Below are 56,020 nucleotides of genomic sequence, written 5' to 3' on the forward strand. Positions count from 1 at the left end.
GTCTACCGCGGCACGCTCCACGGTCCGTACGCCGAGCAGCCGGCGCAGTCCGACGCGGTGCCACCGGGCGCGCCCGTCGCCGGAAGCGTCGAGCTGACCGCGACCGGCCCGGGGACGTACACGTCCCCGGGAGTGACGGTCCCCTCGGCCGGGTTCTACACCTGGGTCTGGCGCGTCGAGGAGGCGTCGCAGCCGGACCGGGTGAAGCCGTTCCTCCCCGACGGCTACACCTGGTCGGACGGGTTCGGGCTGGTCGCGGAGACGCATCTCTCGCCGACGACGGTCGCGGCGGAGACGCAGGTCACCGACGAGGAGATCCCCGTCGCCACGACCTCCACGGACACCCTCACGGTGAAGGACACCGGAGCCTGGCTGAGGAAGGACGGCAGGAGCGTCCCCGTCACCTTCACCGGCACCGCCTACTGGCTGCCCGGCACCGGAGCGGTCCCGGCGACGAGACCGGAGAACGCCAGGGTCCTGACGACCTCGAGCATCGTCGTCGAGGGACCCGGCACCTTCAGCTCGGAGCCGGCGACCGCGCCGGCGGACTCGGCCGGCCACATCGTCTGGGTCTGGTCCGCCCCCGAGACGCTCTTCACCACGGGCTGGGCGGACGGGTGGAACACGAAGGGCGAGGTCGTGCGCGTGACGACCCCGGAGGTCCGCACGAAGGCGACGCCCTCCGTGCCGCTGTCGGACACCGCGAAGGACGAGGCGGTCGTCGACGGCGAGGTGCCGGAGGGCGCCGTGATCACCTTCGAGGCGTACCGGCAGACCGGCGACAGGGCCTCCTGCACCGTCGAGTCCCGCGTCTACGACGGCTCGACGTCGCCCGTCGCGGTCGCCCCGGGGCGGAACGAGAAGAGGTCGTACTGGTCGAGCGAGGTCCGCTTCGCGGAGCCGGGCGTCCATCACTGGGTGGAGACGCTGCGGACGAAGGACGGCCGCGTCCTGCACCGCGGCGAGTGCGGAGTGCCGGGGGAGACCACGAAGGTGACCGTGCCCGATGTGTCGTCGAAGGCGCAGACCGACAGCGCGGTCCACGACGGCGCGACCGACGACGCGATCGTCACCGGGGACACGCCGAAGGGCGCGTACCTGGTGTGGAAGGCCTACCGGGCGGCTGCCGACACGGGATCCTCCGCTGACAGCGTGCCGCCGGTCTGCGACGCGGCGACGCTGGCGGCGGACACGACCGGCACCCCGGTCGTCGTCGAGAAGGCGGGCACCTACACCTCGCCCCCGGTCGTCTTCACCACCGCGGGCGCCGTGCACTGGGTGGAGGAGCTGCACTCCTACGACGGGAGGATCCTCGCCCAGGGTGCGTGCGGAGCGCCCGGCGAGACGACCATCGTGCACACTCCCGACGTCCACACCAAGGCCACCCCGGCAGTGCAGGTGGGCGACCCGGTGCGGGACGAGGCCGTCGTGAACGGCTGGGTCCCGGCCGGTGCGGTGATCACGTTCGAGGCGTTCAGAAGGAGCGGCGACCAGGACACGTGCACGCCGGCGAACCGCGTCTTCGACGGATCGGGCAGCCCCGTCGCCACGACGCCCGGCCTGAACGAGGACGTCTCCTACTGGTCCGGTGAGACCCGGTTCATCGAGCCCGGCGACTACTACTGGGTCGAGACGCTCGCCACGAAGGACGGAACGGTCGTCCATCGCGGGGAGTGCGGAGCACCGGGCGAGACGACCGTCGTCTCGCCGACGCCGGTCGTCCCGAAGGTGACCACGACCCTGGCCGACTCGGGAGCCCATCCCGGCCCGTGGCTCGGTGGCGGCCTGGCCGCCCTCGTCCTCGGTCTCGCCGCCGCCCTCCTCGCCCGCCGGCGCCGCCCCTCGCCGCAGGAGTAGCCACACGCGCCCTGCTGGTCGTGCATTGTCGGTCGAGTAGCCCCGCAGGGGCGTATCGAGACCCACCGTCCTCAGCACGGCGGGCTGCAGGCTCCCCCTCTCCCGCCGATCCCCTTCGAGACGCCTGCTCCGCGGGCTCCTCGATCGGGATGAACGCCGCGGCGTCGGTGGTCCGGGTTAGCGTGCGGGGGTGGCGGAGGCGATCGGGCGGTGGTGGGAGCGGCGGCGGTTCTCGCGAGGGGTCGACGTCCCGTATCCGGTGGGGACGTACCGGGAGGCGTGGGCGTCGTTCCCGGTGCTCGTGCTCCAGTACCGGCCCGAGTACAACGGGGGGATCGTCCTCAGCCAGATCCCGCCGGCGGCCGACGTCTATCTGTGCTGGCTGTGCGACGCGGGACACGTGTTCGTCGCGACTCCCGAGGAGCAGCGGCACCGTCCGGGCCGGGAGCGGCGGCGCTCGTCCTGGTGCCCCGACTGCGCGGCGCTCGCGAAGCCCCGGACGCCGCGGCCCGCGGTGGAGCCGGTGATCGAGCGCCCGTCGGCCCCGGTCCCCGAGTCCGCTGCTGCTCGGTCACCCCGTCCCGCCCGCACGCCGACGAGATCGCGCCCGCCGCGGATCTGCTCGAAGACCCCGCAGCTCCCGCAGGGAGAGCCCTTCGTCAGCGCCTGCGCGCCTCCGCCCGCGTCGGCGGTCGAGGCGCGGCTCCGCACGCTGCTCGCCGAGCGGCTCGAGTTCGAGCCGGGGTTCACGGCGGTGCGGCTTGGTCGGCCGTTCTTCGAGCACCTGGAGGCGTGGCCGGACATCGTGCTGAGCGAGCTGCGGGTGGCGATCGAGTACGACTCCACGGGGCGGCACGGGCTCGAGCACGTGGGGCATCGCGAGGAGGCGGACCGGCGGAAGGACCGCGCGCTGCGGGCCGTCGGCTGGGAGGTGGTGCGGGTGCGGACCGGGCGCCTGCCTCCGCTCGGGCCGCACGACGTCCTCGCGTCGGGCGTCTCGGCGGGGCTCGTGGACCGGCTGCTCGACGAGCTGCGCGAGATCCGCGGGTCGCTGCTCGTCGACGCCTGGACACGCTGACCGGGCGCCTGGTCGCCCTGACTGGGCGCCTGGACCCGCTGACCGGTCGGAGGGCGTGCCGGCCGGCCGCGCGACCCCGCGGCGGCTCAGGTCCGCAGTGCGAGCGCCTCGCTGCACCAGCGTCGGTACAGGGCCCACGGGTCGGGCTCGCCCGCCCGCACCGCCTCGACGTGCCGGTCGAGCGCGGCGCTGCGGGTGAACCACTCCGTCCGCTCCAGCCGCTCGACGGCGAACTGCGCGTGGCGGTGCTGCTCCAGTGTCCGCCCGCCGCGCTCGAAGGCGAGCAGCTCCTCGTGCCGCAGGCGGTGCAGGCGCTGCCGAGGGTTGCCGCTGGTGCCGATCTTGATCCGCCCGGCGAAGCGGATGTAGTAGACGACCTCGACCCGCGGTGGCGGCAGCTCGCCGTCGGGCGCGTCGCCGAGCCGCCACTCGCAGGCCGCGCAGAGCCAGCCCGACGGGTGCCGGACGCCCAGCCGCGAGCCGCAGACGAGGCACGGCGAGGGGAGGGCGTCGACGACGCCGTCCTCGCGCGCCACCCAGTCGTGCGCGAGCCCGAGGTGCGCGCTGCAGAGCGCCACCGGCGCGCCCGGCTCGGCGGCCGTGCGGCAGCCGTCGAGGGCGCAGTCCGGGGGGACCGCATCGGGGGACATGCTCCGACCCTAGGCAGGACCCCCGACATCCGCGCCGGGGGCCGTCTCCGTCGAGCTCCCCCGCAGGCGAGCTCGACGGCGTCTCAGCTCAGGCGGTCGACCAGCTCCGAGGCCAGCCCGGTGTAGCCGGCGGGCGTCAGCGCGAGCAGACGGGCCTTCGCGGCAGCGCCGATGTCGAGGCCGTCGACGAAGACCGCGAGGTCCTCGGCGCCGAGGCGCTTGCCGCGGGTGAGGTCCTTGAGCATCGCGTACGGGTCCGTGATCGAGGAGCGTCCCGCGACGACCTCGGCGCGGATGACGGTCTGGATCGCCTCCGCGAGCACCTCCCAGTTGGTGTCGAGGTCGGCGGCGAGGGCGCGCGGGTCGAGGTCGATCTCGAGCAGCCCGCGTGCGATGTTGTCGAGCGCGAGCAGCGAGTGGCCGAACGCGACGCCGATGTTGCGCTGGGTCGTCGAGTCGGTGAGGTCGCGCTGCAGCCGCGAGGTGACCAGGGTCTGCGCGAGCGAGTCGAGCAGCGCGCTGGAGAGCTCGAGGTTCGCCTCGGCGTTCTCGAACCGGATCGGGTTGATCTTGTGCGGCATCGTCGACGAGCCGGTCGCGCCGGCCTGCGGGATCTGCCGGAAGTAGCCGAGCGAGATGTAGGTCCAGACGTCGGTGCAGATGTTGTGCAGGATCCGGTTCGCGTGCGCGGCCTTGCCGTAGAGCTCGGCCTGCCAGTCGTGCGACTCGATCTGGGTGGTCAGCGGGTTGAAGACGAGGCCGAGGGAGCCGACGAACTCCGCCGCGAGGGCCGCCCAGTCGGTGTCCGGATCCGCCGCGAGGTGCGCCGCGAAGGTGCCGGTCGCTCCGCTGAACTTGCCGAGGTACTCGGTGGCCTCGAGCTGCACGACGACCCGCTCGAGGCGGAAGGCGTAGACGGCGAACTCCTTGCCCATCGTCGTCGGCGTCGCGGGCTGGCCGTGGGTGCGGCTGAGCATCGACTCGTCGCGGTAGCGCACGGCGAGCTCGCGCAGGGAGGCGACGACCGAGCGCAGCTTCGGCAGCCAGACGTCCTCGACGGCCCGGCGGACGACGAGCGCGTAGGAGAGGTTGTTGATGTCCTCGCTGGTCGCGGCGAAGTGGGTGAGCTCGGCGATGCGATCCAGGCCCAGCTCGGCCAGCCACTGGCGCACCAGGTATTCGACCGCCTTCACGTCGTGGCGGGTGACGGCCTCGAGCTCGGCCAGGCGGTCGATCTCGGGCTGGCCGAAGTCGCGGGCGCGGCGGCGGAGCTCCTCGGCGTCGGCGGCCTCGACCGGCTCGGATCCGAAGAGGCGGCGGTCGGTGAGGGCGAGGAGCCACTCCACCTCCACGTGCACGCGCGCTCGGTTCAGCCCGGCCTCCGACAGGTGCTCGCCGAGGGCGGAGACGGCGGCGCTGTAGCGGCCGTCGAGCGGGCTGAGCGGCTGGGGAGGGAGCGAGGTCATGCGGTGGTGCCTTCCGGTTCTCGGGGGTCCCGCGCGCTCTGGAGGCTCGATCGCGGGTCGGTGCGGACCGTGCGGTTGCCGCGCAGTCCCGGTTCGATCTGGGCGAAGAGCGCCCGGCACGCGCGCTCGATCAGCGCGAGCACCGAGTCGAACGCCGCCGCATCGGAATAGTAGGGGTCGGGGACGTCGCCCTGCGCCGAGAGGCCCGGCTCGAAGGCGAGCAGGCGCCGGATCTTCTGCCGGTCGACGTCGGTGCGCGCCCAGGAGCGCAGCGCCCGCTCGTGGCCGTGATCGAGGGCGACGACGAGGTCGAACTCCTCGAAGAGCGCGGGGTCGAAGAGCCGCGCGCGGTGCGGAGCGCCGTCGAGTCCGCGGCGATCGAGCGCCTCGAGGGCACGGTGGTCGGCGTGCTCGCCGAGATGCCACTCGCCGGTGCCGGCGGAGGTGATCGTGATGACCGAGCCGAGCCCTGCCTGCTCGGCGAGGGAGCGCAGCACCACCTCCGCCATCGGCGACCGGCAGATGTTGCCGGTGCAGACGAAGCACACGGCGAACGCCGACGGCGCGGAAGAGGGGGTCACCCGCCCATCATGGCGCACCGGCGGTCCTCCACAGCGGGCGGATTCTCGACCTCTCCACCGTTCCGGGGAGCGCCCGCCCGTGGCCGACCGCGGTGCCCGAGGCTGGCCGCGGGCATCGAGAGAAGGGAGGTGGCGGATGAGCCTCGAGGCGGCTGCAGGGGGAGCGACGGGCGCGGCGGCGCCGTGGCCGAGCGCGGCGGTGGCGGCGCTCGCCGAGCGGATCGGGGTGCTGCGCGGGGAGGCGGGCGGACTCCTGCCCGACGCCGACTGGGAGGGGGCGGCGGCGCGGGAGTACGCCGAGCGGGCGGCCGAGCTGCTGGCCGGGCTCGCGACGGCGGAGGCGGCGGCGCGCGGGCTGGCAGTGGGGGCGGGCGGATGAGGGCGCCGTCCCCGGTGCGGGTGGAGACGGCCGAGCTCGACGAGCGCCGGCGGACGCTCGAGGGGCTCGCGGCGGGGCTGGCCGAGTGCGCGGTGCTCGGCGACGGGCTCGTCCCCGCGGTGATGCTCGCGGCGCCGGCCCGGGCGGGTGAGCCGGCGGCGCTCGGCGATCGGCTCCGCCTGCTCGAGGCCGACGCGGTGGCGCTCCGGGAGGCGCTCGCCGCGGCGGCGGCGGAGTACGAGCGGGCGGAGGAGGACGCGGTGCCGGGGATGCCGGGGATCCTCGGGCCGCAGACCGCCGTCGCGCTCTTCGAGCGGCGTGCGGGCGAGTCCCTCGCGCGGCGGCTTCCCGGCGCCGTCGAGGACGCCGCGGTGCTGGTCCGGGCGGTGGCCGACGCGGCGTTCGGGTCGGTCTCGGCGGCGGCGCGAGCCCTCGCGGGGGACGAGGGTGCCGAGGCCGACCTGAAGGAGGAGGGGGAGGACCTCGTCCGGGCGCTGCTGGGCGACCCTCTCCTGATCGAGGGTCTGCGCGGGGTGATCTCCTCGATCGGCCTCGGCACCGAGATCGGGGTGCTGCTGCTCCCTCCGCCGCTGGCCGACGCGGTGGGGCGACCGACGTCCGAGCAGGTGATCGGGAACGGGGTGCAGTCGGCGGCGGGGGCGCTCGTCATCCTGGGGACGGTGTTCGGCGTGCTGCCGGCGCCGGGTGAGCGGGAGCTGCGGGTGGAGCGGGTGCCGCCGCCGGTGGACCCGCTCGCCGCGCCGGCGGGCTGGGGGGAGCTCGCGGCGCGGATCCCGCCGAGCGATCCCGACGGTCCGCAGGTGGTGATCGAGCGCTATGGAGGGGAGTGGCTCGTCACGCTCTCCGGCACCACCGATTGGAGCGCCGACCCGGAGCAGGCCTTCGGGGCTCCGTCGAACCTGCAGGCGATGGCGGGCGGGCGCGCCGCCTCCGTCGAGGGAGCGCTCGCGGCGATGGCGGCGGCCGGGATCCCCGCCGGGGCCCCCGTCACGATGGCCGCGCACTCGCAGGGCGGGCTGGTCGCCCTCCGGGTGGCGCAGTCGCGGCGCTACGACGTGCACGACGTCGTCACCTTCGGCAGTCCGGTGCGCGGGCTGGACCTGCCGGAGGGGACGCGCTCGCTCTCGATCGAGCACTCCGACGATTTGGTGCCGGCGCTCAGCGGCTTCAGCCGGACGGCGGCGGAGGAGCCGGGGGTCGTGCTGGTCGAGCGCGACTCCCCGGCAGGGATCCCGCGGGACACTCCGGTGCCCGCGCACGCCCTCGACGCCTACGTCGCGACCGGGCACGCCCTCGATGCGGCGGCCGACCCCCGGCTCGCGGCGACCGGGGCCGCTCTGTTCCCGCTCTGGCGGGGAGCGCCGGACTCGCGCGTCGCCGCCCGGCTGACGACCGTGCCGGTCAGTCCCGGCGGCGGTCGCGAGCGAAGGGGCGCAGGAGCAGCCCGATGAACCAGTTGACGATCGCGAGCACCAGGGCGCCGAGGACGCCCCACCAGAAGCCGTCCACGACCAGGCCGAAGCCGAAGAGGCCGCTGATCCAGGCCGTCAGCAGCAGGAGCAGGCCGTTCACCAGGAAGGAGACGAGACCGAGCGTCAGCACGTACAGCGGGAAGGCCACGACGCGGACCACCCCGCCGACCACGGAGTTGACGACGCCGAAGATCACTGCGACGAGGAGGTACGTGAGCACCGCGGCGGTCGGCCCCTGCTCGTACGGATCGACGCGGACGCCCGCGACGACGAGCGTGGTCAGCCAGAGGGCGACGGCGTTGGTGGCGAGGCCGAGGAGGAGTCTGCGCATGCCTCCACTCTGGCGCAGCCCGCCTCCACCCGGGCGCACCGGCGGCGGGGAAGGGTGCCTCGCGAGGCTCGCCCGGCCGCCGCCCGAATAGCATGGTCCGGGTGACCGATCAGCAGGAGCCACCCGTCCGCCTCCGCCCCGAGATCCTCGCTCTGCCGGCCTACCGCCAGGGCCGCGCCGCCTCCGCGGACGCGTTCAAGCTCTCCTCCAACGAGAACCCGTTCGATCCGCTGCCCTCGGTGCTCGAGCGGGTGCAGGCGATCACCGACTTCAACCGCTACCCGGACGCCGCGGCCACGGCGCTCCGGACGGCGCTCGCCGAGAGCTACGGCGTCGGGATCGACGAGGTCATCGTCGGAGCGGGCTCCGTCGCCGTCATCGCCCAGCTGATCACCGCCGCCGCAGGGCCGGGCGACGAGGTCGTGCACGCCTGGCGCTCCTTCGAGGCCTACCCCTCCCTCATCACCACCGCCGGCGCCACCGGCGTGCGCATCCCCCTGCGCGCCGACGACACGCACGACCTCGACGCGATGGCGCAGGCGATCACCGAGCGCACCCGTCTGGTGATCGTCTGCAGCCCCAACAATCCCACCGGGACCGTCGCCACCGCGGACGACGTGGCGGCCTTCCTCGAGAAGGTGCCGGCCGACGTCCTCGTCCTGCTCGACGAGGCCTACGCCGAGTTCGTCGGCGACGAGCGCGCGGTGGACGGCGCGACCCTCCTCGGCCGCCACCCCAACCTCGTCGTCGCCCGCACCTTCTCCAAGGCCTACGGACTGGCGGGGCTGCGCGTCGGCTACGCGATCGGGCACCCGCGGATCCTCGACGCCGCCCGCTCGACCGCCATCCCCCTCTCGGTCACCCGCTTCGCGGAGACCGCGGCGGTCGCCTCGCTCGAGCACCGCGAGGAGCTGCTCGAGCGCGTCGGCCGCATCGCCCAGCTGCGCGACCACCTCTGGCAGGCGCTGCTCGACCAGGGCTGGACCATCCCGAAGTCCGAGGCGAACTTCCTCTGGTTCGACACCCGCGAGCAGACGGAGGCGGCCGCGGCGGTCTTCGAGCGGGCCGGCGTGGTCGTCCGCGCCTTCCCGCCCGAGGGCATCCGGGTGTCCGTCGGCGAGGCGAGTTCTGTCGACAAGCTCCTCACGGCAGCGGCGGAGATTGTCGGGACCCTCCCGAAGGGGCATCCCGCGAGGCGGATAGGTTAGTCGGGTGGCAGCCACCAGCGAGACGCCGACGGTCCAGTTCCTCACCGCGGACGGCCGGTTCGCACCGACCCCCGCGGCCGAGCAGTACGCCCCCCTCCTCGACGCGATCGACGAGGCGCAGCACCGCTCCTTCTACCGCGAGATGGCGGTCGTCCGCCGGTTCGACATCGAGGCGGCGAACCTGCAGCGTCAGGGGCAGCTCGGTCTCTGGGTGCCGAGTCACGGGCAGGAGGCGGCGCAGGTCGGCTCCGCGTTCGCGCTGCGTCCGCAGGACCACGTCTTCCCCTCCTACCGCGAGCACGTCGTCGCCAAGGTCCGCGGCGTCGACCTGCTCCGCGTCCTCGCGCTGCTGCGCGGTGTGACGCACGGCGGCTGGGACCCGGCCGACCCCGCGCACGGCAACTTCCACCTCTACACGCTGGTCCTCGGCTCGCAGGCCCTGCACGCGACCGGCTACGCGATGGGCCTCACCTTCGACGGCGCGACCGGCACGGGCGACCCCGAGAAGGACGCGGCGGTCATCGTCTACTTCGGCGACGGCGCCTCCAGCCAGGGCGACGTCAGCGAGGCCATGGTCTTCGCCGCGAGCTACCAGACGCCCGAGGTGTTCTTCCTGCAGAACAACCACTACGCGATCTCGGTCCCCGTCGCCACGCAGTCGCGCAGCCCGCTGTACCTCCGCTCCTCCGGCTTCGGCATCCCGGGCGTGCAGATCGACGGCAACGACGTGCTCGCCAGCTACGCCGTCACCGCGAAGCACCTCGCCGACGCCCGCTCCGGCGGCGGCCCACAGTTCATCGAGGCGCTCACCTACCGCATCGGCGCGCACACCTCGAGTGACGACCCCACGAAGTACCGGACCGACGACGAGCTCGCCTCGTGGGTCGCGAAGGACCCGATCACCCGCTTCGCCGCGTACCTGCGCGGACTCGGCGCCCCGCAGTCGTTCTTCGACGAGGTGGACGAGGAGGCGAAGGACTTCGCCGCCGACATCCGGCAGCGCCTGCTCGCACTCGAGGCGCCGCCCGTCGACGTGATGTTCGACCACGTGTACTCGGAGCCGCACCAGCAGGTGGCGGAGCAGAAGGCGTGGCTCCAGGGCTACGAGGACGCGCTGGGAGGCGACCCGCGATGACGATCGACACGAGCACCACCGTCCAGCCGCCGCTGAGCGACACGCAGCTGGAGTCCATGTCGATGGCGAAGGCGCTGAACGCCGGGCTCCGCCGCGCCATGACCGAGAACGACCGCGTCCTGCTGATGGGCGAGGACATCGGCCCTCTCGGCGGCGTCTTCCGCATCACCGAGGGCCTGCACGCCGAGTTCGGGCCGCAGCGCGTGCTCGACACCCCGCTCGCCGAGTCCGGCATCGTCGGCACCGCGATCGGCCTCGCGATGCGCGGCTTCCGCCCGGTCTGCGAGATCCAGTTCGACGGCTTCATCTACCCGGCCTTCGACCAGATCACCTCGCAGCTCGCGAAGATGACCAACCGGCACGAGGGCACGCTCACGATGCCCGTCGTCATCCGCGTGCCCTACGGCGGGCACATCGGAGCGGTCGAGCACCACCAGGAGAGCAACGAGGCGTACTTCGCGCACACCCCGGGTCTGCGCGCGGTCAGCCCGTCGACCCCGAACGACGCCTACTGGATGATCCAGGAGGCCATCGCCTCGGACGACCCGGTGATGTTCTTCGAGCCCAAGAGCCGCTACTGGCCCAAGGGCGACGTCGACCTCCGCGCCTCCGCCGCCCCGCTGCACGCGACCCGCGTCGTGCGCCAGGGCGACGAGGTCACGGTCGTGGGCTGGGGGCCGATGGTCTCCGTGCTGCTCCAGGCCGCCGAGCTCGCCGGTGAGGAGGGGACCAGCGTCGAGGTCGTCGACCTGCGCTCGATCTCGCCGATCGACTGGGAGCCGCTGCTCGCCTCGGTCCGCAAGACCGGCCGGCTCGTGGTCGCTCAGGAGGCGTCCGCGAACGTGAGCCTCGGCTCCGAGATCGCGGCGACCGTCACCGAGAAGGCGTTCTACTCGCTCGAGGCGCCGGTGCTCCGCGTCGCGGGCTTCGACACGCCCTTCCCGCCCGCCAAGGTCGAGAAGCTCTTCCTCCCCGACGTCGACCGCGTCCTCGAGGCCGTCGACCGCTCGCTCGCGTACTGACGCACCGGACGACGCCCCCGCGTTCCGACGCGCCCCCCTTTTTCCTCATGCAGAACCGGCACAGCCAGGAGTCCCGACGATGACAGAGCACTTCCTCCTCCCCGACGTCGGCGAGGGCCTCACCGAGGCCGAGATCGTCTCCTGGCGGGTCAAGGTCGGCGACGAGGTGAGCGTCAACCAGGTCCTCGTCGAGATCGAGACCGCCAAGTCGCTCGTCGAGCTGCCCTCGCCGTTCAGCGGCACCGTCGTCGACGTGCTCGTCGACGAGGGCCAGACGGTCGACGTCGGCACGCCGATCATCACCGTGCAGGGCGCGGGCTCGGCCGGCTCCGAGATCCCGGCGATGCCCGCGCAGGCCGCGCCGCCCGCAGCCCCGCCCGCCCCCTCGACCACCGAGCCCGGCGAGGGCTCCGGCGCCGCGCTGGTCGGCTACGGCACCGCCGGCGGCCACGTCGCCACCCGCCGTCGCCGTCCCGCCGCGGGCGCCGCTCCGGAGAAGCCGGCCCGCCCGGCGTCGCCGCCGCGACCGACCTCGGTACCCGCCTCGTCGGCGCTGCCCGTCATCGCGAAGCCGCCGATCCGCAAGCTCGCCAAGGACCTCGACGTCGACCTGCTCGAGGTGCAGGCCACCGGCCTCGCCGGCGAGGTCACCCGCGACGACGTCATCCGCCACGCCTCCCAGGCCAGCGTCTTCCGCAACATCCAGACCCCCGCCTGGGGCGACTCCCGCGAGGACCGCATCCCCGTCCGCGGCGTCCGCAAGGCCATCGCCTCGGCGATGTCGCGCAGCGCCTTCACCGCGCCGCACGTCAGCGTCTTCGTGGACGTCGACGCGACCCGCACGATGGAGTTCGTCAAGCGCCTGAAGAACTCGCCCGACTTCGCCGGCGTCAAGGTCTCGCCGCTGCTGATCATGGCCAAGGCCATCATCTGGGCGGTGCGGCGGAACCCGACGGTCAACTCCGCCTGGACCGACACGGACATCCTCGTCCGCCACTACGTCAACCTCGGCATCGCCGCGGCGACCCCGCGCGGCCTGCTCGTGCCCAACGTCAAGGACGCCCAGTCGATGAGCCTCCTCGAGCTCGCCCAGGCCCTCGAGAAGCTCACCCTCGACGCCCGCGACGGCAAGACCTCCGCCGCCGACATGCAGAACGGCACGATCACCATCACCAACATCGGCGTGTTCGGCATGGACACCGGCACCCCGATCCTCAACCCCGGCGAGGTCGCGATCATCGCCCTCGGCACCATCAAGCAGAAGCCCTGGGTCGTCGACGGCGAGGTCCGCCCCCGCTTCGTCACCACCGTCGGCGGCTCCTTCGACCACCGCGTCGTCGACGGCGACGTCGTCAGCCGCTTCGTCGCTGACGTCGCGAGCGTGCTGGAGGAGCCTGCGCTGCTGCTCGATTAGAGCGGATTCCTCCTTCGTCGTCATCCGCTCCGCGGTCGGCTCGGGTGGGTGGTCGCGTCCCGCAGAGCGTCCTGCGGACCGGTACGACGAATCGCTGGCACGCGATTCGCCGGTGACCTCGGCCTTGCGCCCGGAGTGGCGGGCTCGGACTGGTGGGCTCCGCTTCGCGGTCGCGGCTCTCGCGGAGCGGCCCACCCATGCCGGTCGAGTAGCCGCGCAGCGGCCCTTCCATGCTGGTCGAGTAGCCGCGCAGCGGCGTATCGAGCGGCGAAGCCGCTTCGCGTCTCGGTGGTCAGGGAAAGGACGCGGCTGCGCCGCGTCATGCTGGTCGAGTAGCCCCGCAGGGGCGTATCGAGACCCACCGTCACCAGCAGGACGGGTCTGCAGACTCAGCGTCCTGACGGTGGGGGATCTCGATACGCCCGCTGCGCGGGCTACTCGATCAGCATCAGCATCAGCGCGGGGTCGGGTCGAAGGAGTGCAGGGACAGGGCGGCGGACAGGAGGGTGCTCGCGGCGGCGCCGCGGACGCTGGTGCCCTGGGAGTCGAGGGGCGGGCTGACGACGGCGGCACCGAGGCGGCCGGGGGCGGAGAGGACGATCGCGCCGGAGACACTTGACTTGGCGGGGACTCCGACGGCGCGCATCCAGCGGCCGGAGCCGTCGTAGACGCCGCAGGTCGCCATCACCGAGACGACGTCGCGGGCGACGCGGGCCGGCACGACGCGCTCGCCGGTCACGGGATTCACGCCGCCGAGGGCGAGGGTCGCGCCCATCACCGCGAGGGCCTCCGCGTCGACGAGGACGGCGCAGGCGCGGGCGTAGGCGGCGACGGCGTCGTCCGCACTGCGCCGCAGGGTGCCCTCGGCGCGCATGAGGTGCGCGAGGGCGTGGTTGCGGTCGCCGAGCAGGTGCTCGTTCGAGGCGACGCTCTCGTCGACCTCCAGCGAGCGCCCGGCGAAGGCGGAGAGGCCGCGGAGGATGCGCTCGCCTCGGCCGCTCGCGTCGCCGCCGTCGACGAGGGCGGCGGTCAGCAGGGCGCCCGCGTTGACCATCGGGTTCGGCGGGCGGCCGGTGCCGCTCTCGAGCTTCAGGGCGTCGAAGGCCTCGCCGGTCGGCTCGATGCCGACGCGGTCGAGCGCGTCGCCGTCGGTGTCGAGCAGGGCGAGTGCGAAGAGGAACGGCTTCACCGCCGACTGGATGCTGAACGCGACGTCCGCCTGCGCGCTCGAGCGCACCCTGCCGTTCGGCAGCGCCAGCGCGATCCCGCACAGCGCCGGATCGGCCGCGGCCAGCTCGGGGATGCTGTCGTCCACCTGCCCGCCGTCCTCCTCGAGGACGCGCGCCCGCAGCTCGTCGAGGTCGAAGTCCTGGGGAGAAGCCATCCCTCCACCCTGCCACCCCCGCCTGACCCCTTCGCGAGATGCCACTTGTGAGCGCGACACGCCGTGAGAAGCGTGCACAAGTGGCATCTCGCGGAGGGGGAGGGGAGGGGCGGGTCAGCCGAGGATGCGGCGGACGGCCTCGCGGACGACGGCGTCGTCGGCGGGCTCCTCGTCGAGGGCGCGGTGGATGGTGAGGCCCTCCATCAGGGCGTCGAGCATGCGGGCGGTCATCGGGTCGACGTGGCGCTCGAGGGCGGCGCGGGAGCGGGCCATCCAGCTGTGCGTGATGCTGCGGTACGACGGGCGCCGGGCGGCGAGGGTGTAGAGCTCGTGGGTGATCACGAGCTCGCGGCGGCTGCCGAAGATGTCGTGCAGGACGACGTCGACCACGGCCTCCCGCGCCTCGTCGGGGGTGCGGGCGTCGGTCATCCGCCGCAGCGTCTGCTCGGCGACGGAGTCGGCGAAGCGGGTGAAGGCCTCGTGCAGCAGCTCGTCCATCCCGGCGAAGTGGTAGCTCATCGAGCCCAGCGGCACGTCGGCGGCGGCGGCCACGCGGCGGTGCGAGGTGCCGGCGACCCCCTCCTCCGCTATCACGTCGAGGCAGGCGTCGATGATGCGGTCGCGCCGGTGCGGATCGGTGCGGCGCGGCGCGCGCGGGGCGGGCTCGCTCTCAGCGGTCTCGGTCACTCCGTGACGCTCCGGATCACGCGCGCCGGATTGCCGACGGCGACGACGCCGGCCGGGATGTCGCGGGTGACCACGGCGCCCGCTCCGATCACGCTGTCGTCGCCGATGCTCACGCCGGGACAGACGATCACCCCGCCGCCGAGCCAGACGTTGTCGCCGATCGTGATCGGCCGCGCGGCCTCGAGCTTGTCGCGGCGCGGACCGAGCTCCACCGGGTGCGTGGGGGTGAGCAGCTGGACGTTCGGGCCGATCTGGCAGTCGGCGCCGATGGTGATCGCCGCGACGTCGAGCGCGGTGAGGTGGTAGTTGACGAAGGTGCGCGGGCCGATCGTGATGTTCTCGCCGTAGTCGACGAACAGCGGCGGCTTCACGAACGCGCCCTCGCCGAGGGAGCCGAGCAGCTCGACGAGCAGCGGGCGGGCGGCGTGCTCGTCGGCGAGGGCGGCGCGGTGGTAGGCGTCGGCGAGTCGCGCGGCGCGCTGCGCGAGGCGCGTGCTCTCCGGATCGTCGGCGATGTAGAGGTCGCCGGCGAGCATCCGCTCGCGGTTGCTGCGGTCGTCGCCAGCGAAGTGGTCGGCGACGTGGCCAGTGCTGTCCATGTGCACGATCGTACACACTGCGTGTACGGTCGTACGCATGTCCACCGCCCTCGCGCCGCCGTCCACCGAGTCGCGCCGCGCCCGCACCGCCGTCGCCGCGCTCTTCCTCACGAACGGCGCGCTCTTCGCCAACCTCGTCCCGCGCTTCCCCGAGATCAAGGCCGACCTGGCGCTCGACAACGCGGCTTACGGAGTCGCGATCGCCGCGTTCCCGGCCGGCGCGGTCGTCGCCGGGCTCGCTGCGGCCGTCGTGATCCGGCGGCTCGGCAGCGGCCGCGCCGCGGTGCTCGGCACGATCCTCACCGCGATCGGGACGGTGCTGGCCGGCTTCTCGCCGTCGCTGCTGGTCTTCGCCGGGGCTCTCGCCTTCGCCGGCGCGACCGATGCGATCACCGACGTCGCGCAGAACAGCCACGGTCTGCGGGTCCAGCGCCGCTACGGGCGCTCGATCATCAACTCCTTCCACGCGATCTGGTCGATCGGCGCGGTCCTCGGCGGCTCGATGGCGCCGCGGCGATCGCGCTCGGCCTGCCCCGCGCCGTGCACCTGAGCATCTCGGGGGTGCTCTTCGCGGCCGTCGCGCTGACCGCGCTGCGGTTCCTCCTCCGAGGCCGGGACGACGAGACGGCCGCCGAGTCGGGGGCCGCGCCGGTCGGGCGGGTTCGGATCCGCCCGCGGGTGGTGCTGCTGCTCGCAGCCCTGGTCGCGGTGGCGATCGCGGGCACCCTCGTCGAGGACGCGGCCTCGACCTGGGCCGCCGTCTACCTGGGCGGCTCGCTCGGGGCGACCGCGGCGGTGGCGGCGTACGGCTTCGTCGCGCTGGTCGGCGCGCAGTTCGTCGGGCGGATCCTCGGCGACCGGCTGGTCGACCGCTTCGGCCAGCGCACCGTGCTGCGGTTCGGCGGGGCGATCGCGGCGCTCGGGATGGGCGCGGCGCTGGCGTTCCCATCCGTTCCCGGCACGATCGCCGGATTCGCGGCCGCCGGCTTCGGACTCGCGACGAGCGTGCCCGCGGCGATGCACGAGGCCGACGAGATCCGGGGGCTGCGCGCGGGCACCGGAGTCACGATCGTCTCGTGGCTGATGCGGCTGGGCTTCCTGCTCTCCCCGCCGATCGTCGGGCTGGTCGCCGACGGCGCGGGGCTGCGCGTCGGGCTCCTGGTGGTGCCGATCGCGGGGGTCGTGGCGGTGCTGCTCGCGGGGGTCCTCGGTCGCCGGCGCACGACGGGAGTCGCGTCGTGACCGGGCTCGAGGCAGTGCCCGGCCCGGAGAGTGCGACCGGCCTGAAGGCGGTGCTCTGGGACATGGACGGCACGATCGTCGACTCGGAGCCCGCCTGGGTGCGGGCGCAGGAGGTGCTCGCCGGGCGCTTCGGCCGCGAGTGGACGCAAGCCGATGCGCTCGCACTGATCGGCAGCACGATGGAGCAGACGGTGCGGGCGCTGCAGGCCGCCGGGGTCGAGCTGCCGGACGCCGAGGTGGAGGCGGCCCTCGAGCGCGACGTGCTCGCGGAGATGCACCGCGGGCTGGTGTGGCGGCCGGGGGCGCGCGAGCTGCTGCGCGAGGTGCACCGAGCGGGAGTGCGGCAGGCGATCGTGACCACGTCCTCGCGCGTGATGGCGCAGGTCGTCGTCGATGCGCTGGCGGCGGAGGTGCCGCTCGCCGCGCTCGTCACCGGCGACGACGTGTCGCGCGGCAAGCCGGATCCGGAGCCGTACCTGCTGGCGGCCGCGACGCTCGGCGTGGACATCGCGCACTGCGTCGCGATCGAGGACTCGCCGACGGGACTCGCGGCGGCCGTCGCCTCCGGGGCGTGCGCGTTCGGGGTGCCGCACGACGCGGAGCTCGCGCCGGGCCCTGACCGCACGCTCTGGCCGACGCTCGCCGGGCGCGGCGTCGCGGACCTCGAGGCGCTGCTGCGCTGACGTGTCGGCGGTGGGGGATCTCGATACGCCCGCGGTGCGGGCTACTCGATCAGCATGAAGGGGGCGGATCTCGATACGCCGCGATGCGGGCTGCTAGATCAGCAGGGAGCGCCTGCGCCGCGCCCGCGAAGGGCAGGGAACGCAGCTCTCCCCATCATGCTGGTCGAGTAGCCGCGCAGCGGCGTATCGAGACCCGCCGTGCTCAGCAGTCCCGGTCCGCGGGCCTCCGTGCTGACGTGGGTGGATCTCGATACGCCCGCGGTGCGGGCTACTCGATCAGCATGAAAGCAGGCGTGCCTCGCGGGAGGTGCGGCGGACCATGCTGGTCGAGGAGCGGGTCGCAGGCGCGCGTATCGAGACCCGGTGGCGAGGTGCCGGCGGTGGGGGATCTCGATACGCCCGCGGTGCGGGCTACTCGATCAGCATGAAGCGCCCGCCTCCGCGCGTGCACCCGCGCATGTGCGGGCCGCGGAGAGTGGAGAACGGTGGGCGGCGAGCGCAGCTCGGCGCTCCATGTTGGTCGAGTAGCGGGTCGCAGGCCCGCGTATCGAGACCCACCCCGCCCGGGCGCTACGCCGTCAGGGAGACGGCGGTCCAGGAGACCGGCGGCAGCGTCAGCGTCAGCACGCCGTCGACCAGAGTGGCGTCGACGGGCTTCAGGCCGACGCGGTTCTGGTCGTCCTTCGTGTTCTTCGCGTAGACGTCCTCGTCGAAGATCCCGACAGCCTCCGCGACGGTGGAGAAGCCGAGGCCGCTCACATCGACGGTCACCTCGAGGGCCTCCGTGGTCGAGCGGTTCACCAGGAACACCGCGGCGCGACCGTCGTCGAGCGTGGCGACGGAGTCGACGAGAGGCGCGTCGCCGTGGCGCGCGGTCGAGTACGAGCCGACCTCGATGCGCGGCTTCAGCACCGAGCCCGAGGCGAGGCGCGCGGTGGTGGAGAACGGGAAGAACGTGGTCTGCCGCCACGCCGCTCCGCCAGGCTCGGTCATGATCGGCGCGATCACGTTGACGAGCTGCGCGAGCGAGGCGGAGGTGACCCGATCGGAGTTCTTCAGCAGCGTGATCATCAGGTTGCCGAGCACGACGGCGTCGGCGACGGAGTAGACGTCCTCCAGCAGGCGCGGCGCGTACGCCCACTCGCGGGTGCTCTGGTCGCCCGCGGCGTCCGCCTTCTCCTTCTCGTTCCACTCCTGGAGGTACCAGACGTTCCACTCGTCGAAGGAGAGCTTGATGTCCTTGGTCTTGCGGAGCTTGTGCTTGACGTGGTCGACGGTGGCCGCGACGGTCGCGATGAAGTACTCCATCTCGACGGAGGAGGCGAGGAACGAGCCGAGGTCGCCGTCGTACTCCTGGTAGTAGGCGTGGCAGGAGACGTACTCGACGTCGTCGTAGGCGTGCTCGAGGACGACCCGTTCCCACTCGCCGAAGGTGGGCATCGAGGAGCCGGAGGAGCCGCAGATCACGAGCTCGAGGGACGGGTCGGCGATCTTGAGGGCCTTGGCGGTGCGGGAGGCGAGCTTGCCGTAGTCGTCGGCGTTCATGTGGCCGACCTGCCAGGGGCCGTCCATCTCGTTCCCCAGGCACCACATGCGGATGTCGTGCGGCTCCGGCGACCCGTTCGCGATCCGCTGGTCCGCGAGGAACGTGCCGGCCTTCCCGTTCGCGTACTCGAGGACGTCGAGCGCCTCGAGGACGCCGCGGGTGCCGAGGTTGACGGCGTACATGATCTCGCTGCCGGTGAGCTTCGCCCACTTCGCGAAATCGTCCAGGCCGACCTCGTTGGTCTCGAGGGAGTGCCAGGCCAGGTCGCGGCGGCGCGGGCGGTCCTCGCGGGGTCCGACGCCGTCCTCCCAGCGGTAGCCGGAGACGAAGTTCCCGCCCGGGTAGCGGACGGTGGTCGAGCCGAGATCCTTGACCAGCTCGACGACGTCCAGGCGGAAGCCGTCCTCGTTGGCGGTCGGGTGGCCGGGCTCGTAGATCCCGTCGTAGACGCAGCGGCCCAGGTGCTCGACGAACGAGCCGAACAGCCGCGGGTTCACGGGAGCGACCACCGCAGCCGGATCGAGGAAGACGCGCGCGGAAGCTGCGGCGGGGGAGGAGGTGGCGGAGGAGTCGGTCATTCGGGGCCCTTCCGAGGCGTCGGCGGGCTCCGGCCGGGCCGGACGGGGTGATCGTCGGCGATCGCCGCCCGCTGTTTCTAACGTTGTACCGTCGATGGTGCTGGCGCGAGCCGCGGGTGTCAAGGCCGCTGCTCCCCGCCACCGCCCAGTCGTCCTGTGCTCCACTGGGCGGGTGCCCGCCTCCGACGCCTGCTCCGCCCTCGCCGACCGCGTCGACGCCCTCGCCGCCGCCTCGCCCAGCCCCCGCCCCCGCGCCCTGATCGCCGCGGTCGCGAGCGAGGTCGCCGGGATCCGGCCCTGGCCGCGCGGGCTGATCGACCTCGCCTCCGGTGGCAGCAACCGGATCCGCGGCCGCGGCTTCGCGCCGCCCTACGACGACGACACCCGCGGCCAGGCCCGGCACTTCGCCGGGGTGGCCGGCGCGACGCTGCGCCTCGGCGGCCCGATCGCGCACCTCCTGATGCGCACGGCCGGCGGCGATCACCGCGGCACCGCGGACGACCGCCTGACCGGGCGCGCGGTCGAGTGGAGCCGGCTGCTGCGGCGCGGCGAGCTGCCGGTCGCCGAGGCCGGCGACTGGATCCGCCGGGAGATCTGCGCCTGCTGACGCGGCGCGGCGACCTCGCGCCGCGTGAGCCCTCCCCGTTGCTCCCCGCAATCCCCGTCCCTCCTCCGATCGCCGAGCACCCGGGGCCGTCGGCGCCCCGTGCCAGGCTGGTGACGACGAGAGGGGACGCGATGGACGCGCGCGAGCACGAGGTCCGCCGGCGGATGGACGCCCACGAGCTGTACGTCGACGCCGGCGAGGGCCTCGAGGCGCTCGAGGAGGAGCGGATCCGCGGCAAGGAGCTCGCCCACGCCTACAACGCGACCGGCCCCCGCGAGGTCGACGAGCGGCGGCGCCTGCTGCACGAGCTGTTCGAGGCGGTCGGCGAGGGCGCCTGGGTCGAGCCGCCGCTGCACGTCGCCTACGGCAACCGGGTCCGCCTGGGCGCGGACGTCTACGTGAACTTCGGGCTGACGCTGGTCGACGACGTCGAGGTCGTCATCGGCGACCGGGTGATGATCGCGCCGAACGTCACGATCAGCACGACCGGGCACCCCGTGCACCCGGAGCTGCGCCGCGACGGCACGCAGTTCTCGGCGCCGGTCGTGATCGAGGACGACGTCTGGATCGGCGCGGGCGCGATCCTGCTGCCCGGCGTGGTCATCGGCGCGGGCTCCGTTGTGGCGGCCGGCGCGGTGGTCACGGCGAGCGTGCCGCCGATGGTCGTCGCGGGCGGCGTGCCAGCGCGGGTGCTGCGGCCGATCGGCGACGAGGACCGCTCCTGGGAGTGGCGGGCGCCGCGCACGCTCGGCTGATCAGGGGACGCGGGCCGGCCGACGGGGGCGTCGGACCCGGCCGGTAGGCTCCGCGGGTGACACGCACCCGACTGGTCCTGCTCGACGTCGACGGCACGCTCCTGGACGAGGGGGTCGTCGCGCCGTCGGTGCGCGAGGCGATCACCGGCGCCCGGAGCAACGGCCATCTGGTCCTCGTCGCGACCGGCCGCTCGCGTCCCGAGATCCCGCAGCAGGTCCTCGACCTCGGCTTCGACGGGGTCGTCTCGGCGGCCGGCGGCTTCGTCGAGCTCGACGGCGTCCTGCTCGAGTCGCGGACGATGGCGCCCGAGGACGTCGAGGCGATCGCCGGCTTCTTCGAGGCGCACCGGATCGCCTACTCGCTGCAGTCCTACGACGACGTCTTCACGAGCGGAGGGGTGGGCGGCGGCTACGGCACCGTCCCGACCGAGGGCATCGCCAAGGCGACCTTCTTCGGCGAGGACGGCACCGCCTTCGCCCTCGTCCGCGAGGGCCTCGGCGACCGCTTCCACGTGATCACCGGCACGATCCCGTCCCTCGGCGACGCCGGCGGCGAGGTCAGCGTCCGCGGCGTCGACAAGGGCAGCGCGCTGGTGAGGCTGGCCGAGCGCCTCGGCCACCCGCTGGCCGACACGATGGCGATCGGCGACAGCTCGAACGACGTCGAGATGCTGGCCGCAGCGGGCCTGGGCATCGCGATGGGGAACGCCTCCGCCGCGGCCCTCGCCGCCGCCGACGAGGTCACCGCCTCCGTGCGCGAGGACGGCGTCCTGGCGGCGTTCCGGCGGCACGGCCTGCTCTGACGCCGTCCGCTCCGACGCGGCCGATCAGGTGTACCAGCTCGGCTCGGGCACCTCGTTGAGCAGCGTGTAGACGCCGACCTCGCGGCGCTTGTAGGGCAGCGGGTCGTGCAGGGAGTGGGTCCGCAGATTGCGCCAGTAGAGGTCGAGGCCGACCGAGCTCGAGGAGGCCCGGGCGCCGGTCAGCTCGAAGATGCGGGTCGCCGCGGCCAGGCCGTCCTCGACGATGCGCGCCTTCGCGGCCGCGATCCGCACGGCGATCTCGCCGCGGCGGCGCGGGGTCAGCTCCTCGCGCGGCGCGTGCAGCGCGGTCGAGAGGTCGGCGCCGGTCGCGTCGATCAGCGCCTCGTCGGCCCAGAGGCGCGACTGCAGGTCGCCGTAGCCCTCGAGGATGTACCACTCCTCGCTCGCGCGGGCCTTGTCGTCGCCGCCGTACGGCCACGCCCGCGTCGACTCGCGGGTGTACTGCGCCGCCCGCTCGAGCGCGCCCTGCGCGATGCCGAGGTAGAACTCGGCGAACACCTGCTGGATCGTCGGCACGTTGAGGGTGTTGTAGACCAGCGGCTGGAACGCCCGGTCGACGAAGCCCGCCGCCGCGGCCCACGGCACTCGGACGCCGCGGATCTCGACCGAGCCCGACTCGGTGAGGCGCTGCCCGAGGCTGTTCCAGTCGCGGCCGAAGACGATGCCGTCCTGCGCGGTCGGCACGATCGCGAAGACGTGGCTGTCCGTCCCCTCGAGGACGCCCTCGAGCACGGTCAGGTCGCTGACGACTCCGCCGGTCGAGAACGACTTCCGGCCGGTGAAGACCAGCTCGTCGCCCTCCTCGCGGACCGTGAGATCGGAGTCGCGCGGGTTCACCGCGCCGCCGTAGAGGAGGTTCCCCTCGGTCGCCTGCTGCTCGACGGCCGCGATCTGCTCGGGCGTGCCGACCAGCCGGGCCGCCCAGGCCCAGAGGTAGTGGTAGCCGAGCAGCTGGCCGATCGAGCCGTCGGCGCGAGCGATCGTGCGGATCACGCGGAGGGCGACGCTCCACTCCTGGCCGCCGCCGCCGTGCTCGACGGGGCCGAGCAGGGTGACGAGGCCCGCGCTCTTCAGCAGGGCGACCTCGGCGACGGGCGCGGCGCCGGCGCGGTCGCGCTCGAGCGCGTCGACGGCGAGGACCGCGGCGGCCTCCTCGGCACGGGCGAGCCACTCGGCCGGAGTGGCGGGGCGCGGGGAGCGGGCCCAGCGATCGGTCGGGGGCGGGCTTTCGAGCGGGAGTCGGCTGTCGAGCGTCGGGGTCGAGACGGTGCTGCTCACGGTGGTTCCTTCCGGTGCGGGCGATCGCGGCGGAGGCGGCGGTCGCGGGGTGCTGCGGCGACTGTGGCAGCCGCGGCGGATGCCCTGCAGGAATGCGACGACCCGTGACCGCGTGTGACTCCGCGCGACGCGACCCGGGCGACTCCTCGCGACCCCGGCGCTCTGCAGTGACTTTGACAATCGTTATCAATAGTCGCTACCGTGTCAGCATCCCGACCGCCCCGCTCCAGACCCAGATCGGCTCACCCGTGAAGACCCGCTCCCTCGCCCTCGTCGCGCTGCTCGGCAGCACCGCGCTCGCCCTCTCGGCGTGCTCCGGCACGGCCTCCTCGACCGGCTCCTCCGGCGACAGCGGGAAGGTCGCCGTCGTCGCGTCGACCGACGTCTACGGCGACCTGGTCCGCAGCATCGGCGGCGACCTGGTCGACGTCACGAGCATCATCGACAGCCCGGACAAGGACCCGCACGAGTACGAGGCGACGGCCCGTGACCAGCTCGCCCTCTCGAACGCGGCGCTCGTGATCGAGAACGGCGGCGGCTACGACGCCTTCGTCGACACCATGATCGACGCCTCCGGCTCGACCGCCCCCGTGATCACCGCCACCGTCGTCGCCGGGCTCGAGGAGGAGCACGCCCACGAGGACGAGGCCGCCGAGTCCGAGGACGCCGATCACGACGAGGCCGGCCACGAGCACGCCGAGTACAACGAGCACGTCTGGTACGACCTGTCCGCCGTCCGCGAGATGGTCACGTCGATCGCTGACGAGCTGTCCGCGATCGACGCGGACAACGCCGCGACCTACGCCGAGAACGCCGAGGCCCTCGGCGGCTCCCTCGACGCCCTGATCGACCGCGAGGCCGAGCTGAAGGGCACGCTCGGCGGCCGCTCGATCGCCATCACCGAGCCCGTCCCGCTCTACCTGACCGACGCGCTCGGCCTGGTCAACGCGACTCCGGAGGCGTTCAGCGAGGCGGTCGAGGAGGGCACCGACGTCCCCGCGACCACCCTGCAGGAGACGCTCGCCCTCTTCTCCGACGGCACCGTCGACGCGCTCGTCTTCAACGAGCAGACCGAGAGCTCGCAGACCCAGGCCGTGCTCGACGCGGCGGAGTCGGCCGGCGTCCCGACCGTCGGCGTCACCGAGACGCTGCCCGAGGGCGACGATTACGTCGGCTGGATGACCGCCAACCTCGACGCCCTCGAGGGAGCCCTCTCGTCGTGACGCCACCCTCCTCGACCCCATCCGGTCCGTCGTCAGCGCCCGCCTCCTCGGAGGCGGGCCTTTCGGCGTCCGTGCTGCAGCTGCGCGGCGCCGGTCTGCGCTTCGGCGACCGCGAGCTCTGGGGCGGCGTCGACCTCGACGTGCGGGCCGGCGAGTTCGTCGCGGTGCTCGGCGCCAACGGCTCCGGCAAGACCAGCCTCCTCCGCGCGGTCCTCGGCCAGCAGCCGCTCAGCAGCGGCGAGCTGCGCGTCCTCGGCCAGCCGGTGCACCGCGGCAACCGCCGCATCGGCTACATCCCGCAGCAGAAGCTCGCCGACGAGGGGACCCCGCTGCGCGCCCGCGACCTGATCGGCCTCGGCATCGACGGCCACCGCTTCGGCCTGCCGCTGCCCTCGCGCTCGCGTCGCGCGCAGGTCGACGCCCTGCTCGCCTCGGTCGGCGCCACCGACTACGCCGATGCGCCGATCGGCAGCCTCTCCGGCGGCGAGCAGCAGCGCGTCCGGGTCGGCCAGGCCCTCGCCGGCGACCCGGCCCTGCTGCTCTGCGACGAGCCGCTGATCGCCCTCGACCTCGCGCACCAGCGCGCGGTCAGCGAGCTGATCGACCGGCACCGGCGCGAGCGGAACCTCGGCGTGCTCTTCGTCACCCACGACGTGAATCCGGTGCTCGGGATGGTCGACCGGGTGCTCTACCTGGCCGGCGGCCGCTTCCGGATCGGCACCCCCGACGAGGTGCTGCGCTCCGAGGTGCTCAGCGAGCTCTACGACGCGCCGGTCGACGTGATCCGCGCGCGCGGCCGCGTCATCGTGGTCGGCGCCCCCGACCACTCGCACGTGCACGAGCGCGAGGAGGAGCGCGCATGACCGACGACGTCTGGTCGCAGATCTTCGACTTCTCCGACTACGGCGCGCTGCTCGCGCTGCTGCTGAACTCCGTGATCGCGGGCGCGGTCCTCGGCGTCGTCGGCGGGCTGATCGGCGTCTTCGTGATGTCGCGGGACATGGCCTTCGCCGTGCACGGGATCAGCGAGCTGTCCTTCGCAGGCGCCTCGGCCGGGCTGCTGCTCGGCGTCGGCGTGGTGCAGGGCTCGATCGTCGGCTCGCTGGTCGCGGCGCTGCTGATCGGGCTGCTCGGCTCGCGCGCCCGCGACCGCAACTCGATCATCGCCGTGCTGATGCCGTTCGGCCTGGGCCTCGGGATCCTCTGCCTCGCGCTCTATCCGGGACGCAGCGCCAACAAGTTCGGCCTGCTCACCGGGCAGATCGTCGCGGTCGACGACCCGCAGCTGGGCTGGCTGATCGCGATCTCGGTCGTCGTCGTGATCGGGCTCGCGCTGATCTGGCGTCCGCTGACCTTCGCGAGCGTCGACGCCGACGTGGCGGCCGCGCGCGGCATCCCGACCCGGGCGCTCTCGATCGTGTTCATGCTGCTGCTCGGCCTCGCCGTGGCGGTGTCGGTGCAGATCGTCGGCTCGCTGCTGGTGCTCGCGATCCTCGTCACCCCCGCGGCCGCGGCGCTGCGGATCTCCGCGTCGCCGGTGCTCGTGCCGCTGCTCAGCGTGCTCTTCGCCGTCGGTGCGCTGGTCGGCGGGATCCTGCTCGCGCTCGGCGGCTCCGTGCCGATCAGCCCCTACGTCACCACGATCTCGTTCACGATCTACGTGGTGTGCCGGATCATCGGCCGCAAGGGCGTGCGGCGGCCCTCGCGCCGGCACTCGCCGGCCGCGGTCGGAGCGGGGGTATAGCGTGGCGCGGGTCGTGAAACGGGAAGGCGGACCGGTGGTCAAGCGGAACACGTGGCAGCGCGAGGCCGTGCGCGAGGCGCTCACCCGGCGCGAGGACTTCGTCAGCGCCCAGGGGCTGCACAGCGCCCTGCACGCCTCGGGCTCGCCGATCGGCCTGGCGACGGTCTACCGCGCCCTGTCCGACCTCGCGGTCGAGGGCGAGGCCGACTCGCTGCAGTCACCGGACGGCGAGAGCCTCTACCGCGCCTGCACCCCGGGCACCCACCACCACCACCTGATCTGCCGCCGCTGCGGGCTGACCGTCGAGATCGCCGCTGATGCGGTGGAGACCTGGGCGCACAGCGTCGCGGCGCAGAACGGCTTCACCGACGCGCACCACGTCGTGGACGTCTTCGGGCTGTGCGCGGAGTGCACGCGGGCGGTCGCCGCGGCGGAGTGACGCCGCCGCGTCGCGGTTCGCGGGCTCGGACTCGCGGTCTCCGGTCGCCAGGGCTCAGGCCCGTGCGGCTCAGGCCGGTGCGGCTCAGGCCGGCAGGAAGATCCCGGCCGCCCGGTCCTTGACGACGGCGCCGGCCGGCAGCACCCGCCCGCTCATCGCGAGGTAGACGCCCGGCGGCAGCAGCTGCACCGCCGCGACGGCCGCGCCGAGGTTGAAGGCGGCGTCGCTGTCGCGCATCCGCGCGGGCTGCATCGCGCCGGTCAGCACGACGACCCGGTCGCGGACCGCGCCGAGCGCCTCGGCCGTCAGCGTCATCGTGTCGGTGCCGTGGGTGAGGACGATGCGGTCCTCCTCGGCCGAGAGCACGCGCTCGCGGATCAGCGCGCGGTCGGCGTCGTCGAGGTCGAGGCTGTCCTTCCGCAGGACCTCCTCGACGCGGAACTCGAGCGTCGACAGCACGGGCTCGAGCAGGCGCGGGATCGTCGGCGCCCCGATCTCGAGCTCGCCCGCGAGCGAGTACTCCTTGTCGATGGTTCCGCCGGTGGTGAGGACGAGGATGCGGTCTGACACCCGATCAGACTAGGCCGGGCCTCCGACACGGCACATCCGTGCGGTTCGGACGCTGCCGGGCACTCCGGCCTGCTCGATCGGGAACGATGGGGGGATGGCCTCCTCCACTCCGTCCCTGATCCGCACCGGCGCCAAGGTCCTCCTCGGCTCCGCCCTCGTCTTCGCGGGCGTCAGCCACCTGACCCGCGCGCGCGAGGAGTTCCAGGCGCAGGTGCCGGAGTGGGTGCCGCTGGACAGGGACACGGTCGTGCTCGCGTCCGGCGTCGTGGAGATCGGCCTCGGCGCCTCGCTGGTGCTCGCGCGCCGCCGGGCACCGCTGGTCGGAGCAGCCGCCGCTGCGTTCTTCACCGCGATCTTCCCCGGCAACGTCTCGCAGTACGTCACGAAGACCAGCGCCTTCGGCCTCGACACCGACCGCAAGCGCGCGGTCCGGCTGGTCTTCCAGCCGCTGCTGGTGGCCTGGGCGCTCTGGTCCACGCGCCGGCCGCAGCGCTGATCGGCGCTGCTCCTGCAGAACATCGGCTGAGAGCACGTCTCATCGCCGATGGCCGATGACGAGGCCTCTCAGCTGATGTTCTGCTCGCCGTCCGGCTCCAGCAGCGGCGCGAGCAGCTCCTCGATCGCCCGCCGGGCCCCGTCCGCATCGCCCGCGGCGATCGACTCGACCAGCAGCGCGTGCTCGCGGGCGTGCCGGTCCTCCTCGCCGACGACGTCGTCCTGCAGCACCGTCTCGAAGAGGCCGGTGAGCCCGTCGTAGAGCTCGAGGAAGAGCGCGTTGTGCGTGGCGGCGACGACGGCGCGGTGCAGCGCGGTGTCGGTCGCGGTCCGCTCGGCGAGGTCGTGTCCCTCCCAGGAGCGGGTGCGCGCCGCCAGCAGGTCCCGCAGCGTCTCGACGTCCTCCGCGGTCCGCCGCTCGGCGGCGAGGGCCGCGGTCGCCCCGTCGATCGCGAAGCGCAGCTCCAGGCCGTCCCGCCGGTCCGCGCTGGGCAGTCGCCGCCGGAGCGACGTGGTGAGCTGCGAGCGCGCGATCACGAAGGTGCCGCGCCCCTGCTCCCGCCGCACCAGCCCCGACTGCACGAGCGTCTGCACGGCCTCGCGCACGGAGTTCCGCCCGGCGCCGCTCCAGCGCACCAGTTCCGGCTCCGTCGGGATCCGCGCGCCGACGGCCCACCGGCCGGAGCGGATCTCCTCGTGGAAGAGCGCCGTGACGTGATCGATGACGCTCTCGCGGCGGAACGGCTCCGGTGCGCGGAGGTCGACCGACCGGGGCTCCGGCGCGCTAGGCTCGGCGGGATTCATCCCATCATCCTACCCAGGGCAGGCCGCCATGACGTCCACCGTCGTCACCCCGCAGAGGACCGCGCTCCTCGCACTCGCCGCGATCGTGATGACGGCGCTCAATCTCCGGACGGCCGTCACCGGCTTCAGCCCGCTGCTCGAGACGATCGGCGCCGACCTCGGCTTCGGCCCCTCGCTCTACGGCGCGTTCGGCACCATCGTCACCGCCTCCTTCGCCGTCTTCGGCGTGGTCGCCGCCGCGGCCGCCCGCCGCTTCGGCCTCGAGCGCACCCTCGCCGTCGCCACGCTGGTGACCACCGCGGGCCTGGTGCTCCGTGCGCTCAGCCCGAGCCCGCTCGCGCTGGTGCTCTCCTCCGTCGTCGCCTTCGCCGGAGTGGGCACCTCGAACGTCCTGATCGTGCCGATCGTGAAGCGCTACTTCGCCGACACGCTGAAGACCATCAGCTCGCTCTACCTCGCGCTGCTCCAGACCGGCCAGTTCGTCGCCCCGCTGGTCGCCGTCCCGCTCGCCTCGGCCCTCGACTGGCGCTTCGCGGTCGGCGTCTGGGCGGCGCTGACCGCCGTCGCCTGCCTGCTCTGGGCGGCGCTCGCCCGGCGCGGCGAGGCCGGCGCCGCCGCGGCCGCCGCGCCCACCCGGCTCGCCGGTGCCTGGCGCACCCGCCTGCTCTGGGCGATGGTGCTGATGCTCGGGATGACGGCGCTGAACACCTACGCGATCATCACCTGGCTGCCGACGATCCTCGTCGACGCCGGCGCGGACCCGGCCCAGGGCGGGGCGCTGCTCGCCCTCTTCTCGATCTTCGGCCTCGGCGCGGCCTTCGTCGTCCCGCCGCTGACCCTCGGGATGCGGAACCCCTCGATCGTGGTCGTCGTCTGCGTCGCGCTGCTCGCCGTCGGCTACGTCGGCCTGCTGGTCGCGCCGCTGGCCGGCGCCGTGGCCTGGGTGGTCTGCCTCGGCCTGGGCGTCAGCACCTTCCCGATGACGCTCACCCTCGTCAACGCGCGGACCCGCAGCACGGCCGGCTCCTCGGTGCTCTCCGGAGCGACGCAGGGCCTCGGCTACGCGCTCGCCTGCGCCGGGCCGCTGCTGATCGGCCTGCTCTACGAGGCGCAGGGGAGCTGGACCGGCTCGTACGTCCTGCTGCTGGCGAGCCTCGTGGTGCTGCTGCTCAGCGGACTCGCGGCGAGCCGGCCGCGCTTCCTCGAGGACGAGGCCGCGGCGCGCTGACCTCCGCGAGCTCCACCTCCGCCGGCTCCACCTCCGCCAGCGCCAGCGCCGCGATCACCCGGCTCAGCCCGAAGCGCCAGGCGCTCTCGACGTCGCCGCCGAGGGTGAACGCCCCGTTGATCTCCATCCCGATGAAGCCGGTGCTCCAGGCGGTGAGGGTGCGCGCGGCCTCGAGCGCGTGCTCCTGGCCCGCGAGCCCGGCGGCGACGCGGAGGACGGAGGCGCTCGCCGCGTCCCGGAACTGCTGCCGGGCCACCGGGGTACCGGGCGCCGGCGCCATCACCAGGAGGAAGGCGGCGGGCCGCTCGCGGCCGAACGCGCGGAAGGCGCCGGCGAGCTCGGCGGCGTCCTCGATCGGCTCGACGCGCGCGGCGAGCTCGCCCAGCGTCGCCTCGGCGACCAGGCGCAGCAGGGGGTCGCGGCCCTCGACCCGCTTGTAGAGCGAGGGGGCGCGCACGCCGACGCGCTGCGCGACGGCCTGCATCGTCACGCCGGCGAGCCCCTCCTCCTCCAGGATCTGGGCGGCGGCGCGGACGATCGCGTCGAGGGAGGTGCGCTCGGGAGTGGGCATGCTCTCCACTATAGCTATTGACAGTAGCCATGATGGCTAGGTACCGTAGCCATCATGGAACTCGCCCCCCACCTCCGCCGCATCGGCTCGGACATCGTCGCCGCCTACCTCGTCCACACGCCCGAGGGCGTGACCCTCATCGACGCCGGCCTGCCCCGGCTCTGGCCCGAGCTGCTCGCCGAGCTGGCGGCGATCGGCCGCTCCGTCGACGACGTAAGGGGAGTCGTGCTCACCCACGGCGACTCCGACCACATCGGCTTCGCCGAGCGGCTCCGGCGCGAGCACGGCGTGCCCGTCTTCGTGCACGAGGCCGACGCCGAGCGCGCGAAGGGCGGGAAGAAGCCCGCGAACGGGAAGCAGTCGATGAAGATCGGCGCACTGGTCGGCTTCCTCGGCTACTTCCTGCGGAAGGGCGGCGCGCGCGTGCCCCCGCTGACCGAGGTCGTGACGGTGCGGGACGGCGAGACGCTCGACCTCCCGGGTGCTCCGCGGATCATCGGACTGCCCGGCCACTCCGCCGGCAGCATCGCGGTGCACGTGCCGATCGCCGACGCCGTGTTCGTCGGCGACGGCCTCACGACGCGCCACGTGCTGACCGGCGCGACCGGGCCGGCTCCCGCGCCGTTCACCGACGAGCCGGAGCAGGCGCTCGCCTCGCTGCAGCACCTGCTGCCCACCGGTGCCACCTGGGTGCTGCCCGGCCACGGCGCGCCGTGGGGCGGGGGAGTGGCGGCCGCGGTGGCGGCGGCGACCCGCGCCTAGGCGGAGCGCGCGGGGGCGTGTCGAGCGGCGGAGCCGCTTCGCGTCCCGGTGGTGAGAAAGAGGACGCGGAGACGGCTCACTTCATGCTGGTCGAGTAGCCCCGCAGGGGCGTATCGAGACCCGACGTCCCCAGCAGGGCGGGTCTGCAGACTCAGCTTCTGACGCAGGTGGATCTCGATACGTCCGCTGCGCGGCCTACTCGATCAGCATGCGCTTCCCCCTGCCCGCGAGGTGATCGCCGGAGGCGCCCCCTCCGCTCGCTAGGACGCGGGGACCAGGTTCCAGCGCGCCGTCAGCAGCTCGACGCCCTTGTCGAACGTCGTCGACCACGCCGTCGCGTCGTGCGCGCTGTCCGGCACCTCGAGGTAGGTGGTGTCCATCCCGGCGGCCTGCGCGGCGGCGTGCAGGGTCTGCACTCCGGCGAGGAACGAGGTGTCGTTCGCGCCGACGCCGAAGACCGCGAACGAGTCCTTGTAGGGCGCGTTCTTCGCGAGGATCGCCGCGGGCTTGGCCGCCTCGTACGCCGCCGCGTCGCCGCCGAAGCCCTGCTGGATGGTGGTCGCGTCGTCGCCGAGCGTCGGGGCGAGCTCGCCGGACGCGTCGACGATGTTGCCGAAGAGCTGCGGGTAGCCGGCGCCGAGCTGGATCGCGCAGGTGCCGCCCTGCGAGAGGCCGCCGATCGCCCAGTCGTGCGCGTCGCCGAGGACCGGCAGGTTGGCGCGGATCCAGTTCGGCACGTCGACGGTCAAGTAGGTCGCGGACTTCCCGAGCGGCGAGTCGACGCACATCGGGTTCGCCGTCGGGTCGCCGAGCTGGTCGGGCGAGACCACGATCGGCGCGAGGCCGGCGTGCGCGGCCGCGTAGGTGTCCAGGGTCTGCTGCAGGTGCTCGACGGCGAGCGGGTCGGACGGCGAGCCCGGCTGGCCGGAGAGCATCACCATCACGGGCAGCAGCGGCGGGTTCTCGGTCAGCGCGGCCGGCGGGAGGTAGACGACGGCGTCGCGGGCGGGGAAGCCGGACTGCGTCGCGGGGATCGCCACGTTCGTGACGCTGCCCGCGGTCGGCATGCCCGCCGGGGCGGTCCAGGTGTCGAGCGAGGCGTGGTCGCCGGCGGGTGTCGCGATCGGCTCGGCCACCGTCGGGTAGGCGCTGATGCCGAGGAGGCTGCGGACGGTGGGGTACTGGCCGAAGTCGATGTTGACGGTCATCGCCGCGGTCGCCACGACGAGGACCCCGACGAGCGCCGAGGCCAGCACCCGTCGTCTGCGCCGGTGCGCGAGGGCGTGGCCGAGGGCGAGCAGCGCCACGGCGAGTCCGCCCAGGCCGAGCCCGATCCAGACGCGGGTGACGGGCGTGAAGTCGACGCCGAAGGGGCCGCCGGTGCCGCCGAGCAGACCGCCGAGCGCCCAGCCGACCAGCAGGCCGAGGAGCAGGACGGCCGCTGCCAGCGCCAGGCGGCGGCGGCGGCCGCGTCGGGCCGAGCGCGCGAAGGCGAGGACCAGCAGGAGCAGCGCGAGACCCGAGACCCCGTAGACGGCGATCACCACCGGACCGGAGACGAGGCTGAGCCCGAGGAGTGTGTTCATGGGTCGATCCGGTCGTCGAGGGGCGGGGTCGCGCGGGGCGCGGCGGCGGTCAGTCTGGCGCCGACGTCTGGGTGCGGTCTGGATGATCGCTGGACGGATCGAGAGGCTGGCGGGGCTCCTCCCCAGGCGCTCGTTCTGCGATGCTCCCACCGACCGGGCGCAACCCCGCGCGGCGCGCCTCCGCCGCCGCCTACCGTGGAGATGCAGCAAGCCGCCTCCGGCGCCCTCACGAAGGAGCTCGACCATGACGCAGAACCCCCGCACCCCCGCCTCCGGAGCCCGCGCATGAGCCGCGGCGTCGCCGTCGTCACCGGTGGCACCGCCGGTCTCGGCCGCGCCACCGTCCGCGAGCTGGCCTCGCGCGGCTGGGACGTCGCCGTGCTCGCCCGCGGTGAGGACGGACTCGCGGCCACGCTGGCCGAGATCGAGCAGGCCGGCCGCCGCGGTCTGACCATCCCGACCGACGTCGCCGACCGCGAGGCGGTCGAGTCGGCGGCCGACCGCATCGAGGCCGAGCTCGGGCCGATCGAGCTCTGGGTCAACGACGCGATGGTCGGCGTCTTCGGCGAGTTCCTCTCGACCGACCCGGCCGACTTCGAGCGCGCCGTCGCGGTGAACTTCTTCGGCTTCGTCAACGGCACCCGCGCGGCGCTCTCGCGGATGACCCCGCGCGGCCGCGGCCACGTCATCCAGGTCGGCTCGGCGCTCGCGCACCGGGGCATCCCGCTCCAGGCCGCGTACTGCGCCTCGAAGTTCGGCGCCCGCGGCTTCACCGAGGCGGTCACCGCCGAGCTCCTGCACTCCAAGAGCAGGATCCGGCTGTCCGAGGTCGACATGCCGGCGCTCAACACCATCCAGTTCAACTGGGTGAAGTCGCAGCTGCCGCACCACCCGCAGCCGGTGCCGCCGATCTACGAGCCCGAGGTCGGCGCGATCGCGATCGCCGACGTCGCCGACAAGCCGCGCCGCCGCACCTGGGTCGGCGAGCCGACCGCGGGCACCATCCTGGGCGACCGCTTCGCCGGCGCCTTCATGGACTGGTACCTGGCCCGCAGCGCCTTCGACGGACAGCAGGCGCCGGACAAGAAGGAGCCGATGCTGCCGAACAACGTCTACGAGCCGGTCCCCGGCGACCACGGCGCCCGCGGCCTCTTCAGCGACCGCGCGCACACGATGACGCCGCAGATCTGGATGATCCGCCACCGCGCCGCGAGCTACGCCGGTGCGGCCGTGCTCGGCGCGGCCGGCCTGGTCGGCGCGGTCGCGGCCCTGCGGAGGAAGTGACGTGGTCGACGCCGTCGTCGTCGGCTCCGGCCCCAACGGGCTCTCCGCCGCGGTCACCCTCGCCCGCGCCGGGCTCTCGGTCGCGGTCTACGAGCGCAACGAGACCCTGGGCGGCGGCGCTCGGACCGCCGAGCTGACGCTGCCCGGCTTCCACCACGACATCGGCTCGGCCGTGCACCCGATGGCGCTCGCCTCCGGGTTCTTCCGCCGGTTCCAGCTCGACCGGCGGATCGACCTGCGGCTGCCCGAGATCTCCTACGCGCACCCGCTCGACGGCGGCCGCTCGGGCATCGCCTACCGCGACCTCGAGCGGACCGCCGCGGCGCTGGGGCGCGACGGTGCGGCGTGGCGCTCCCTGATGGGTCCGCTCGCGGAGCGCGCCGACCGCGTCGCGGGCTTCACCAACGACGCCCTGCTGAAGATCCCGACCGACCCCTCGGTGCTGCTCCGCTTCGGCCTGCGCGTGCTCGAGCAGGGCTCGCCGCTCTGGAACGCGCGGTTCCGCGAGGAGGTCGCGCCCGCCATGTTCGCGGGGGTCGCCGCGCACGCGATCCGGCCGATGCCGAGTCTGTCCACGGCCGCCGCGGCGCTCGCGCTCGGCTCCTACGCGCACGCGCGCGGCTGGCCGGTGCCGGTCGGCGGCAGCCAGGCGATCGTCGACGCGATGGCGGACGACCTCCGCGCTCACGGCGGCACGATCGAGACCGGAGTGGAGATCACCTCGCTCTCCCAGCTGCCGAGCGCGCGCGCCGTGCTGCTCGATCTCACGCCGAGGGCGCTCCTCGCGCTCGCCGGCGACCGCCTGCCCGGCCCCTACACCTCGGCGCTGGGGATGTTCCGCTACGGCAACGGCGTCGCCAAGGTCGACTTCGCGCTCGACGGACCCGTCCCCTGGACGGACCCGGAGCTCGCCGGGGCCGGCACCCTGCACGTCGGCGGCACCCGCGCCGAGATCGCCGCGGCCGAGCGCGACGTCGTCCAGGGACGGCACAGCGAGAACCCGTACGTGCTCGTGGCGCAGCCCTCGGTGCTGGACCCGACCCGCGCGCCGGAGGGCAAGCAGGTCCTCTGGGCGTACACGCACGTGCCGCGCGACTCGCCGGCGCACCAGCGCGAGGCGATCACCGCGCAGATCGAGCGCTTCGCCCCGGGCTTCCGCGACCGCGTCCTCGCCGTGTCCTCGATGACGGCCCGCGACATGCAGGCCTGGAATCCCAACTACATCGGCGGCGACATCGCGGCCGGAGCGGCGAGCGTCGCGCAGCTGCTCTCGCGGCCGATCCCCTCCTCCGACCCGTGGCGCACGCCCGCGAAGGGTCTCTACCTCTGCTCGTCCTCGACGCCGCCCGGCCCGGGCGTGCACGGGATGGCCGGCTGGCACGCCGCCCGCAGTGCGCTCCGGCACGAGTTCGGGATCCGGCGGGCGCCCGATCTGTCGCCCTCGCCCGATCGGACCCGCGCGTCCGATCTGGCACCCTGAGGGTCGGGCGGCACGACCCGCCCGACCCCGCCCTCACGACTAGGAGCCCGCGATGTCCCGCAACACCCGCGTCTTCCACTGCCCGCCCGAGTCCGTCTTCGCCGTCTTCGCGTCCGGCTGGCTCTTCCCCTCGTGGGTCGTCGGCTCGTCCCGGATGCGCCGGGTCGGCCGCGACTGGCCGCACGTCGGCTCGAAGCTGCACCACTCCTTCGGCGTCTGGCCGCTGGTGATCGACGACGAGACGACGGTCCTGGAGTGGGACCCGTCGAGCCGCTTCATCATCCAGGCGGCCGGCTGGCCGATGGGCGAGGCGCGCGTCCGCCTCGAGGTGGAGCCGCACCGCGACGGCTGCAGGGTCCGCATCCACGAGACGGCGGTGAAGGGCCCCGGCACGCTCATCCCGAAGCCGCTGCTGCACTCGTTCCTCTGGGTGCGCAACATCGAGACCCTGCGCCGGCTCGCGCACATGGCGGAGGCGGGCGCCAACGGCCGCACCCTGCCGCCGGCCGCGCTGGCCTCGCCGAAGGACCGCGCGGGGCTCGACTCGCCGAAGCACGTCCTGCCGCGGCTGCTCGGAACCGTCGCCTCGATCGCCGTCGGCTCCCTCGCCCTGCGGGCCGCCCTGGCCGTCGCGCGCCGCGCCCGGAGCTGAGGTCCGGGGCGGCTCCCGGGAGCCGCCCCGCCCCGGTCAGACGATGCGCTCGACGAGCCGGACGTGGTGCACGGCCACGCGGGTCGGCTCGCCGGCGAAGGCGGCCTCGCGCTCGGGGGAGGCGAGGTAGGCCTTCTCGATCTCGGCGAACGCCTCCGCGTCGCCCGGAGTGCTGACGGCCCAGACGAACTCGTTCACCTCGCGGTCGGCGAAGGCGAACTCGATCGTGAAGCCGTGCGCGGCGCGGGCGGGGACGATCTTCGCGCGGTACCAGGCCAGGAAGTCGTCCATCACCCCGTCGACGAGCTCGTAGCGGCGGAGCTGGACGGTGCGGTTCTCGGAGGCGCTCATGCCCTCGACGGTACCGGGCCGAGTCGTGCCGGGCTGCGCGCTACGCTCGCCCTTGTCGTCCCGGCGCCCGCCCCGCCGCACCCGTCCCCGCAGGAGGCCGCCCTGGATCCCCGCCGTCAGCGCGCGATCGCCCTCCTCGTCGCGGGCTGCTTCTTCATGGAGAACCTGGACGCGACGATCGTCACCACCGCGGCGCCCGCGATCGGCGCCGACCTGGGCGTCGACTCCGCCGCCGTCGCGATCACCGTCACCGCGTTCCTGCTCACCGTCGCGGTGCTGATCCCCGCCTCCGGCTGGCTGAGCGAGCGCTTCGGCGTGCGCCGGGTCTTCACGACCGCGATCGCGGTGTTCACGCTCGCGTCGCTGCTCTGCGCGCTCAGCCCGACCCTGCCGCTGCTCGTGGCGGCCCGCGTGCTGCAGGGCGTCGGCGGCGCGCTGATGGTGCCGGTCGGCCGGCTCGCGGTGCTGCGCGTGACGCCGCGGGAGGGGATCATCCGCGCCATCGCGATCCTGGTCTGGCCGGGCCTGGTCGCGCCGATCCTGGCGCCGTTCCTCGGCGGGCTGCTGACGACCTACGCCTCCTGGCACTGGATCTTCCTGATCAACCTGCCGCTGGGCGTCGTCGCCCTCGTGATCGCGCGGCGGATCATCCCGGCCGGCGTCGAGGCCTCACCGCCTCCGCTGGACGTCGTCGGCCTGCTCCTGGTCGCGGTCGGACTCGGCGCGCTGGTCGGCGCGACCGGCTTCGTGACCGGCAGCGGCTCGGACACCGTCGCGCTCGGCCTGGCCGTGACCGGCGCCCTCGTCACCGCCGTCGCGGTCCGGCACCTGCGCCGCACGCCGCACCCGCTCGTGCCGCTGGACGCCTTCCGCTTCTCGACGTTCCGGGTGGCGAACGCGAGCGGCTCGCTCTACCGGGCGACGATCAACGCGGTGCCGTTCCTGCTGCCGCTGCTCTTCCAGGACGCCTTCGGCTGGAACGCGGTGCAGGCCGGCTCGATCGTGCTCGCGCTCTTCGTCGGCAATCTGGCGATCAAGCCGGCGACGACCTGGCTCCTGCACACGGTCGGCTTCCGCGGGGTGCTCGTCGCGGCGAACGTCGTCGGCATCGCCTGCATGGTCGCGATGGCGTTCCTCGATCCCGGTGTGCCCGTCCCGCTGATCGTGGCGCTGCTGGTGCTCAGCGGTGTCGCGCGCTCGGCCGGCTTCACCGCCTACAACACGGTCACCTTCGCCGAGGTGGCGCCCGAGGGGATGTCGGGCGCGAACACCCTCAGCGCGACGACCCAGCAGATCGCCGCGGGCTTCGGCGTCGCCGCCGGCGGCATCGCGCTGGCCGCGGGCTCCGCGTTCGGCCCCGGCCTCGTCCCCTACCGCTTCGCCTTCCTGACGCTGGCCGTCCTGACCCTCGTCCCCCTGATCGCCGCCGCCCGCCTCCCCCACGACTCCGGCAGCACCCTCACGCGCTGACCCCTCCCGCGAGATGCCACTTGTGTGCTCGTTCTGCGGCGCGTCGCGCTCATAAGTGGCATCTCGCGGAGGGGATCAGAGGTGCAGAGGGGTCAGAGGTGCAGGGCCAGGCCGTCGAGGATGTCGTGGGCCGTCGTCGTGACCGACGTCACGGCGGGGGAGGCCTCCTGGACGGCGCTGAGGACCTCGGACCAGATGGCGGCGCCGGCGCCGAGGACGTCCTCGCGGCCGGCGCGGACGTAGGGGAGGACGGCTGTCGCGGCGGGGGAGAGCGCGGCGAGCTCGTCGCAGGCGGCGAGGACGTCGCGGATCGGCAGGGTCGCCTCGAGCGCGTCGCGGTCGTAGGCCTCGAGGCGGAGGACGTGCGCGGTGACCGTGAGGACCGTCGCCGCGACTCCGACGACACTGCGCGCGGCCGAGAGGTCCACGGGGGAGGCGGCCAGTGCGCGGCGGACGTCAGCGCGGATCGCGCTTCGCTGCTCCGCGGTCGGCGCACCCCCGCCGGCGCGGTGGCGCTCGGTGAGCCGGACGCTGCCGACGTCCATCGAGTGCGCCTGCTCGGGTTCCGCTCCACCCAGCACTAGCTCCGTCGAGCCGCCGCCGAGGTCCACGACCAGGACGGGCCGGGGCGCGTCGACGGCCGAGAGCGCACCGCGGAAGGAGAGGGCCGCCTCCTCCTCGCCGCTGATCGTCTGGGGGCGGGAGCCGATGATCCGCTCGACCGCGACGAGGAAGTCCTCGCGGTCCGCCGCGTCGCGGGTCGCGGAGGTGGCGACGAAGCGCACGCGCTCGGCCCCGGCCTCGCGGACCAGCTCGGCGTACTCGCGGGTCACGGCGAGGGTCCGCTCGAGCGCCTCCGGGTCGAAGCGGCCGGTGCGGTCCACGCCGTGGCCGAGCCTGACGAGCTCGGTGCGGCGGAGGACGTCGACGAGGCGGCCGTCCTCGACGTCCGCGATCAGGAGCCGGAGGGAGTTGGTGCCGCAGTCGAACGCGGCCACGCGGGTGGCGGTCATGCCGACAGTCTGCCCGGCGGCCCCGCCGCTAGATTGGCAGGGACGAGCCGAAGGAGCCCCCGTGCACGAACACCACGTCCGCGTCCACCGCAGCGACGAGGACCTCCCGCGCCACGGGCAGCTCGCCCACGCCCTGGCCGAGGTCGCCGCCGATCCCGTCGAGGTCGAGGCCGAGGTGGCCGAGATGGTCGTCAACCGCGTCATCGACAACGCTGCCGTCGCCGCCGCGTCGCTGGTGCGCCGCCCCGTCGTCGCCGCGCGCTCGCAGGCGCTCGCCCACCCCGCCTCCATCGGCGGCGAGGGCGCGACGGTGTTCGGCGTCGACCCGGGCCGCCGCGTCTCGCCCGAGTGGGCCGCCTGGGCGAACGGCGTCGCCGTCCGCGAGCTCGACTACCACGACACCTTCCTCGCGGCCGAGTACTCGCACCCCGGCGACAACATCCCGCCGCTGGTCGCCGTCGCCCAGCACGCGGGCATCGACGGCGCCCGGCTGGTCCGCGGCATCGTCACCGGCTACGAGGTCCAGGTCGACCTCGTCCGCGCGATCAGCCTGCACCGGCACAAGATCGACCACGTCGCGCACCTCGGCCCCTCGGCCGCGGCCGGACTCGGCACGATGCTCGGCCTCGACGTCGCCGTCATCGAGCAGGCGATCGCCCAGGCGCTGCACACCACCACCGCCACCCGCCAGTCGCGCAAGGGAGAGATCTCGAGCTGGAAGGCGTACGCCCCCGCCTTCGCCGGCAAGGCCGCCATCGAGGCCGTCGACCGGGCGATGCGCGGCGAGACCAGCCCGTCGCCGATCTACGAGGGCGAGGACGGCGTGATCGCCTGGCTGCTCGACGGCCCCGACGCGTCCTACGACGTGCCGCTGCCGGACGCCGGCGAGGCCAAGCGCGCGATCCTCGACACCTACACGAAGGAGCACTCGGCCGAGTACCAGGCGCAGGCGCTGATCGACCTGGCCCGCCGCCTGCACCACGCGCACCCCGAGGCCGCCGATCCCGAGCGCGTCGAGCGGATCGTCCTGCACACCTCGCACCACACCCACTACGTGATCGGCTCCGGCGCGAACGACCCGCAGAAGTACGACCCGACGGCGTCCCGCGAGACGCTCGACCACTCCGTGCCGTACATCTTCGCGGTCGCGCTGCAGGACGGCGCCTGGCACCACGAGCGCAGCTACGCCCCCGAGCGCGCCGCCCGCCCCGACACCGTCGCGCTCTGGCAGCGCACGACGACGGAGGAGGACGCGGAGTGGACCCGCCGCTACCACTCGACCGACCCGGCGGAGAAGGCGTTCGGCGCGCGCGTCGAGATCCTGCTCACCGACGGCAGCACGATCGTGGACGAGATCGCGGTGGCGGACGCGCATCCGCTCGGCGCGCACCCGTTCACGCGCGAGCAGTACGTCGCGAAGTTCCGCACCCTCGCCGCCGACGTCCTCGAGGAGCCCGAGATCGAGCGCTTCCTCGACCTCGCCCAGCGCCTGCCCGAGCTGACGGCGGACGAGGTCGCCCGCCTGACGATCGTCGCGGCCCCCGGCGTCCTCGCCTCCGTGGAGTCGCCGCGCGGCCTGTTCTGACCCACGTCCCCCTCCCCTCCCGCGAGATGCCACTTGTGCACGCGACACGCCGTGAAAAGCGTGCACAAGTGGCATCTCGCGGAAGAGGTCAGAGCAGGGAGTCCGTCAGGTGGTCCGGGGTGCCGAAGCGGTGGGCGGTGATCGAGACGGCCTGCTCGCGGAGGAACGGGAGCAGCTCGAGGCGGCCGGACTCGGTGGCCTCGTTCGCGTAGACGGCGAGGTCGGGGCGGCCGCCGGTGACGGACGTCACGGAGGAGGCGTCGGCGCCGAGCAGGCGCACGCGGCCGGCGCCGTGCTCGCGGACCCGCGCCGCGAAGGCGGCCTCGTCCTCGACGGCGACAGCCGACGCTCCCGACGCGATGGCGGAGACGAGCTGCGGAGGCAGCGCCGTCGCGCTCGATACCGCCACCCGGGTGCCCGCGGTCGCCGCGGCGACGACGACCTGCGCGAGCGAGCCCACCGGCTCGCCGTCCGCGAGGCGGATCAGCACCGGGGCGTCGTACGGCAGGTGCCGGAACACGTTGCGCTCGGCGGCCAGCCCGGTGACGTCCCGGGCGGCGCCCGCGGCCAGAGCCTGCGCCGCGCTGCGGGCCGTCCGCTCGACGGCGTCGGCTTCCGCGGGCGACAGCTCCGCGCGGGCGGCGGCGACGAGCCGGCCGACGCGCGGGTCCTCGACCGCGGTGGTGGCGGTCGACGGCGCAGAGCTCCACGACCCCAGGCCCAGCAGGTAGTCCGGCCCGCCGGCCTTCGTGCCCGGTCCGACGGCCGACTTCTTCCAGCCGCCGAACGGCTGGCGCTCGACGATCGCGCCGGTGATGCCGCGGTTGACGTAGAGGTTGCCGGCCTGGATCCCGCCCAGCCAGGTGCCGATCTCGGCCGGGTCGAGGGCATGCAGGCCGGAGGTGAGGCCGTAGTCGACCTCGTTGACGAGCGCGATCGCGTCCTCGAGCGTCGCCGCGGTCATGATGCCGAGGATCGGACCGAAGTACTCGGTGCGGTGGTACTCGGAGCCGCGGCGCACGCCGTCGCGGACGCCCGGGCTCCACAGCATCCCGCTGTCGTCGAGCGCGCGCGGCTTCAGCAGCCAGCGCTCGCCCTCGCCGAGGGTCGTGAGGCCGCGCAGCAGCTTGCCCGCGGCGGGCTCGATCACCGGCCCCATCCGGGTCGCCGGATCGGTCGGCAGGCCGACGGTGAGCGAGTCGACCGCGTCGAGCAGCTGCGCGCGGAAGCGCTTGGAGCGCGCGACCGAGCCGACCAGCACGACGAGCGACGCGGCCGAGCACTTCTGGCCGGCGTGGCCGAAGGCGCTGGAGACGACGTCCTTCACCGCGAGGTCGAGATCGGCGGAGGGCGTGACGATGATCGCGTTCTTGCCGCTGGTCTCGGCGAGCAGCGGCAGGTCGTGCCGGAACGAGCGGAACAGCTCGGCGGTCTCGTAGGCGCCGGTGAGGATCACCCGGTCCACCGAGGGGTGCGCGACGAGGTCGGCGCCGTGCTCCTCCTCGGGCAGTCGGAGCAGCAGCAGCGCCTCGCGCGGAACGCCCGCGGCCCAGAGCGCCTCGGCCAGCACGGCGCCGCAGCGCGCGGTCGGCCCGGCGGGCTTCAGCACCGCGGCCGAGCCGGCGGCCAGCGCGGCGAGCGCACCGCCCGCGGGGATCGCGACCGGGAAGTTCCACGGCGGAGCGACGAGCGTCAGCTGCGCGGGGTGGAAGACCGCCCCGTCCACCGAGTCCAGCTCGCGGGCCCGCTCGGCGTAGTAGTGCGCGAAGTCGATCGCCTCGGAGACCTCCGGGTCGCCCTGGTCGATGGTCTTGCCGGCCTCGGCGGCCATCACCTCGAGCAGCTCGCCGCGGCGCGCTTCGAGCTCGTCGCCGGCGCGGTGCAGGATGCGCGCCCGCTCGTCGGCGGGCAGGGCGCCCCACGCGGAGCCGGCGGCGCGGGTCGCGGCGAGGGCCGCCTCCAGCTCCTCGCGGGTGGCGATCGTCGCGGCCTCGATCGCGTCGACACCGGCGCGGGAGGCGGGCACGCGGGCGAGGATCTCGTCCGCCCAGGCGCGGTTCGCCGCGACGGACGGGTCGGTGTCCGGGGTGCTGCGGAAGTCGCCGAAGCCGGGGCGGCCGGTCGCGGCGAAGCGGTCGGCGACCCGGTGCGCGGGCGGCACCGCTCCGTCGAGCGCGCTGACGGAGGCGCGGAAGCGGGCCTCCTCGCGGGCGAACAGCGCGGGCTGAGCCTCGAGCTCGAAGACGGCCGACATGAAGTTGTCGCTCGACGCGCCCTCCTCGAGCCGGCGGATCAGGTAGGCGATCGCGACGTCGAACTCGGCGGGCGAGACGACCGGCGTGTAGAGCAGCAGCGAGCCGACCGTGCGGCGCACCGCCTCCGCCTGGCCCTGCGCCATGCCGAGCAGCATCTCGTACTCGATCCCCTCGCGGACGCCGCGCTCGCCGGCCAGCAGCCAGGAGTAGGCGACGTCGAAGAGGTTGTGGCCGGCGACGCCGACCCGCACGTTCCGGATCCGGTCCGGGTGCAGCGCGTAGTCGATCACGCGCTTGTAGTTGGTGTCCGAGTCCTGCTTCGTCGACCAGGTCGCCAGCGGCCAGCCGTGCACGGACGCCTCGACCTGCTCCATCGGCAGGTTCGCGCCCTTGACCAGGCGCACCTTGATGCCGGCGCCGCCGCGGGACCGGCGCGCGGCGCTCCACTCCTGCAGCCGGATCATCGCGGAGAGCGCGTCGGGCAGGTAGGCCTGCAGCACGATGCCCGCCTCGAGGCCGAGGAACTCGGGCCGGTCGAGCAGGCGGGTGAAGACCGCGATGGTGAGATCGAGGTCCTTGTACTCCTCCATGTCGAGGTTCACGAACTTCTGCGGCGTCGCGGCGGCGGCGCGGGTGAAGAGCGGAGCGAGCTCCTCGACGATGTCGTCGACCGCGGCGTCGAACGCCCACGGGTTGTGCGGGGCGACGGTGGAGGAGACCTTGATCGACACGTAGTCGACGTCGTCGCGCGCGAGCAGGCGGTGCGTGCCCTCGAGCCGGCGCTGCGCCTCCTTGCGGCCGAGGACCGCCTCGCCGAGCAGGTTCATGTTGAGCCGGACGCCGTCGCGGCGGATCTTCGCGATCGCCGGGCCGAGGCGCGAGTCGGTCGCATCGATGATGAGGTGGCCGACCATCTGCCGCAGCACCCGGCGCGCGATCGGCACGACGACGTCCGGCAGCAGCGGGGCCACCGCGCCGCCGAGGGCGACCGCGCCGCGCATCGGGGCGGGCAGGAAGCGGGGGACGCCGCCGGCGATCGAGCGCAGCGCCGCGGCGGCCACCTTGGTGTCCTCGGGGCGGACGACTCCGTCGACGAAGCCGACCGTGAAGTCGAGGCCGCTCGGGTCCTTCAGCACGCCCGCGAGCTGGGCGCCGGAGGCGTCGACCGGGACGTCGGCGGCGTCGCGCAGCCACTGACGCACCAGGGCGACGCTCGCGTCGACGAGGCCGGGGTCGACGCTGTCCGCGGCGGGGCCGGCGTGGGCGGCGGCGGCGTCGGGGGAGGTGCCGGTGGAGCGGGCAGGCGCTGCGAGATCCGTCATGACGTCAGTATCCGACCGGGGTACCGTTGAGCAGAAGCGACCGTTCCTTACCGGTACCGGTCACTCCTGCTTACTGAATCTCCGCGCCGAATCGAGGTCCCCCGTGCTCGACGTCCGCCGCCTGGTGCTGCTGCGCGAGGTCGCCATCCGGGGCACACTCGCCGCCGCCGCGGAGGCCCTCGCCTACAGTCCCTCCGCCGTGTCGCAGCAGCTGAGCGTGCTCGAGCGCGAGACCGGCGTCGAGCTGCTGCGCAAGGTCGGGCGGCGGGTGCAGCTCACCCCGCAGGCCGAGATCCTGGTCGCGGCGGCCGGCGAGGTGCTGGCGCTGCTCGAGCGGGCGGAGGCGGCGCTCGCCGCGTCGGGGGAGTCGGTCACCGGTCGGGTGCGGGTCGCGGTCTTCCAGTCGGCGGCGCTCGCGCTGATGCCCGGCGCGCTGCGCTCGATCGCCGAGCGCGCGCCCGAGGTGCGGGTCGAGATGGTGCAGCGCGAGCCGGAGGGGGCGCTGCACGAGACCTCCTGGGCGCGCGAGTTCGACCTGGTCGTCGCCGAGCAGTACCCCGGCCACTCCGTGTCCTGGCTGCCGGGCCTGGTGCGCAGAGACCTGACGACCGACGCGATCCGCCTCGCGGTGGGCCGCGACTCCGCGATCCGCGATCTGCGGGGCGCCCGCGACGCCGCCTGGGTGATGGAGCCGCGCGGCACCGCCAGCCGCCACTTCGCCGAGCAGACCTGCCGCGTCGCGGGCTTCGAGCCCGACGTGCGCTTCGAGACCGCGGACCTCCAGGCGCAGATCCGCCTCGCCGCCTCGGGCAACGCGGTCGCGCTGATGCCCGACCTGGTCTGGGCCGGTGGCGAGGCCGACTGCCGCCTCCTCGAACTGCCCGGCCGCCCCCGCCGCACCATCTTCACGGCCCAGCGCGAGGCCCAGCTCGCCTCGCCCGCCGTCCGCGTCTTCCGCGAGTGCCTCGCCGAGATCGCCGCGACCTACGCCTGACCCGCGCGTCCCCCTTCCCTCCCGCGAGATGCCACTTGTGCACGCTTCTCACGGCGTGTCGCGTGCACAAGTGGCATCTCGCGCAGCGCGTCAGGGGGTGCGGTCGCCACCAACGGGGGGCGTGCGTCGGAGGGAAGGGGTGCGCTTAGCTGGCGATCGTCGTGGATGACAGCGTTACCACGCCCTGCGACTCCGTCTTCTGATCGCCATCGAAAGGACCCTGCATGTCTCAGCCCTCCTCCGGCACGCCCGGACCCTCCCGCCGCACCGTGACCGCCGCGGCGGCGTGGAGCGCTCCCGTCGCCGCCGCGGTGATCTCCGCGCCCCTCGCGGCCGCTTCGACCGCCGTCCTCTGCGACAGCGAGGTCGACTTCCGGCGGACCAGGAATGCCGGGGGCGACACTGCGACGCTCCTGGCGGTCTCCCCCACGGGCGCGGTGTCGACCGTCCGCATCGCAACGGTGGTCGCTCCGAACACCACGACCGGGACGCAGGGCACGAGCTACAACCTGACTCAGAGCGACCAGGGGTGGGGAGGCGGCACCCGTGACGGCGTGAACACTGAGGTGATGTTCACCTACGGCGTGGGCGGCGCGCTCGTCCTGAACCAGCGCCGCGCAGGTCCGATCGGCGAGCTCCCCAGCCCGGGAGTCGACTCCCAGACCCTGACCTTCCAGTTCTTCGACCCGCAGGGAAACCTCTTCGATCCGGTCGGTCTCCAGCTCGAGTTCATCGACATCACCTCGCAGAAGCGCGTGCCGTGGCCGCAGACTCACTGGGACGCGCTGGGCTTCAGCGTCGCGCCGACCGCGATCCAGAGGGACGGCATCTCCGAGGGCGTCGGTGCCGGCACGATCGCCGACCCGTACCGGCGCGCGACGGAGGACGAGACGACTCTCCCGTTCCTCCGGAGCGACGGCTTCTCCTTCGACGCGTTCCCCTCCGGCAGCACGCTCACCTACACCCAGCACGACGGCCGGCAGGGCTGGCACTCGATCTACCTGAGTGCCCTCCGGTTCCGCTCCGACGTCTGCTGACCCTCCGCGAGATGCCACTTGTGCACGTTTTTCACGGCGTGTCGCGTGCACAAGTGGCATCTCGCGGCGCGCGATGGGACCGTGAGCGACATGGGTGCGGACGAGGTGCGGCTGGTCGAGACGACGGCCGACGACGCGGTGGCGGGGCGGCTGTTCGCCGTGCAGGAGGCGGAGATCATGCGGCGCTACGGCGGCGACGACCCGGGGCCGAGGCCGCCCGCGGACGCGCCGACGCTGCTGCTCCACGTCGGGGTGGACGTCGTCGGCTGCGTCGCACTCGCCGCCGAGGGCGGGATCGGCGAGATCAAGCGGATGTTCGTGGCCGAGTCGGCGCGCGGCCGCGGTTACAGCCGCCTCCTCCTCGCGGGAGTCGAGGAGCTGGCCGTCCGCCACGGCGTGACGCTGCTCCGCCTCGTCACCGGCATCGAGCAGCCCGAGGCGATGGCGCTCTACAGCAGCTCGGGCTACGAGCTCATCCCCGGCTTCGGCTACTGGGGCGACGAGCCGGCGACCCGCTGCTACGCGAAGCGTCTCGCCCCCGCCGAGCCCGCGAGCTGACCCCGGCCGGCGTCAGAGCTTGGCGAGCTTCGCGCGCGCGATCAGGAAGCCGCCGTACATCACGAGGCCGGCGCCGATGACGGTGAGCGCGATGGTCCCGTAGGGCGGGACGTCGAGGAAGCGCAGGGCGCCGTCGAGCCCGGTCGCCCGCCGGGCGTCGCCGGTGATCGCGGCGACGACGAAGAGCCCGCCGGCGATGCCGAGGGCGATCCCCTTCGAGACGTAGCCGGCCGCGCCGAGGATCAGCACGGCCGTGCCGCGCCGCCCCGCGGGGATCCGCACGAGCTTGCGGAAGCCGCGGCGCACGCCGATGGCGACGAAGCCGATCCCGCTGCCGAGGACGATCCCGCCGACCAGCGTCAGCACGATCGCGCCGGCCGGTCGAGCCAGCAGATCGGTGCTGATCGCGCGGATGGTGGCGGAGGAGCTCGTCGACCCGCCGAGCGCGAAGACCAGCGTCGTCCCGGCCAGTGCGAGCGCCGCGAAGCCCTTGCCCGACTCCACGATCCGCCGCCCGAGGCGCTTCGCGCGGCTCGGATCGCTCGAGCGGCTCTGGAAGGAGAGCTGCCAGAGCCCGAGCGCGACGAGCGCGACCAGCGCCGCCCAGACGACGACGAGTCCGGCCGGTGTCTCGGCCAGGCGCGCGATCGCGCCGGAGGGATCCGCCTCCTGCGTCGTCTCGTCCCCGAACGCGACCCGCAGCGAGAGGCCGCCGATCAGCAGGTGCACCACGCCGTTGACGGCGAAGCCGAGGCGCGCGAGGCGCCGGAATCGCCGCGTCCGGACCCCCGAGCGCGGCGTCGGCACGCTCACTGTGGACACCGGACCAGCCTCTCACGCGTCCACCCCTGTCCCCGGGCGCCCCGGCGGCGGTGGAATGGAGTCCTGCCCGCGGTGAACGCGCCGATCGCACCGATCGCTCCTGCCGCGGGCGCCCTCGAGGAAGAAGGACCGCCATGACCACCTGGCTCATCACCGGCTGCTCCACCGGACTCGGCCGCGCGCTCGCGACCGCCGTCCTCGCCCACGGCGACCGCGCCGTCGTCACCGCGCGCGACGTCGACTCCGTCCGCGACATCACCGAGGCGCACCCCGACTCCGCGCTCGCCCTGGCTCTCGACGTCACCGACGACGCGCAGGTCGCCGCCGCGGTCGACGCCGCCGTGGAGCGCTTCGGCGGGATCGACGTGCTCGTCAACAACGCGGGCTACGGCTACCGCGCGGCGGTGGAGGAGGGTGAGGAGGCCGCGGTGCAGCAGCTCTTCGACACCCACCTCTTCGGCACCGTCCGCACGATCAAGGCGGTCCTGCCCGGGATGCGCGAGCGCCGCTCCGGCACCATCGTCAACCTGTCCTCGATCGGCGCGCGCATCTCGCCGGAGGGATCGGGCTACTACGCCGCGGTGAAGGCCGCGATCGAGGCGCTCACCGAGTCGCTGCGCAAGGAGGTCGCACCGCTGGGCATCCGGGCGTTCTCGGTCGAGCCGGGCGGCTTCCGCACCGACTTCGCCGGCCGCTCGCTCACCCAGTCGTCGCAGCCGATCGCGGACTACGCCGAGACGGCGGGCAAGCGCCGCAAGGAGCACGACACCGTGCACGGCACCCAGAAGGGCGACCCGGCGAAGGCCGCGACCGCGCTGATCGAGGCCGTGGAGTCGGCCGCGCCGCCGTCGATCCTGCTGCTCGGCAACGACGCGTCGGACGCCTTCCGCGCGGTGCTCGACGCCCTCCGCTCCGACGTCGACGCGTGGGAGCCGCTCAGTCGCGGCACGGACTTCGCCGACGGGGAGTGACGGGCGGGGCGCCGGCGGGCTCGTGAAGCGGCGTCGCGCGCCAGGAGTCAGGGAGCGTCGCTCTCACAGAGCGCGTGCCTTCTATCCTGCCGGGGTCAGCGGGTCCGTCCCCGCGCGCTCCCTGTCGCTCTCCCGAACGGAACCCCATGCCCCCGCGCCCCTCCGCACCCGCCGGACCCACTCGACGGACCATCGCCGCGAGCGCGGCGTGGAGCCTCCCCGTCGTCAGCGCGGCCGTCGCCGCTCCGCTCGCCGCCGCGTCGCCCGCGTCCTGCCGCAGCACGGCGGTGTTCACGCAGACGAGCGTCGCGAGCAATCCCACGGTGCTCACGGCGGTCGCGCCCGGCGGTGCCGTCTCGACGGTGCGGATCGACTCCGCCCTGGCGGCCGGTACCACCACCGCGACCCAGGGCCGTGACTTCAACCTGGTGCGGGACGGCAACCGATGGGCGTCCGGTGGCAGCCTGTCGGCGGTCTCGGAGGTCGTCGTCCGCAACTACCCCGCCGGTTCGCTGATGCTGAATCAGCGGCGGTCCGGACCGATCACAGAGGATCCGTCGCCCGGGCCCGATGCGCAGACGCTGACCTTCACGTTCGTCGGCCCGGACGGACGATCGTTCGATCCGACCGATGTCCAGCTGTCGATCCAGAACATCACGTCGGACACGAATCCCGGATATCCCTGGCTCCTGAGCTGGTGGTCCACCGTCGGCTTCAGCGTCCGGCCCGCATCGATCTCCTCGACGGCCGGCCATGAGGGAGTCGGCACGGGGACGGCCGAGGATCCTTTCCGGCGCGCCGCGTCCTCGGACGCCGGGATAATCGGCCGAGCCCTGATCGACACCTTCACGTTCGGCGCGTTCCCCTCGGGGAGCACGCTCACCTACAGCCAGCACCAGGGGCACCAGGGCTGGCACGCCAGTGCGCTGGGGGCGCTGAGCTTCGTGTCCTACAACTGCTGACCCTCGCGGTCGGGGCGAATGACGAACCGACGTTCCGCGCCAGAAGTGAGGAGGATTCGTCTTTGCCGAGCGTCGAACCTACGCTGCCGTGTCGGGCAGTCGGTCCTCGCCTGTCCACTCCCTCCTCCGGAACGGATCCGCCATGTCCCCTCTCTCGTCCGACCCGACTCACTCCTCCGGTCCCACCCGTCGCTCCGTCACCGCGGGCGCACTGTGGAGCATCCCCGTGATCAGCGCGGCGGTCGGGGCTCCCCTCGCCGCCGCGTCGATGACTCCGGCCACCCCGGTCTCGCCGCAACCGTGCTCCAGCGTCACGATGTTCACGCTGACGAGCATTGCGAGCAATCCCACGACGCTGATGGCGTCCTCGCCCACCGGGAAGGCGTCGACCGTCCGGATCACCTCCGTCCTGGCCCCCGGCACCACGACCGAGATCGACGGGAAGAGCTACAACCTCACGCAGGACGGCACTGTCTGGTGGGCCGGGGGATCCTCGGACTTCGCCAACGAGGTGCCGCTGCGCTATTTCGAGCCCGGAGTGCTCATCCTGAACCAGCGTCGTGCCGGCGCGGTCTCCACGTCGGACGTCAGGTTCCCGGGGACGCCTGCTCCGGGTCTCGAAGCGCAGACGCTCACCTTCGAGTTCCTCGATGAGGAGGGGAAGCCGTTCGACCCGGTCGACGTCCGGCTCACCGTCCTGAACATCACGTCGGGTGTGGTGAGTGAGACGTCCTACTGGCCTCTGAAGTTCTGGTCGACCGTCGGCTTCAGCGTCACGCCCACCTCGATCTCCTCACGGGGCGGAGCTGCGGGGGTCGGGGCAGGCACGGTCGCCGACCCCTTCCGGCGCGCCACCAACTGGGAGCCGGCTGTCCCACTCACGCCCCGCTACGACACCTTCACGTTCCGCTCGTTCCCCTCGGGCAGCTCGCTCGTCTACAGCCAGCACGGCGGCTACCAGGGCTGGCACAGCAGCGCGATCACGGGGCTCGGCTTCGGCTCCCGCGACTGCTGAGCACGAGTTTCGCGCCAGCGGTGGGGGAGCGTCGCACTCGGGCGATCGCTGCTCCTAACCTGCCGGGGTGGACGCGCCGACGTCCGATCGCACTCCTGCTCTCACGCTCCTGCTCTCACGGAACGGATCCCGCATGCCGCAGCACCGAGCCGACCCGCACGGCCCCACCCGGCGCACCGTCGCCGCGAGCGCCGCGTGGAGCGTCCCCGTCGTCAGCGCGGCGGTCGCGGCCCCGCTCGCCGCCGCCTCGCCCGCCCCGTGCTTCGGCACGACGGTGTTCCCGCCGACGAGCGTCGCGAGCGACCCGACCGTGCTCACGGCGATCTCGCCGGGGGGAGCGGTGTCGACGGTGCGGATCACGTCCGTCCTCGCGCCGGGCACCGCGACCGGGTCGCAGGGCCGGAGCTTCAATCTGACCGGCGAGGGCTCCGTGTGGATCGGGGAGGAGGCCGGTCCGCCGCCGGGCGAGACGGTCGCGCGCGCCGGGGCGCCGGGCGCGTTCGGTCCCGGGACGCTCCTGCTGAACCAGCGTCGTGCCGGGGCGCTCACGGAGACCCCGTCGCCCGGGCCCGACTCGCAGACGCTGACGTTCCGCTTCTTCGGAGCGGACGGGCGGCCGTTCGACCCGCTCGACGTCCGGCTCACCTTCCAGAACATCACGTCGCTCGCGGACTCCTCCCTCCCGTGGGTGGCGAGCTGGTGGACCACCGTCGGCTTCAGCCTCGCCCCCGCCTCGATCTCCGCCCAGGGCCCCGACGCGGGAGTCGGCACGGGCACGGTGGCCGACCCGTTCCGGCGCAGCACCTCCTTCGAGCCCGTCCTCGTCAACGACCCCCGTTTCGACACCTTCGTGTTCGACGTCCTCCCCTCGGGGAGCACGCTCACCGTGAGCCAGCACGACGGTCAGCAGGGCTGGCACGCGATCGCGCTGACCGCGCTGCGCTTCCGCGCCCGCGACTGCTGAGGGCCGCCGCGTCGGCGGAGGCGGAGCAGTCCCCGCGGGCGCTCACCCCTGCACGGCCGTCAGCCGACCGCGGCCGCCTCCGGGTCGGGGATTGCCGCGAGCAGCGCCCGCGTGTACGGGTGCTGCGGCGCCTCGAAGATCTGCGCCGGCGTGCCCGACTCGACGATGCGGCCCTTCTGCATCACGTGCACGGTGTGCGCGAGCATCCGCACCACGGCGAGGTCGTGGCTGATGAACAGATAGCTCAGCCCGAGCTCCCGCTGCAGTTCGGCCAGCAGCGCGAGGATCTGCTCCTGCACAAGGACGTCCAGCGCCGACACCGCCTCGTCCAGCACGACCAGCTCGGGCGAGAGGGCGAGCGCGCGGGCGATCGCCACCCGCTGGAGCTGCCCGCCCGAGAGCTCGCGCGGCAGCTTCTCCGCCACCTCGGGCGGCAGCGCGACCTGCGCGAGGAGCTCGGAGACCCGCCGCCGCCGGCTCTCGCCGTCGCCGACCCGGTGCAGCAGCAGCGGCTCCTCGATGCTGCGGGCCACGGTGTAGCGCGCGTCGAACGAGCTGTACGGGTTCTGGAACACCGGCTGCACGTGCCGGCGGAAGTCCATCAGCTCCTTCCCGCGCAGGTGCGCGACGCTCCGGCCGCGGAACTCGATCGCGCCGGTCGTCGGCTCCTCGAGTCGCAGCACGACCTTCGCCGTCGTCGACTTGCCCGAGCCGGACTCGCCGACGACCGCGACGGTCCGGCCGCGCGGGATGTCGAACGATGAGGACTCGACGGCGGTGAACGGCGACTTGCGCCCGAGGCCCGAGCGCACCGGGTACTGCTTCCCGACCTCGCGGAGCCTCACCAGCGGCTCGACGCCCTCGGACGCGGGCGCGTCCTCGACCAGCCGGGTCGACGCCAGGGTCGGCGCCGCGGCCAGCAGCCGCCGGGTGTACTCGTGCTGCGGAGCGCGCAGGACGGCCGCCGCCTCGCCCTGCTCGACCACCTCGCCGCGGAACAGCACCAGCACCCGGTCGGCGCGCTCGGCCGCGAGGGCGAGGTCGTGCGTGATCAGGATCACCGCGGTCCCCATCTCGGCGGTGAGGCGGGCGAGCTGATCGAGGATTCCGCGCTGCACGGTGACGTCCAGCGCGCTGGTCGGCTCGTCGGCGATGAGCAGCCGCGGGCGGCAGGCGAGGCCGATCGCGATCAGCACCCGCTGGCGCATGCCGCCGGACAGCTCGTGCGGGTACTGCCGCGCGCGCCGGGCCGGCTCGGGGATGCCCACCATCTCGAGCAGCTCGACGACCCGGTCGCGTGCGGCGGCACCCCGGAGGCGCCCGTGCACGAGCAGCGCCTCCGCGATCTGCGCGCCCACCCGCTGCAGCGGATTCAGATTCGACATCGGATCCTGAGGCACCAGCCCGATGCCGGCGCCGCGGATCGCGGTCATCCGCTTCTCCGTCGCCTGCGCGAGGTCCTCGCCCTCGAAGAGGATCGTGCCGGAGGAGATCCTGCCGTTCTCCGGGAGCAGCCGGTTGATGCTCGCGGCGGTCGTCGACTTCCCGGAGCCCGACTCGCCGACGACGGCGATCGTCTCACCCGCGCGCAGATCCAGGTCGAGGTGGCGCACCGCCTCGATCTCGCCGGCCGGAGTGGCGAACGAGATCGAGACGTCGCGGAGGGAGAGCAGCGGATCGGTCACGGGAGCGGCCTCAGACCGCGGCGGTCTCGAGCGCGGGAGCCTCGGTCGCGGAGGCCTCGGTCGCGGGCGCCTCGAGCGACCAGGACGCCTCGATCTCGGCCAGGTCGACGACCTCACCGAACGACCAGGCGATCCCGAACAGCGCGAAATGGTTCCGCTCCGGCGTGAACTCGGCGACGGCGTCGCGCACCACGTAGGTGCCGTAGTCGCGCTGGCCCGCGTCCCGCGCCGTCGATTCGACGCAGATGTTCGTCGTCACTCCGCAGATCACGACGTTGCGGACGCCCATGCCGTTCAGCACCGGCTCGAGGCGGGTGCCGTAGAACGCGCTCGGCCGCGACTTGTCGATCACGATCTCGTCGGGCCGCGCCTCCAGCTCCGGGATGAGCTCGATCTCGTCGGTGCCGGCGCCGAGCGAGTTGGAGGCGATCCGCTCGGCGGCCTTGGCGCCGCGGACCGGTCCGAAGTCGACCATGCCGGGCATGTAGACGTAGCGGGTGAAGATCACCGGCACGCCGGCGGCGCGGGCGTCCCGCACCAGGCGGAGGGTGCCCGGGATGGCGTCGCGCAGCGGCGTGACGTCGATGCCCGAGCGGCCGAGCGAGTCGTCGTTGTCGAAGAAGGCGCGCTGCATGTCGACGACGATGAGCGCGGTGTTCTCGCGGGGGATGGTGGTCATGGCGGTGCTCCTGATCGGTAGAGGTGGGGAGAGCGGGTCAGTTGAAGACGAGCATCCCGTCGGGTCGCGGGCTCCAGTCGAGGCCCTGCGCGACGCCGTAGGTGTAGGTGTCGGTGAAGAGCGGTGCGTAGTAGGTGTTCTCGTCGACGAGCGCGGAGATCTGCGCGAAGTCGTCGGCGCGCGCGGTCTCGTCGGCCTCGCCGGTCTCGGCGGCGAGCAGCTCGTCGATCGCGGGGTCGGAGACGTAGCCCTGACCGCCGGTCTTGAGCAGCATGGTCAGCGGCAGGTCGGCGTCCATCACCGAGGGGGCGAAGGCGTAGAGGTAGAGACCGGGCAGCGAGGCCGAGAACCAGGTGCCGCTGAAGGTGTTCGCCTCCTGGCCGTCGAGCTCGATGGTGAGCCCGACGTCCTCGAGCTGGCTCGCGATCGCCTGCGCGATCTGGTCGATCTGCGGCAGGCCGTTGGTCGGGTAGGACAGCGTGATCGGGCTGCCGTCGTAGCCCGAGGCCGTGATCAGCTCGCGGGCCGCGTCGGCGTCGGTCTCGGTCGCGGGGAGCGCCTCGTCGTAGCCGAAGGAGACGGGGGCGATCAGCTGGCCGGTCGGGGTGACCGCTCCGCCCAGGAGGTCGTCGCTGATCGCGGTGCGGTCGATGGCGAGGTCGACGGCCTCGCGCACCGCAGGATCGGAGAGCCAGGGCGCCGTCGCGTTGAAGCCGGTGTAGAGCACGCGGTTCGACTCCTGCTCGACGACGTCGACCGTGCCGGAGCCCTCGACCGCGGCGACGTTGGAGGGACCGAGCAGCGCCAGGTCGAGGTCGCCGGACTGGACCGAGTTGGCCCGGGTCGTCTCGTCCGGCACCGGCTGGAAGACGACCTCCTCGTAGGCGCCCTTCTCGCCCCAGTAGTCGTCGTTGCGCTCGAGCGTGATCGAGTCGCCGTTCACCCAGGAGGCGACGGAGTACGGGCCCGAGCCGACCGGTGCCTTCGCGAACGCGGCCGCCCCTTCGGCCTCGTAGACCGCCTTCGGGATGATCGGGACGAGCGTGACCTGGCGGTCGAAGGGCGCGAACGGCGTGTTCAGCGTGAAGGTGACCTCGTCCTCGCCGGTCGCGACGACCGACTCGACCGCCGAGAGGTAGCCGCCGAGGTTCGACGCCGGATCGCTCATCGCCGTCTCGTAGGTGAAGACCACGTCCTCGGCCGTGACGTCCGTGCCGTCCTGCCAGGCGGCGTCGTCGCGCAGGGTGAAGACCCAGCTGGTCAGCGAGTCGTCGTGGGTCCAGCCCGAGGCGAGCCGCGGCGAGACGCTGCCGTCGGCGTCCACCTGGGCGAGCTGGTCGAAGACGTTGTAGAAGATGTTCAGCGCCGGCAGCTGGGTGTCGTAGAGCGGATCGAGCGAGGACGGCTCGCCGGTCAGCGCGACGGTGATGCTCGTGGTGTCGGCGGCCGAGGCGGAGCCGTCGTCGAAGCTCGCGCAGCCGCCGAGGGCGAGCGTCGCGGCGCCGACGAGCGCGACGGCGCCGACGGCACGACGGCCGCGGCGGGATCGGCCGAGGCGGCGGGAGGAGGAAGGGGTCACGGGGAGGCCTTTCGGGAGAGTGCGAAGCGGGGGGAAGGCGGGGAGGGGGCACTCAGCGGCGCGGGCGCGCGCCCTGGGAGACGAACTGGATCCCGCCGATGACGAAGAGGATCATCAGCGCGGGCAGGAGGGTGAGCGCGGCGTCGGTCTGCAGGTACTTCTGGCCCTCGTTGATCATCAGACCGAGGCTCGGCGTGGGCGGCTGGATGCCCAGGCCGAGGAAGCTCAGCGACGACTCGATGGTGATCACGACGCCGATCTCGAACGCCGCGAGGATCAGCACCTGCGGCAGCACGTTCGGCAGCAGGTGCTTGCGCACGATCCACCAGCCGCTGCCGCCCGCGGCCGTCACCGACGAGACGAAGTCGCGCTCGCGCAGCGACACCGCGAGGGAGCGGGTCACCCGTCCGTAGCCGACCCAGTTGGTCAGGCCCAGGAGGGTCACCAGCAGCAGCGGGCTCGAGCCGAGAGCGGCGACGAGCACGATCAGCAGCAGCACGACGGGGATCGCCAGCTGCACATCGCCGACCGCCATCAGGACGCCGTCGAGGCGGCCGCGCCGCCAGCCGGCCAGCAGCCCGACCGCGAGACCGACGGCCGCGCTGATCGCGACGGCCCCGAGCGCGACCAGCAGCGAGACGCGCGTCGCGACCGCCAGGCGGCTGAGGGTGTCGCGGCCGAGCGCGTCGGTCCCGAGCAGGTGCGCCGGGTCGGCGAACGGGGCGGCCCTGCTGCCCGCGAGGTCCTGCGAGTACGGGTCGAAGGCGGGGAGGAAGGGCACCACGATCACGACGAGCGCCACGACGGCGAGCATCACGACGGCGACGGCGACGGAGGGCCCCGGGAGGCGGGCGGCGGCGAGCTGCCATCGGGTCCGGGTCCGGATCATGTCGGTGGTCACGACAGTGCTCCCTTCACGACAGTGCCGTTCACGACAGCCGTACTCTCGGGTCGAGCACGGCGTAGAGCAGATCGACGACCAGGTTGATCACGATGAAGAGCAGGGCGATGACGACGACGCCGGCCTGGACGATCGGGTAGTCGCGCTGGGTGACCCCCTGCACGATCAGGCGGCCGAGACCCGGCCAGTTGAAGACCGTCTCGAGCACGACCAGGCCGCCGA

The 56,020-nt window shown here is 73.5% G+C and carries 55 protein-coding genes (2 of these 55 only partly in view); 33 read left to right on the forward strand and 22 right to left on the reverse strand.

Annotation, left to right across the window (positions count from 1 at the left end; genetic code table 11):
* Positions 1-1,857 carry the 3' portion of a hypothetical protein gene (locus tag MT353_RS19950; RefSeq protein ID WP_243625704.1) on the forward strand. The gene continues 1,068 nt to the left of window position 1, outside the view, so only the last 1,857 of its 2,925 coding nucleotides appear in the window; its start codon lies beyond the left edge, outside the window; its stop codon occupies positions 1,855-1,857.
* A 190-nt stretch (positions 1,858-2,047) separates the two neighbouring features.
* Positions 2,048-2,935, forward strand: coding sequence for a hypothetical protein (locus MT353_RS19955; RefSeq protein ID WP_243625705.1), 888 nt, complete (start codon positions 2,048-2,050; stop codon positions 2,933-2,935).
* A gap of 86 nt (positions 2,936-3,021) precedes the next feature.
* Here MT353_RS19955 and MT353_RS19960 read toward each other — a convergent pair whose 3' ends face one another.
* The 3 genes from MT353_RS19960 to MT353_RS19970 form a co-directional block, all read right to left on the reverse strand.
* A complete protein-coding gene (locus MT353_RS19960) occupies positions 3,022-3,585 on the reverse strand; it encodes a GIY-YIG nuclease family protein (RefSeq protein ID WP_243600325.1) in 564 nt (187 codons plus the stop codon).
* An 83-nt stretch (positions 3,586-3,668) separates the two neighbouring features.
* Entirely contained in the window at positions 3,669-5,051 is a 1,383-nt protein-coding gene (gene purB, locus MT353_RS19965; protein WP_243600326.1) for an adenylosuccinate lyase, read from the reverse strand.
* Entirely contained in the window at positions 5,048-5,632 is a 585-nt protein-coding gene (locus MT353_RS19970) for a low molecular weight protein-tyrosine-phosphatase (RefSeq protein ID WP_243625706.1), read from the reverse strand. Before MT353_RS19970 ends, purB begins: the two co-directional genes overlap by 4 nt.
* Before the next feature lie 136 nt (positions 5,633-5,768).
* On the opposite strand from MT353_RS19970, the gene MT353_RS19975 reads away from it, so the two are divergent.
* Complete coding sequence (locus MT353_RS19975) at positions 5,769-6,011, forward strand: hypothetical protein (RefSeq protein WP_243600328.1); 243 nt, start codon at positions 5,769-5,771, stop codon at positions 6,009-6,011.
* A complete protein-coding gene (locus MT353_RS19980; protein ID WP_243625707.1) occupies positions 6,008-7,483 on the forward strand; it encodes a hypothetical protein in 1,476 nt (491 codons plus the stop codon). The genes MT353_RS19975 and MT353_RS19980 overlap by 4 nt, the downstream gene beginning before the upstream one ends.
* Here MT353_RS19980 and MT353_RS19985 read toward each other — a convergent pair.
* Positions 7,434-7,835 carry a phage holin family protein gene (locus MT353_RS19985; protein WP_123705656.1) on the reverse strand — a complete coding sequence of 134 codons (402 nt, stop codon included), beginning with the start codon at positions 7,833-7,835 and terminating at the stop codon, positions 7,434-7,436. The genes MT353_RS19980 and MT353_RS19985 overlap by 50 nt on opposite strands.
* A gap of 92 nt (positions 7,836-7,927) precedes the next feature.
* On the opposite strand from MT353_RS19985, the gene hisC reads away from it, so the two are divergent.
* From hisC to MT353_RS20005, 4 genes are all read left to right on the forward strand, one after another.
* A complete protein-coding gene (hisC, locus tag MT353_RS19990) occupies positions 7,928-9,043 on the forward strand; it encodes a histidinol-phosphate transaminase (protein WP_374204727.1) in 1,116 nt (371 codons plus the stop codon).
* A gap of 4 nt (positions 9,044-9,047) precedes the next feature.
* The gene (locus MT353_RS19995; protein WP_243625709.1) at positions 9,048-10,178 is read left to right on the forward strand and encodes a thiamine pyrophosphate-dependent dehydrogenase E1 component subunit alpha; all 1,131 of its coding nucleotides are present in this window, start codon (positions 9,048-9,050) and stop codon (positions 10,176-10,178) included.
* Positions 10,179-10,234: 56 nt separating this feature from the next.
* Complete coding sequence (locus MT353_RS20000; protein WP_372487859.1) at positions 10,235-11,200, forward strand: alpha-ketoacid dehydrogenase subunit beta; 966 nt, start codon at positions 10,235-10,237, stop codon at positions 11,198-11,200.
* Between the two features lie 79 nt (positions 11,201-11,279).
* Positions 11,280-12,614 (forward strand): dihydrolipoamide acetyltransferase family protein, encoded by a 1,335-nt coding sequence (locus MT353_RS20005; RefSeq protein ID WP_123734739.1) that lies wholly within the window; start codon positions 11,280-11,282, stop codon positions 12,612-12,614.
* 454 nt (positions 12,615-13,068) lie between these two features.
* On the opposite strand, the gene glsA is transcribed toward MT353_RS20005, so the two are convergent.
* From glsA to MT353_RS20020, 3 genes are all read right to left on the reverse strand, one after another.
* Complete coding sequence (gene glsA / locus MT353_RS20010) at positions 13,069-13,998, reverse strand: glutaminase A (protein ID WP_243625710.1); 930 nt, start codon at positions 13,996-13,998, stop codon at positions 13,069-13,071.
* A 114-nt stretch (positions 13,999-14,112) separates the two neighbouring features.
* Positions 14,113-14,685 carry a TetR/AcrR family transcriptional regulator gene (locus MT353_RS20015; RefSeq protein WP_243625711.1) on the reverse strand — a complete coding sequence of 191 codons (573 nt, stop codon included), beginning with the start codon at positions 14,683-14,685 and terminating at the stop codon, positions 14,113-14,115.
* Positions 14,682-15,284 (reverse strand): sugar O-acetyltransferase, encoded by a 603-nt coding sequence (locus tag MT353_RS20020; protein ID WP_243625712.1) that lies wholly within the window; start codon positions 15,282-15,284, stop codon positions 14,682-14,684. Before MT353_RS20020 ends, MT353_RS20015 begins: the two co-directional genes overlap by 4 nt.
* 37 nt (positions 15,285-15,321) lie before the next feature.
* Between MT353_RS20020 and MT353_RS22080 the strand changes: the two genes are divergently transcribed.
* The 3 genes from MT353_RS22080 to MT353_RS20030 are packed head-to-tail and all read left to right on the forward strand — an operon-like array spanning position 15,322 to position 17,209.
* Positions 15,322-15,834: a hypothetical protein gene (locus MT353_RS22080; protein ID WP_308197543.1), complete on the forward strand. Its 513-nt coding sequence runs from the start codon at positions 15,322-15,324 to the stop codon at positions 15,832-15,834.
* Between the two features lie 11 nt (positions 15,835-15,845).
* The gene (locus MT353_RS22085; RefSeq protein ID WP_308197544.1) at positions 15,846-16,526 is read left to right on the forward strand and encodes an MFS transporter; all 681 of its coding nucleotides are present in this window, start codon (positions 15,846-15,848) and stop codon (positions 16,524-16,526) included.
* Positions 16,523-17,209: an HAD family phosphatase gene (locus MT353_RS20030; protein WP_243625713.1), complete on the forward strand. Its 687-nt coding sequence runs from the start codon at positions 16,523-16,525 to the stop codon at positions 17,207-17,209. Before MT353_RS22085 ends, MT353_RS20030 begins: the two co-directional genes overlap by 4 nt.
* Before the next feature lie 570 nt (positions 17,210-17,779).
* Here the strand turns inward: MT353_RS20030 and MT353_RS20035 are convergent.
* Positions 17,780-19,333 (reverse strand): alpha-N-arabinofuranosidase, encoded by a 1,554-nt coding sequence (locus MT353_RS20035; RefSeq protein WP_243625714.1) that lies wholly within the window; start codon positions 19,331-19,333, stop codon positions 17,780-17,782.
* 172 nt (positions 19,334-19,505) lie between these two features.
* Between MT353_RS20035 and MT353_RS20040 the strand changes: the two genes are divergently transcribed.
* From MT353_RS20040 to MT353_RS20050, 3 genes are all read left to right on the forward strand, one after another.
* The gene (locus MT353_RS20040; protein ID WP_243625715.1) at positions 19,506-19,940 is read left to right on the forward strand and encodes a hypothetical protein; all 435 of its coding nucleotides are present in this window, start codon (positions 19,506-19,508) and stop codon (positions 19,938-19,940) included.
* A gap of 131 nt (positions 19,941-20,071) precedes the next feature.
* On the forward strand, positions 20,072-20,695 hold the full coding sequence (locus MT353_RS20045; RefSeq protein ID WP_123734747.1) for a DapH/DapD/GlmU-related protein: 624 nt from the start codon (positions 20,072-20,074) through the stop codon (positions 20,693-20,695).
* A gap of 56 nt (positions 20,696-20,751) precedes the next feature.
* Complete coding sequence (locus tag MT353_RS20050) at positions 20,752-21,498, forward strand: HAD hydrolase family protein (RefSeq protein WP_123701422.1); 747 nt, start codon at positions 20,752-20,754, stop codon at positions 21,496-21,498.
* Positions 21,499-21,522: 24 nt separating this feature from the next.
* Here MT353_RS20050 and MT353_RS20055 read toward each other — a convergent pair whose 3' ends face one another.
* Positions 21,523-22,797, reverse strand: a complete 1,275-nt coding sequence (locus tag MT353_RS20055) for an acyl-CoA dehydrogenase family protein (RefSeq protein ID WP_243625716.1) — start codon at positions 22,795-22,797, stop codon at positions 21,523-21,525.
* Between the two features lie 248 nt (positions 22,798-23,045).
* On the opposite strand from MT353_RS20055, the gene MT353_RS20060 reads away from it, so the two are divergent.
* From MT353_RS20060 to MT353_RS20075, 4 genes are all read left to right on the forward strand, one after another.
* The gene (locus MT353_RS20060) at positions 23,046-24,020 is read left to right on the forward strand and encodes a metal ABC transporter solute-binding protein, Zn/Mn family (RefSeq protein ID WP_243625717.1); all 975 of its coding nucleotides are present in this window, start codon (positions 23,046-23,048) and stop codon (positions 24,018-24,020) included.
* Positions 24,021-24,091: 71 nt separating this feature from the next.
* Positions 24,092-24,883, forward strand: a complete 792-nt coding sequence (locus MT353_RS20065) for a metal ABC transporter ATP-binding protein (protein WP_243625718.1) — start codon at positions 24,092-24,094, stop codon at positions 24,881-24,883.
* Positions 24,880-25,764, forward strand: coding sequence for a metal ABC transporter permease (locus MT353_RS20070; RefSeq protein ID WP_243625719.1), 885 nt, complete (start codon positions 24,880-24,882; stop codon positions 25,762-25,764). The genes MT353_RS20065 and MT353_RS20070 overlap by 4 nt, the downstream gene beginning before the upstream one ends.
* Positions 25,765-25,798: 34 nt before the next feature.
* Positions 25,799-26,203: a Fur family transcriptional regulator gene (locus tag MT353_RS20075; RefSeq protein WP_123701430.1), complete on the forward strand. Its 405-nt coding sequence runs from the start codon at positions 25,799-25,801 to the stop codon at positions 26,201-26,203.
* 84 nt (positions 26,204-26,287) lie between these two features.
* On the opposite strand, the gene MT353_RS20080 is transcribed toward MT353_RS20075, so the two are convergent.
* A complete protein-coding gene (locus MT353_RS20080; protein ID WP_123444686.1) occupies positions 26,288-26,773 on the reverse strand; it encodes an asparaginase domain-containing protein in 486 nt (161 codons plus the stop codon).
* Between the two features lie 94 nt (positions 26,774-26,867).
* Here MT353_RS20080 and MT353_RS20085 point away from each other — a divergent pair, with 94 nt between their 5' ends.
* Positions 26,868-27,269: a hypothetical protein gene (locus MT353_RS20085; RefSeq protein WP_243625720.1), complete on the forward strand. Its 402-nt coding sequence runs from the start codon at positions 26,868-26,870 to the stop codon at positions 27,267-27,269.
* Between the two features lie 68 nt (positions 27,270-27,337).
* Here the strand turns inward: MT353_RS20085 and MT353_RS20090 are convergent, their stop codons facing one another.
* Positions 27,338-28,072 carry a FadR/GntR family transcriptional regulator gene (locus MT353_RS20090; RefSeq protein ID WP_243625721.1) on the reverse strand — a complete coding sequence of 245 codons (735 nt, stop codon included), beginning with the start codon at positions 28,070-28,072 and terminating at the stop codon, positions 27,338-27,340.
* A gap of 28 nt (positions 28,073-28,100) precedes the next feature.
* Here MT353_RS20090 and MT353_RS20095 point away from each other — a divergent pair, with 28 nt between their 5' ends.
* Complete coding sequence (locus MT353_RS20095; RefSeq protein ID WP_243625722.1) at positions 28,101-29,300, forward strand: CynX/NimT family MFS transporter; 1,200 nt, start codon at positions 28,101-28,103, stop codon at positions 29,298-29,300.
* Here MT353_RS20095 and MT353_RS20100 read toward each other — a convergent pair.
* Positions 29,242-29,871, reverse strand: coding sequence for a TetR/AcrR family transcriptional regulator (locus MT353_RS20100; RefSeq protein WP_243600345.1), 630 nt, complete (start codon positions 29,869-29,871; stop codon positions 29,242-29,244). The two genes, MT353_RS20095 and MT353_RS20100, sit on opposite strands and share 59 nt — an antisense overlap.
* Positions 29,872-29,925: 54 nt before the next feature.
* Between MT353_RS20100 and MT353_RS20105 the strand changes: the two genes are divergently transcribed.
* Positions 29,926-30,633, forward strand: a complete 708-nt coding sequence (locus tag MT353_RS20105; protein WP_243600346.1) for an MBL fold metallo-hydrolase — start codon at positions 29,926-29,928, stop codon at positions 30,631-30,633.
* A 260-nt stretch (positions 30,634-30,893) separates the two neighbouring features.
* On the opposite strand, the gene MT353_RS20110 is transcribed toward MT353_RS20105, so the two are convergent.
* Complete coding sequence (locus tag MT353_RS20110; RefSeq protein WP_243625723.1) at positions 30,894-32,219, reverse strand: esterase family protein; 1,326 nt, start codon at positions 32,217-32,219, stop codon at positions 30,894-30,896.
* 285 nt (positions 32,220-32,504) lie between these two features.
* On the opposite strand from MT353_RS20110, the gene MT353_RS20115 reads away from it, so the two are divergent.
* From MT353_RS20115 to MT353_RS20125, 3 genes are read left to right on the forward strand one after another with little or no spacing between them, the layout of a single operon-like run.
* On the forward strand, positions 32,505-33,503 hold the full coding sequence (locus MT353_RS20115; protein WP_173233840.1) for an SDR family oxidoreductase: 999 nt from the start codon (positions 32,505-32,507) through the stop codon (positions 33,501-33,503).
* 1 nt (position 33,504) lies between these two features.
* Entirely contained in the window at positions 33,505-34,983 is a 1,479-nt protein-coding gene (locus tag MT353_RS20120; protein ID WP_243625724.1) for an NAD(P)/FAD-dependent oxidoreductase, read from the forward strand.
* Positions 34,984-35,035: 52 nt separating this feature from the next.
* The gene (locus MT353_RS20125; protein WP_243600348.1) at positions 35,036-35,635 is read left to right on the forward strand and encodes an SRPBCC family protein; all 600 of its coding nucleotides are present in this window, start codon (positions 35,036-35,038) and stop codon (positions 35,633-35,635) included.
* Between the two features lie 36 nt (positions 35,636-35,671).
* Here the strand turns inward: MT353_RS20125 and MT353_RS20130 are convergent, their stop codons facing one another.
* Entirely contained in the window at positions 35,672-35,986 is a 315-nt protein-coding gene (locus tag MT353_RS20130) for a hypothetical protein (RefSeq protein WP_243600349.1), read from the reverse strand.
* Positions 35,987-36,112: 126 nt separating this feature from the next.
* On the opposite strand from MT353_RS20130, the gene MT353_RS20135 reads away from it, so the two are divergent.
* Positions 36,113-37,456, forward strand: a complete 1,344-nt coding sequence (locus MT353_RS20135) for an MFS transporter (RefSeq protein WP_308197545.1) — start codon at positions 36,113-36,115, stop codon at positions 37,454-37,456.
* A 92-nt stretch (positions 37,457-37,548) separates the two neighbouring features.
* Here the strand turns inward: MT353_RS20135 and MT353_RS20140 are convergent, their stop codons facing one another.
* Positions 37,549-38,469: an exopolyphosphatase gene (locus tag MT353_RS20140; RefSeq protein ID WP_243625726.1), complete on the reverse strand. Its 921-nt coding sequence runs from the start codon at positions 38,467-38,469 to the stop codon at positions 37,549-37,551.
* Between the two features lie 61 nt (positions 38,470-38,530).
* Between MT353_RS20140 and MT353_RS20145 the strand changes: the two genes are divergently transcribed.
* Positions 38,531-40,054, forward strand: coding sequence for an MmgE/PrpD family protein (locus tag MT353_RS20145; RefSeq protein WP_243625727.1), 1,524 nt, complete (start codon positions 38,531-38,533; stop codon positions 40,052-40,054).
* A gap of 88 nt (positions 40,055-40,142) precedes the next feature.
* Here MT353_RS20145 and MT353_RS20150 read toward each other — a convergent pair whose 3' ends face one another.
* On the reverse strand, positions 40,143-43,631 hold the full coding sequence (locus MT353_RS20150) for a bifunctional proline dehydrogenase/L-glutamate gamma-semialdehyde dehydrogenase (RefSeq protein WP_243625728.1): 3,489 nt from the start codon (positions 43,629-43,631) through the stop codon (positions 40,143-40,145).
* 103 nt (positions 43,632-43,734) lie between these two features.
* On the opposite strand from MT353_RS20150, the gene MT353_RS20155 reads away from it, so the two are divergent.
* The 3 genes from MT353_RS20155 (at position 43,735) to MT353_RS20165 (ending at position 46,220) form a co-directional block, all read left to right on the forward strand.
* Positions 43,735-44,625 (forward strand): LysR substrate-binding domain-containing protein, encoded by an 891-nt coding sequence (locus MT353_RS20155; RefSeq protein WP_243625729.1) that lies wholly within the window; start codon positions 43,735-43,737, stop codon positions 44,623-44,625.
* Positions 44,626-44,849: 224 nt separating this feature from the next.
* Positions 44,850-45,662 (forward strand): hypothetical protein, encoded by an 813-nt coding sequence (locus MT353_RS20160; protein WP_243600355.1) that lies wholly within the window; start codon positions 44,850-44,852, stop codon positions 45,660-45,662.
* A 90-nt stretch (positions 45,663-45,752) separates the two neighbouring features.
* Positions 45,753-46,220, forward strand: coding sequence for a GNAT family N-acetyltransferase (locus tag MT353_RS20165; protein ID WP_243600599.1), 468 nt, complete (start codon positions 45,753-45,755; stop codon positions 46,218-46,220).
* A 12-nt stretch (positions 46,221-46,232) separates the two neighbouring features.
* Here MT353_RS20165 and MT353_RS22090 read toward each other — a convergent pair whose 3' ends face one another.
* A complete protein-coding gene (locus MT353_RS22090; protein WP_173287283.1) occupies positions 46,233-47,042 on the reverse strand; it encodes a DUF1206 domain-containing protein in 810 nt (269 codons plus the stop codon).
* A 134-nt stretch (positions 47,043-47,176) separates the two neighbouring features.
* Between MT353_RS22090 and MT353_RS20175 the strand changes: the two genes are divergently transcribed.
* The 4 genes from MT353_RS20175 (at position 47,177) to MT353_RS20190 (ending at position 50,954) form a co-directional block, all read left to right on the forward strand.
* Positions 47,177-48,013, forward strand: a complete 837-nt coding sequence (locus MT353_RS20175) for an oxidoreductase (RefSeq protein WP_243600356.1) — start codon at positions 47,177-47,179, stop codon at positions 48,011-48,013.
* Positions 48,014-48,159: 146 nt separating this feature from the next.
* Positions 48,160-48,975 (forward strand): hypothetical protein, encoded by an 816-nt coding sequence (locus MT353_RS20180; protein ID WP_243600357.1) that lies wholly within the window; start codon positions 48,160-48,162, stop codon positions 48,973-48,975.
* Between the two features lie 142 nt (positions 48,976-49,117).
* Positions 49,118-49,990 carry a hypothetical protein gene (locus tag MT353_RS20185; RefSeq protein WP_243625730.1) on the forward strand — a complete coding sequence of 291 codons (873 nt, stop codon included), beginning with the start codon at positions 49,118-49,120 and terminating at the stop codon, positions 49,988-49,990.
* A gap of 133 nt (positions 49,991-50,123) precedes the next feature.
* Positions 50,124-50,954 (forward strand): hypothetical protein, encoded by an 831-nt coding sequence (locus MT353_RS20190; protein WP_243625731.1) that lies wholly within the window; start codon positions 50,124-50,126, stop codon positions 50,952-50,954.
* Between the two features lie 59 nt (positions 50,955-51,013).
* Here MT353_RS20190 and MT353_RS20195 read toward each other — a convergent pair whose 3' ends face one another.
* The 5 genes in view from MT353_RS20195 to MT353_RS20215 are tightly spaced (at most 52 nt apart) and all read right to left on the reverse strand, a layout consistent with a single transcriptional unit that may run on beyond the window.
* Positions 51,014-52,639 carry an ABC transporter ATP-binding protein gene (locus tag MT353_RS20195; protein ID WP_243625732.1) on the reverse strand — a complete coding sequence of 542 codons (1,626 nt, stop codon included), beginning with the start codon at positions 52,637-52,639 and terminating at the stop codon, positions 51,014-51,016.
* 10 nt (positions 52,640-52,649) lie between these two features.
* Positions 52,650-53,318, reverse strand: a complete 669-nt coding sequence (locus MT353_RS20200) for a cysteine hydrolase family protein (protein WP_243625733.1) — start codon at positions 53,316-53,318, stop codon at positions 52,650-52,652.
* A 37-nt stretch (positions 53,319-53,355) separates the two neighbouring features.
* On the reverse strand, positions 53,356-54,897 hold the full coding sequence (locus MT353_RS20205) for an ABC transporter substrate-binding protein (protein ID WP_243625734.1): 1,542 nt from the start codon (positions 54,895-54,897) through the stop codon (positions 53,356-53,358).
* 52 nt (positions 54,898-54,949) lie between these two features.
* Entirely contained in the window at positions 54,950-55,798 is an 849-nt protein-coding gene (locus MT353_RS20210) for an ABC transporter permease (protein ID WP_243625735.1), read from the reverse strand.
* 28 nt (positions 55,799-55,826) lie between these two features.
* A protein-coding gene (locus tag MT353_RS20215; protein ID WP_243625736.1) for an ABC transporter permease crosses the window boundary here: on the reverse strand, positions 55,827-56,020 show its end. Its footprint extends 724 nt past the window's final position; the window shows 194 of its 918 coding nt (coding positions 725-918); its start codon lies off the right edge, out of view — the gene reads right to left on this strand; its stop codon occupies positions 55,827-55,829.

Source organism: Rathayibacter sp. VKM Ac-2927 (assembly GCF_022815525.1).
GTDB classification, from domain to species: domain Bacteria; phylum Actinomycetota; class Actinomycetes; order Actinomycetales; family Microbacteriaceae; genus Rathayibacter; species Rathayibacter festucae.

Bases quoted from the DNA above. Each gene is read 5' to 3' on its own strand.
- MT353_RS20190 (WP_243625731.1), top strand. From the start codon at position 50,124: ATGCCGCAGCACCGAGCCGACCCGCACGGCCCCACCCGGCGCACCGTC.
- MT353_RS20000 (WP_372487859.1), top strand. From the start codon at position 10,235: ATGTCGATGGCGAAGGCGCTGAACGCCGGGCTCCGCCGCGCCATGACC.
- MT353_RS20165 (WP_243600599.1), top strand. From the start codon at position 45,753: ATGGGTGCGGACGAGGTGCGGCTGGTCGAGACGACGGCCGACGACGCG.
- MT353_RS20005 (WP_123734739.1), top strand. From the start codon at position 11,280: ATGACAGAGCACTTCCTCCTCCCCGACGTCGGCGAGGGCCTCACCGAG.
- MT353_RS20020 (WP_243625712.1), bottom strand. From the start codon at position 15,284: ATGGACAGCACTGGCCACGTCGCCGACCACTTCGCTGGCGACGACCGC.
- MT353_RS20130 (WP_243600349.1), bottom strand. From the start codon at position 35,986: ATGAGCGCCTCCGAGAACCGCACCGTCCAGCTCCGCCGCTACGAGCTC.
- MT353_RS20110 (WP_243625723.1), bottom strand. From the start codon at position 32,219: ATGAACACACTCCTCGGGCTCAGCCTCGTCTCCGGTCCGGTGGTGATC.
- purB (WP_243600326.1), bottom strand. From the start codon at position 5,051: ATGACCTCGCTCCCTCCCCAGCCGCTCAGCCCGCTCGACGGCCGCTAC.
- MT353_RS20140 (WP_243625726.1), bottom strand. From the start codon at position 38,469: ATGACCGCCACCCGCGTGGCCGCGTTCGACTGCGGCACCAACTCCCTC.
- MT353_RS20095 (WP_243625722.1), top strand. From the start codon at position 28,101: ATGACGTCCACCGTCGTCACCCCGCAGAGGACCGCGCTCCTCGCACTC.
- MT353_RS20085 (WP_243625720.1), top strand. From the start codon at position 26,868: ATGGCCTCCTCCACTCCGTCCCTGATCCGCACCGGCGCCAAGGTCCTC.
- MT353_RS20045 (WP_123734747.1), top strand. From the start codon at position 20,072: ATGGACGCGCGCGAGCACGAGGTCCGCCGGCGGATGGACGCCCACGAG.
- MT353_RS20160 (WP_243600355.1), top strand. From the start codon at position 44,850: ATGTCTCAGCCCTCCTCCGGCACGCCCGGACCCTCCCGCCGCACCGTG.
- MT353_RS20035 (WP_243625714.1), bottom strand. From the start codon at position 19,333: ATGACCGACTCCTCCGCCACCTCCTCCCCCGCCGCAGCTTCCGCGCGC.
- MT353_RS20200 (WP_243625733.1), bottom strand. From the start codon at position 53,318: ATGACCACCATCCCCCGCGAGAACACCGCGCTCATCGTCGTCGACATG.
- MT353_RS20105 (WP_243600346.1), top strand. From the start codon at position 29,926: ATGGAACTCGCCCCCCACCTCCGCCGCATCGGCTCGGACATCGTCGCC.
- MT353_RS19985 (WP_123705656.1), bottom strand. From the start codon at position 7,835: ATGCGCAGACTCCTCCTCGGCCTCGCCACCAACGCCGTCGCCCTCTGG.
- MT353_RS20115 (WP_173233840.1), top strand. From the start codon at position 32,505: ATGAGCCGCGGCGTCGCCGTCGTCACCGGTGGCACCGCCGGTCTCGGC.
- MT353_RS20185 (WP_243625730.1), top strand. From the start codon at position 49,118: ATGTCCCCTCTCTCGTCCGACCCGACTCACTCCTCCGGTCCCACCCGT.
- glsA (WP_243625710.1), bottom strand. From the start codon at position 13,998: ATGGCTTCTCCCCAGGACTTCGACCTCGACGAGCTGCGGGCGCGCGTC.
- MT353_RS20180 (WP_243600357.1), top strand. From the start codon at position 48,160: ATGCCCCCGCGCCCCTCCGCACCCGCCGGACCCACTCGACGGACCATC.
- MT353_RS20070 (WP_243625719.1), top strand. From the start codon at position 24,880: ATGACCGACGACGTCTGGTCGCAGATCTTCGACTTCTCCGACTACGGC.
- MT353_RS20100 (WP_243600345.1), bottom strand. From the start codon at position 29,871: ATGCCCACTCCCGAGCGCACCTCCCTCGACGCGATCGTCCGCGCCGCC.
- MT353_RS20125 (WP_243600348.1), top strand. From the start codon at position 35,036: ATGTCCCGCAACACCCGCGTCTTCCACTGCCCGCCCGAGTCCGTCTTC.
- MT353_RS22080 (WP_308197543.1), top strand. From the start codon at position 15,322: ATGTCCACCGCCCTCGCGCCGCCGTCCACCGAGTCGCGCCGCGCCCGC.
- MT353_RS19960 (WP_243600325.1), bottom strand. From the start codon at position 3,585: ATGTCCCCCGATGCGGTCCCCCCGGACTGCGCCCTCGACGGCTGCCGC.
- MT353_RS20175 (WP_243600356.1), top strand. From the start codon at position 47,177: ATGACCACCTGGCTCATCACCGGCTGCTCCACCGGACTCGGCCGCGCG.
- MT353_RS20090 (WP_243625721.1), bottom strand. From the start codon at position 28,072: ATGAATCCCGCCGAGCCTAGCGCGCCGGAGCCCCGGTCGGTCGACCTC.
- MT353_RS20150 (WP_243625728.1), bottom strand. From the start codon at position 43,631: ATGACGGATCTCGCAGCGCCTGCCCGCTCCACCGGCACCTCCCCCGAC.
- hisC (WP_374204727.1), top strand. From the start codon at position 7,928: ATGGTCCGGGTGACCGATCAGCAGGAGCCACCCGTCCGCCTCCGCCCC.
- MT353_RS19975 (WP_243600328.1), top strand. From the start codon at position 5,769: ATGAGCCTCGAGGCGGCTGCAGGGGGAGCGACGGGCGCGGCGGCGCCG.
- MT353_RS19980 (WP_243625707.1), top strand. From the start codon at position 6,008: ATGAGGGCGCCGTCCCCGGTGCGGGTGGAGACGGCCGAGCTCGACGAG.